At 59.0% G+C, this 49,657-nt stretch carries 43 protein-coding genes and 3 pseudogenes (2 of these 46 only partly in view); 31 read left to right on the top strand and 15 right to left on the bottom strand.

The features are described from left to right. A protein-coding gene (locus WE862_RS06560) for a helix-turn-helix domain-containing protein (protein ID WP_042032187.1) crosses the window boundary here: on the bottom strand, positions 1-80 show its 5' portion. 490 nt of this gene lie to the left of the window's left edge; the window shows 80 of its 570 coding nt (coding positions 1-80); the start codon lies at positions 78-80; its stop codon lies off the left edge, out of view. A 132-nt stretch (positions 81-212) separates the two neighbouring features. On the opposite strand from WE862_RS06560, the pseudogene WE862_RS06555 reads away from it, so the two are divergent. Then, a pseudogene (locus WE862_RS06555) lies at positions 213-1,388 on the top strand (benzoate/H(+) symporter BenE family transporter). A gap of 120 nt (positions 1,389-1,508) precedes the next feature. Next, positions 1,509-2,580 (top strand): annotated as a pseudogene (locus WE862_RS06550) (DUF3103 family protein). Positions 2,581-2,639: 59 nt separating this feature from the next. Here the strand turns inward: WE862_RS06550 and metF are convergent. After that, positions 2,640-3,536 carry a methylenetetrahydrofolate reductase gene (metF, locus tag WE862_RS06540; protein WP_005341548.1) on the bottom strand — a complete coding sequence of 299 codons (897 nt, stop codon included), beginning with the start codon at positions 3,534-3,536 and terminating at the stop codon, positions 2,640-2,642. 334 nt (positions 3,537-3,870) lie between these two features. Here metF and WE862_RS06535 point away from each other — a divergent pair, with 334 nt between their 5' ends. Next, positions 3,871-4,671 carry a GNAT family N-acetyltransferase gene (locus WE862_RS06535; RefSeq protein WP_042032190.1) on the top strand — a complete coding sequence of 267 codons (801 nt, stop codon included), beginning with the start codon at positions 3,871-3,873 and terminating at the stop codon, positions 4,669-4,671. Positions 4,672-4,723: 52 nt separating this feature from the next. On the opposite strand, the gene WE862_RS06530 is transcribed toward WE862_RS06535, so the two are convergent. The 5 genes and pseudogenes from WE862_RS06530 to uvrA form a co-directional block, all read right to left on the bottom strand. Continuing rightward, positions 4,724-6,208 carry an ABC transporter substrate-binding protein gene (locus WE862_RS06530; RefSeq protein WP_198493549.1) on the bottom strand — a complete coding sequence of 495 codons (1,485 nt, stop codon included), beginning with the start codon at positions 6,206-6,208 and terminating at the stop codon, positions 4,724-4,726. An 8-nt stretch (positions 6,209-6,216) separates the two neighbouring features. Beyond that, a complete protein-coding gene (locus WE862_RS06525; RefSeq protein WP_042032191.1) occupies positions 6,217-8,196 on the bottom strand; it encodes a HAMP domain-containing methyl-accepting chemotaxis protein in 1,980 nt (659 codons plus the stop codon). 225 nt (positions 8,197-8,421) lie between these two features. After that, the gene (gene ompW, locus WE862_RS06520) at positions 8,422-9,036 is read right to left on the bottom strand and encodes an outer membrane protein OmpW (RefSeq protein WP_042032192.1); all 615 of its coding nucleotides are present in this window, start codon (positions 9,034-9,036) and stop codon (positions 8,422-8,424) included. Positions 9,037-9,481: 445 nt separating this feature from the next. Further along, positions 9,482-11,154: pseudogene (locus WE862_RS06515) on the bottom strand (sensor domain-containing diguanylate cyclase). Positions 11,155-11,265: 111 nt separating this feature from the next. Further along, on the bottom strand, positions 11,266-14,094 hold the full coding sequence (gene uvrA, locus WE862_RS06505; protein WP_339058714.1) for an excinuclease ABC subunit UvrA: 2,829 nt from the start codon (positions 14,092-14,094) through the stop codon (positions 11,266-11,268). Positions 14,095-14,464: 370 nt separating this feature from the next. Here uvrA and WE862_RS06500 point away from each other — a divergent pair, with 370 nt between their 5' ends. Next, the gene (locus WE862_RS06500) at positions 14,465-15,043 is read left to right on the top strand and encodes a single-stranded DNA-binding protein (RefSeq protein ID WP_033116044.1); all 579 of its coding nucleotides are present in this window, start codon (positions 14,465-14,467) and stop codon (positions 15,041-15,043) included. A gap of 228 nt (positions 15,044-15,271) precedes the next feature. Here WE862_RS06500 and WE862_RS06495 read toward each other — a convergent pair whose 3' ends face one another. Continuing rightward, the gene (locus WE862_RS06495) at positions 15,272-15,397 is read right to left on the bottom strand and encodes a hypothetical protein (RefSeq protein ID WP_019445191.1); all 126 of its coding nucleotides are present in this window, start codon (positions 15,395-15,397) and stop codon (positions 15,272-15,274) included. Positions 15,398-15,863: 466 nt separating this feature from the next. Between WE862_RS06495 and WE862_RS06490 the strand changes: the two genes are divergently transcribed. From WE862_RS06490 to WE862_RS06455, 8 genes are all read left to right on the top strand, one after another. Continuing rightward, positions 15,864-16,766 carry a cation diffusion facilitator family transporter gene (locus WE862_RS06490; protein ID WP_042032195.1) on the top strand — a complete coding sequence of 301 codons (903 nt, stop codon included), beginning with the start codon at positions 15,864-15,866 and terminating at the stop codon, positions 16,764-16,766. 143 nt (positions 16,767-16,909) lie between these two features. Further along, on the top strand, positions 16,910-17,194 hold the full coding sequence (gene yjbD / locus WE862_RS06485; protein WP_042032196.1) for a DUF3811 domain-containing protein: 285 nt from the start codon (positions 16,910-16,912) through the stop codon (positions 17,192-17,194). 502 nt (positions 17,195-17,696) lie between these two features. After that, entirely contained in the window at positions 17,697-17,906 is a 210-nt protein-coding gene (gene cspE / locus WE862_RS06480) for a transcription antiterminator/RNA stability regulator CspE (RefSeq protein ID WP_156854046.1), read from the top strand. Between the two features lie 272 nt (positions 17,907-18,178). Beyond that, positions 18,179-19,537, top strand: coding sequence for an NCS2 family permease (locus tag WE862_RS06475; RefSeq protein WP_042032197.1), 1,359 nt, complete (start codon positions 18,179-18,181; stop codon positions 19,535-19,537). Positions 19,538-19,775: 238 nt separating this feature from the next. Next, positions 19,776-20,846 carry a dihydroxyacetone kinase subunit DhaK gene (gene dhaK, locus WE862_RS06470; protein WP_005340163.1) on the top strand — a complete coding sequence of 357 codons (1,071 nt, stop codon included), beginning with the start codon at positions 19,776-19,778 and terminating at the stop codon, positions 20,844-20,846. A gap of 15 nt (positions 20,847-20,861) precedes the next feature. Beyond that, positions 20,862-21,491, top strand: a complete 630-nt coding sequence (dhaL, locus tag WE862_RS06465; RefSeq protein ID WP_005341571.1) for a dihydroxyacetone kinase subunit DhaL — start codon at positions 20,862-20,864, stop codon at positions 21,489-21,491. Between the two features lies 1 nt (position 21,492). Beyond that, on the top strand, positions 21,493-22,209 hold the full coding sequence (gene dhaM / locus WE862_RS06460; protein ID WP_042032198.1) for a dihydroxyacetone kinase phosphoryl donor subunit DhaM: 717 nt from the start codon (positions 21,493-21,495) through the stop codon (positions 22,207-22,209). A gap of 125 nt (positions 22,210-22,334) precedes the next feature. Further along, positions 22,335-23,417: a glycerol dehydrogenase gene (locus tag WE862_RS06455; protein ID WP_042032199.1), complete on the top strand. Its 1,083-nt coding sequence runs from the start codon at positions 22,335-22,337 to the stop codon at positions 23,415-23,417. Positions 23,418-23,506: 89 nt separating this feature from the next. Here the strand turns inward: WE862_RS06455 and dhaR are convergent, their stop codons facing one another. Further along, positions 23,507-25,408 (bottom strand): dihydroxyacetone kinase operon transcriptional regulator DhaR, encoded by a 1,902-nt coding sequence (gene dhaR / locus WE862_RS06450; protein ID WP_042032292.1) that lies wholly within the window; start codon positions 25,406-25,408, stop codon positions 23,507-23,509. 362 nt (positions 25,409-25,770) lie between these two features. Between dhaR and WE862_RS06445 the strand changes: the two genes are divergently transcribed. Together WE862_RS06445 and WE862_RS06440 are read left to right on the top strand one after the other, a co-directional pair. Next, positions 25,771-26,910 (top strand): agmatine deiminase family protein, encoded by a 1,140-nt coding sequence (locus WE862_RS06445; protein ID WP_042032200.1) that lies wholly within the window; start codon positions 25,771-25,773, stop codon positions 26,908-26,910. Positions 26,911-27,325: 415 nt separating this feature from the next. Then, positions 27,326-27,691 (top strand): hypothetical protein, encoded by a 366-nt coding sequence (locus WE862_RS06440; RefSeq protein ID WP_042032201.1) that lies wholly within the window; start codon positions 27,326-27,328, stop codon positions 27,689-27,691. Between the two features lie 268 nt (positions 27,692-27,959). Here the strand turns inward: WE862_RS06440 and ydiK are convergent, their stop codons facing one another. Then, on the bottom strand, positions 27,960-29,045 hold the full coding sequence (gene ydiK / locus WE862_RS06435) for an AI-2E family transporter YdiK (protein ID WP_042032202.1): 1,086 nt from the start codon (positions 29,043-29,045) through the stop codon (positions 27,960-27,962). Beyond that, positions 29,042-30,430, bottom strand: coding sequence for a phosphatase PAP2 family protein (locus WE862_RS06430; RefSeq protein WP_042032203.1), 1,389 nt, complete (start codon positions 30,428-30,430; stop codon positions 29,042-29,044). Before WE862_RS06430 ends, ydiK begins: the two co-directional genes overlap by 4 nt. Positions 30,431-30,615: 185 nt before the next feature. Here WE862_RS06430 and WE862_RS06425 point away from each other — a divergent pair, with 185 nt between their 5' ends. From WE862_RS06425 to WE862_RS06380, 10 genes are all read left to right on the top strand, one after another. Further along, the gene (locus WE862_RS06425) at positions 30,616-30,993 is read left to right on the top strand and encodes a hypothetical protein (RefSeq protein WP_042032293.1); all 378 of its coding nucleotides are present in this window, start codon (positions 30,616-30,618) and stop codon (positions 30,991-30,993) included. Positions 30,994-31,245: 252 nt separating this feature from the next. Further along, complete coding sequence (gene hslR / locus WE862_RS06420) at positions 31,246-31,644, top strand: ribosome-associated heat shock protein Hsp15 (protein ID WP_033113739.1); 399 nt, start codon at positions 31,246-31,248, stop codon at positions 31,642-31,644. 78 nt (positions 31,645-31,722) lie between these two features. Then, the gene (hslO, locus tag WE862_RS06415) at positions 31,723-32,607 is read left to right on the top strand and encodes an Hsp33 family molecular chaperone HslO (RefSeq protein WP_033113738.1); all 885 of its coding nucleotides are present in this window, start codon (positions 31,723-31,725) and stop codon (positions 32,605-32,607) included. 149 nt (positions 32,608-32,756) lie between these two features. Beyond that, on the top strand, positions 32,757-34,382 hold the full coding sequence (gene pckA / locus WE862_RS06410; RefSeq protein ID WP_041209673.1) for a phosphoenolpyruvate carboxykinase (ATP): 1,626 nt from the start codon (positions 32,757-32,759) through the stop codon (positions 34,380-34,382). A gap of 191 nt (positions 34,383-34,573) precedes the next feature. Next, positions 34,574-35,239 carry a GntR family transcriptional regulator gene (locus WE862_RS06405; protein WP_042032204.1) on the top strand — a complete coding sequence of 222 codons (666 nt, stop codon included), beginning with the start codon at positions 34,574-34,576 and terminating at the stop codon, positions 35,237-35,239. 33 nt (positions 35,240-35,272) lie between these two features. Beyond that, positions 35,273-37,075 (top strand): aminopeptidase P family protein, encoded by a 1,803-nt coding sequence (locus tag WE862_RS06400; protein WP_042032205.1) that lies wholly within the window; start codon positions 35,273-35,275, stop codon positions 37,073-37,075. A gap of 88 nt (positions 37,076-37,163) precedes the next feature. After that, positions 37,164-37,568 (top strand): nitrous oxide-stimulated promoter family protein, encoded by a 405-nt coding sequence (locus tag WE862_RS06395; protein ID WP_041209671.1) that lies wholly within the window; start codon positions 37,164-37,166, stop codon positions 37,566-37,568. Between the two features lie 86 nt (positions 37,569-37,654). Beyond that, on the top strand, positions 37,655-38,041 hold the full coding sequence (locus WE862_RS06390) for a DUF6559 family protein (RefSeq protein ID WP_042032206.1): 387 nt from the start codon (positions 37,655-37,657) through the stop codon (positions 38,039-38,041). Positions 38,042-38,055: 14 nt separating this feature from the next. After that, complete coding sequence (locus tag WE862_RS06385) at positions 38,056-38,532, top strand: GNAT family N-acetyltransferase (protein ID WP_042032207.1); 477 nt, start codon at positions 38,056-38,058, stop codon at positions 38,530-38,532. 119 nt (positions 38,533-38,651) lie between these two features. Continuing rightward, complete coding sequence (locus tag WE862_RS06380) at positions 38,652-39,119, top strand: glycine zipper 2TM domain-containing protein (RefSeq protein ID WP_042032208.1); 468 nt, start codon at positions 38,652-38,654, stop codon at positions 39,117-39,119. A 97-nt stretch (positions 39,120-39,216) separates the two neighbouring features. Here the strand turns inward: WE862_RS06380 and amt are convergent, their stop codons facing one another. Continuing rightward, positions 39,217-40,644, bottom strand: a complete 1,428-nt coding sequence (gene amt, locus WE862_RS06375; protein ID WP_042032209.1) for an ammonium transporter — start codon at positions 40,642-40,644, stop codon at positions 39,217-39,219. Between the two features lie 441 nt (positions 40,645-41,085). Between amt and WE862_RS06370 the strand changes: the two genes are divergently transcribed. Beyond that, positions 41,086-42,009 (top strand): GGDEF domain-containing protein, encoded by a 924-nt coding sequence (locus WE862_RS06370; RefSeq protein WP_042032210.1) that lies wholly within the window; start codon positions 41,086-41,088, stop codon positions 42,007-42,009. Positions 42,010-42,111: 102 nt separating this feature from the next. Here the strand turns inward: WE862_RS06370 and WE862_RS06365 are convergent, their stop codons facing one another. Further along, positions 42,112-42,738: an outer membrane beta-barrel protein gene (locus WE862_RS06365; protein ID WP_042032211.1), complete on the bottom strand. Its 627-nt coding sequence runs from the start codon at positions 42,736-42,738 to the stop codon at positions 42,112-42,114. 204 nt (positions 42,739-42,942) lie between these two features. On the opposite strand from WE862_RS06365, the gene WE862_RS06360 reads away from it, so the two are divergent. Beyond that, positions 42,943-43,581 carry an exopolysaccharide biosynthesis protein gene (locus WE862_RS06360; RefSeq protein ID WP_042032212.1) on the top strand — a complete coding sequence of 213 codons (639 nt, stop codon included), beginning with the start codon at positions 42,943-42,945 and terminating at the stop codon, positions 43,579-43,581. A 63-nt stretch (positions 43,582-43,644) separates the two neighbouring features. Here the strand turns inward: WE862_RS06360 and WE862_RS06355 are convergent, their stop codons facing one another. Together WE862_RS06355 and WE862_RS06350 are read right to left on the bottom strand one after the other, a co-directional pair. Next, positions 43,645-44,919, bottom strand: a complete 1,275-nt coding sequence (locus WE862_RS06355) for an amino acid permease (RefSeq protein WP_042032213.1) — start codon at positions 44,917-44,919, stop codon at positions 43,645-43,647. 429 nt (positions 44,920-45,348) lie between these two features. Beyond that, on the bottom strand, positions 45,349-46,248 hold the full coding sequence (locus WE862_RS06350; protein WP_042032214.1) for a GGDEF domain-containing protein: 900 nt from the start codon (positions 46,246-46,248) through the stop codon (positions 45,349-45,351). A 296-nt stretch (positions 46,249-46,544) separates the two neighbouring features. Between WE862_RS06350 and WE862_RS06345 the strand changes: the two genes are divergently transcribed. The 5 genes from WE862_RS06345 to WE862_RS06325 all read left to right on the top strand — a co-directional run. Then, positions 46,545-46,862 carry a DUF6968 family protein gene (locus WE862_RS06345; RefSeq protein WP_042032215.1) on the top strand — a complete coding sequence of 106 codons (318 nt, stop codon included), beginning with the start codon at positions 46,545-46,547 and terminating at the stop codon, positions 46,860-46,862. A 23-nt stretch (positions 46,863-46,885) separates the two neighbouring features. Next, positions 46,886-47,521 carry a Vat family streptogramin A O-acetyltransferase gene (locus WE862_RS06340; protein WP_042032216.1) on the top strand — a complete coding sequence of 212 codons (636 nt, stop codon included), beginning with the start codon at positions 46,886-46,888 and terminating at the stop codon, positions 47,519-47,521. Positions 47,522-47,549: 28 nt separating this feature from the next. After that, positions 47,550-47,966: a GNAT family N-acetyltransferase gene (locus tag WE862_RS06335; RefSeq protein ID WP_041209661.1), complete on the top strand. Its 417-nt coding sequence runs from the start codon at positions 47,550-47,552 to the stop codon at positions 47,964-47,966. Then, positions 47,966-48,538: a GNAT family N-acetyltransferase gene (locus tag WE862_RS06330; protein WP_042032217.1), complete on the top strand. Its 573-nt coding sequence runs from the start codon at positions 47,966-47,968 to the stop codon at positions 48,536-48,538. The genes WE862_RS06335 and WE862_RS06330 overlap by 1 nt, the downstream gene beginning before the upstream one ends. Positions 48,539-48,808: 270 nt before the next feature. Then, on the top strand, positions 48,809-49,657 hold the 5' end (the start) of the coding sequence (locus tag WE862_RS06325; protein ID WP_156128769.1) for a hypothetical protein. The gene runs 903 nt beyond the window's last position; 849 of the gene's 1,752 nt are visible here — the first part of the coding sequence; its start codon is at positions 48,809-48,811; its stop codon lies beyond the right edge, outside the window.

The following is a 49,657-nucleotide window of genomic DNA, read 5'->3' as shown; positions in this document are numbered from 1 at the left end:
GCCGCTACATCCAGGCTCCAGCCCAGTTCACTGCGTAAACCCTTCAGACGTTGTGCCAGATGCTGATTCACCTCTTGCATGACTGCCTCTTTAATTGCGCCTGAATTGCGCCTGCATTAATTGCCTTGTGCGCTATAACGCACAGCGATATAGTCTGGTGCAATATTGTACGTAATAACGCACAAACCGCCACAACCCCACAAGGACGTTATATGCCCTTCGCCCTCCCCCATCTGGTCGCAGGCTTTATCGCCGTGATGGTCGGTTATACCAGTTCGGTCATCCTGATCATTCAGGCAGCCACAGCAGCGGGGGCTGATGCTGCCCAGCTCGCATCCTGGCTATGGACGCTGGGTATCGGCATGGGCATCAGCTGCATCGGCCTCTCCCTCTATTACCGCATCCCCGTCTTGACTGCATGGTCGACCCCGGGGGCCGCCCTGCTCATCACCAGCCTGGGCAATTTCACCCTGGCCGAGGCCATCGGTGCCTTCGTTGTCTCTTCCCTGCTGATCACCCTGTGCGGCATCAGCGGCTGGTTCGATCGGCTAATGCGCCATATCCCCGCCCAGCTGGCGGCGGCCATGCTCGCCGGGGTACTGCTCAAATTCGGGCTGGATCTGTTCAAAGTCGCGCCAGCAGATCCCTTGCTGCTCGGCAGCCTGCTATTGGCGTTCCTGCTCGGCCGCCATCTCTGGCCACGCTATACCATGGTGCTGGTACTGGCGGTCGGTATCCTCATCTGCCTGTTGAGAGGAGAACTGCAGCTTGACACCATTCACTGGCAACTGGCCGGCCCGGTCATGACCTGGCCAGAGTTCTCCCTTGGTGCCCTGTTCGGTATCGCTCTGCCACTGTTCATCGTCACCATGACCTCCCAGAACATGCCGGGCATTACCATTTTACGGGCCCACGGCTATCAGCCCGCCACCTCATCTCTCATCACCTGAACCGGCCTGACCGGTCTGCTGCTGGCTCCATTCGGCGGTTACGCCTTCAACCTGGCGGCCATCACCGCTGCCATCTGCATGGGGAAAGAGGTGGATCCGGATGCCAAGCGGCGTTGGCCAGCGGCAGTGTGGGCTGGCTGCTTCTATCTGCTGACCGGCTGTTTCGGGGCCACGGTGGCGGCGCTGTTCACAGCCTTCCCGACCACACTGGTGACCTGTGTCGCCGGACTGGCTCTGCTCGGCACCATCGGCAGCAGCCTGCACACCGCATTGCAACACGACGATGCCCGTGAGGCCGCCCTGCTGACCTTCATCATCACAGCTTCCGGGATCAACCTGCTCGGCATCGCTGCCGCCTGCTGGGGACTGCTCATCGGCATGGGGCTCTATGGCATCCAAATTTATCGACAAAGGAATCAATTGGATCACAAACCGTGAACCATTCCACACTCTCCGTACAAAATAGTTCACAACTGAAACTAATTTTAATCTAGTGGCATCAGGCGGCATCTTCTTCCCAATTTGCCGCCTGTCAGGTTCATATAACGGAGAATAAAAATGAAAAGTCAGGCTGTCTTGTTATTGCTGGCCATACTGGGCGCCACGAGCGTCCAGGCTGCCGATACGGATCGGGAGCTGGCGCGCCAGCTCGCGCTACAACAGAAGAGTTTGCTGCCTCTGGTAAGCAATCCTCAGTACCAAAGCCCGCTGCCCGAGTTGTTGAAGAAAGCGCCCACCCGCCTTAAACGGCAAGCAACCGATGCCAATCAGGCAGCGATCGCCCGACAAGGGCTCGACGGGGAAGTGAAGCAGTTGATGCAGCTGCGACTGGCCAACCCGGAACAGGCTGCCGCCTTGCAACAGGGGGTTGAACCGCTGGTCGCTTATGTCCCGAGCGGTGATGAGAAGAGCTGGAGTGCCATCGAAGCGTTCGACAGCGCCGGTAATCCGGTCTATCTGGATGTCGACAAGGCACCGGCCCGACCCGTGCTCGTGGTCGAAGCCGATCCGGTTAAAGCCAAAAATGCCGGTCTACAGGTGATGCGTAAGGCGTTTGCCGCGGCCGATATGCAGGCAGCCCTCCAACCCAAGGCTTCTGCCAGCACAGCTCCGCTCAAGACCAGCATTCTGAAAAAGATCAGACTGAAAGATGATCAGGAGCCTTGGCTGCTCGGTGCTGCCGAGGTTTATGCCGTCGTCGCCGGGGTCAACCCCAGTCGGGATGAACCCGTGGTCGATATAGTCGATATGCCCTACCTCGACTATGACAATACCGACTACACCCCCAACCAGATCCTGGTTTACTGGGATCGCTACCGCTGGGGTGCAGTTGATATCGTGATGATGGAGCAGGATGACAACGTCAACTACAAGGAGCTGGCCGACCTGCTGATTGAGGCGCTCAAGCTCGGCTTTACCGCTGGCGGAGTGCCGGAGGGACTCCCCTTCCTCGATCTGGGCGGTCGTATCGTCAAGGCGCTGCCCGACTCCTGGATGACCAACGACGATGACTATCTGGATACCTTCTACACCCTGGAGCAGGAACCAGAGTTATCACCAGTATCCGGGAGCGGCAGGCAATGCCGTGATCGATCTCGAGCCGAAAGAGATCGCCCCGACCAGACCCTGACGGGTCGCCATAACAAAAAAGCCAATGAGCAACTCATTGGCTTTTTATCCCTCTGCCGATTACGGCTGACCTTTCGGTCGCACCCCCAGGGTGTGGCAGATGGCATAGGTTAATTCGGATCGGTTCAGGGTATAGAAGTGGAAATCCTTGACCCCCTCCTGACTCAGCACCCGTACCTGATCGATGGCGATACTCGCCCCCACCAGATTACGAGTCATCTGATCGTTCTCCAGCCCTTCAAAACGTTGATGCATCCAGCGCGGGATCTTCACGTTGGTGAAGCCGGCAAACTTGGCCAGGGTCTGGTAGTTGGAGACCGGCAGGATCCCCGGCACGATTTCGGCATCAATACCGATGGCGGCACAACGATCCCGAAAACGCAGATAGGTCTCCACATCGAAGAAGAACTGGGTAATCGCTCGGTTGGCACCGGCATCGATCTTGCGCTTGAGGTTGAGCAGATCCGACTGGGCGCTCTTCGCCTCCGGGTGACCTTCCGGATAGGCCGCTACCGAGATATCGAAGTCAGCTTCAGCCTTGAGCAGGGCAACCAGATCGGTGGCATACATCTCGGGCTTCTCCAGCCCCTGAGGCAGATCACCACGCAGCGCCACAATATGGCGGATACCGCTGTTCCAGTAGTCGCGGGCAATGGTACGCAACTCATCGCGGCTGGCATCGATACAGGTCAGGTGGGGGGCGGCAATCAGGCCGGTGCGCTCCTTGATATCCTTGATCACCTTGTGAGTGCGATCCCGGGTACCGGAATTGGCGCCGTAGGTCACGGAGACAAACTTGGGTTCCAGCACTTTCAGTCGCTCAATGGACTGCCAGAGCGTGTTTTCCATCCCTTCGCTGTTGGGCGGGAAAAACTCGAAACTGACCGATATATCGCCATTCAAATCTGCCAGACTCTGGTTGAGCGCTTCAACCTGACGTGCACTGTGAAATCCCATCTGATCTTCTCCCTGTCCTGCAATCCATCTACGCACGCCAAAACGGATGTTTGGACGTCTAAACGTCTCTATATTTATGAGCAAAGCAATATAAAGTCAACTGTCATTTCATAAACACCGTCAGATGAAACTCATCGTTACAAATTAATCAACGACTAAGCGGAACTCCTCATCCCAAAATTATCCCGAGCGAGTTATGATAGACGACGGATCGTCCTGGACGTTCTGAATCTGCGTGTGATTGTTTGGCCGGAGAATCAATTCTCCGGCCCCTTTTTATCTACTTCTTCCTGCACCTGCCGATAAAAGATTGAATCTTCGCAGGAGCACCATCATGGATACCCACCCCGGCTTTGCCACCGACTTGCTGTTTGATCGCTATCAGGGCGAGGTCACCCGGCACGAGCAGTTCTGGGCCGTACGCACTCCGGATGCTCCCGACTACTACTTTGGCAACTATCTGCTGCTCGCATCTCCCCCCAGTGACAGGGATAAAGGATGGCTGGAAGCCGCATTCGATCAGCTGATTGGCCAGGATCCCAGGATCCAGCACCGAACTTTCCAGTGGCCACTGGCCGAAGGGCAGAACAGCCGGGTCGCCGGCTTCGTCACTACCGGATATCAGTATCTGGAGTGCGTTGTTCTGGCACTCGACAAGGGTGGCTGGCAAATGTCCGATAGCGCTCTTTCCCATGCCGAAGTGCGTGCATTCAAGCCTGCTGACTGGCAGGAGTGGATCGACTTCGAGCTCCATGAGCGGGATGAAGCTCATTCAAAGGAGAGTTATCTCTCCTACCTTCACTCCCGCAGAGAGCTTTATCAGGCGATGATCGCCGATGGACTGGGTAACTGGTGGGGGGTCTGGCTGGATGAGCAACTGGTTGCCAGCTGCGGTCTCTTCTTTACCGATAAGTTGGGGCGCTTTCAGTTGGTGAGAACTCACCGGAGATGGCGTAATCAGGGGCTCTGCCGCCAACTGCTGAGCAAGGTTGCCCAACACGGGCTGACTCGCGTCGAACAGCTGATCATAGTGGCCGACGAGCACTACCACGCACAGCGGATCTACCGTTCGCTTGGTTTCACTCCGGTCGCCCGCATCGGCAGCCTCTGCCGCTGGCCCCATGAACCTCGGTAGCGCAGCAACAAAAGCGGGAGGCTAATGCCTCCCGTTCCTTTTACAAACCCCGCTATTGCTGAGGCGTCTCCAGCTCTTTGGAGAGCGCCTGCTCCACCTCATGGGGGGATGCCGGTTGTGGCGCGGCAGCAGACGACGCAGGCTGAGCAGGAGCAACCGATGCCACTGGTGCCGGTGCCGGTGCCGGTGCCGGTGCCGGTGCCGGTGCCGGTGCCGCAGGAGTGTCGGTCGTTGCAGGGGCCGCGGAAACTGCCGCAGCCGGAGCGACAGCATCACACTGACAATCCTGCCCCTTGGCCTTGTTGCTCTGATGGGGGGCATACCACCCCTTGAGGCCATTCTCCAACCGCTCTGCGGCAGCCTTGGGTTCCATCTTGCCGAGCAACACCGCCTGACTCACTTCCGCCAGCTCATCTCCCAACTTGGGAGTGCCACGAGAGAGGATCTGGGTAGCCACGCGAATGGTCGAGTCACACTGATCGCGCCACCCCATCATCTCCCTTGCCGCCGGATTGGTGACATCAAAGAAGTGGTTGGAGAGGGAGAAAAATCCCGGCAGCGAGTTGGTATAGAGCTCGGCAAACTGCGGGGTTGTCAGCCACTGCAGGAAAGCCATTGCCCCCTCTTGGTTCTTGCTGGCCGGATTCATCCCCATGCCGATGTCGGTGTGATCGGTAAAGAAGCAGCCGTCACCCTGTTTCGCCACTGGTGGGCGCATCACGCCGAAATCAACCTTGCCGGTAAAAGGTGCTATCTCCCAGGAGCCAGCCACATAGAAAGCGGCCTTGCCGGAGGTAAACAGCTCGTTACTGGTCGCATAATCGCGACTCTCGGCCCCCTCGCCGAGATAGTCGTGCCAGCGAGCCAGCTCGTCGAACACCTTCACGTATTGCGGGTTGTCGAGCCGCTCCTGTCCGCCAATCAGCGCCAGTCGCCCATCCTCACCCTTCCAGTAATTGGGGCCGATGTTCTGGAAACCCAGTTCGGAGGCAACCCAGCTCTCGGAGCCACTCATGGCAAGCGGCACATAGCGGCCATCCGCCTTCACCTTGTCGAGTACAGCAAAGAACTCATCACGAGTTTGTGGCACGGCCAGCCCCAGCTCGCTGAAAATCTTCTTGTTGTAGAAAAAACCATGGATCACCGAGGCCATGGGTACGCAGAAGGTCTGGGCACCGGAGTCAGTCTGCCAGGGCGACTGGGCAAAACTCGGGAAGTTTTCCATTCCCGCCATCTCGGTCAGCTCGGCCAGATGACCCGCCTTGAACAACGCCAGCGAATCATCGAACGGGCGGCAGGTGATGAGGTCACCGGCCTTGCCCCCTTTCAGATTCTCCCACAGGGTCGGCATGTAGTTGACGTTCTGAACAGGGTGAAAACTTACCTTGATACCGGGATGTGACGCTTCGAATGCCGGAATGATCTTCTGTTCCCACAATGCCTTGTCATCGGTACGCCAGCTCTCTATCACCAACTCACTGGCCATCAACTGGCCACACAACAGGAGACTCAGGGCTCCAATCCACTTTTTAGACATAAGCCCTCCTAGACCTTGAAATGTGCAATCAGTTGCTGCTGCTTGGCGACCAGTTCAGCCAGCACTTCGCTGCTGCTGGCCGACTCACGCGCCTCACGCTCCGTCTCGTACGCCACCTCGGCAATACCCGAGATATGGCGAGCCACCCCCTGGCTGACCGAGATTTGCTCCTGAGCGGCATGTGCCACCTGATCCGCCATCGATTTGATGGCCCCCATCCGATCGGCGATGGATTGTAGTGCACTGTCCATCTCGCGAGTCTGCTCCACGCAGTTCTGGGTCTGCTCCTGACTGCGCCCCATCACTTCGACAACGTGCTTGCTGGAGCTCTGCAGGTTCTCGATCATCGCCTGGATCTCCTCGGTCGACGTCTGGGTGCGATTGGCCAATGCCCGCACTTCATCAGCGACCACTGCAAAGCCGCGACCGGCATCGCCGGCCCGAGCAGCCTCGATGGCGGCGTTCAGCGCCAGCAGGTTGGTCTGTTCGGCAATGCTGCGGATCACATCGAGAATGCTGCCGATATTGTTGCTGAACTCGCCCAGCTTGTAGGTAATGCCAACGGCCTCCTCCATGGCACCGGCCAGTTGTTCGGTAATTCGGCGGGTGGTCACCACTTTCTGGCGGCCGCTGCGGGCCTCTTCATCCGCCAGATCAACTTCGCGCTTGGTGCCATCAGTGGAGCGTGCAACCTCGGTCGCACTCACTTCAAGTTCGGTGATGGCTGCAGCGACCTGATCGGTCTGGCTCTTCTGCTCCTGCACCCGCGACATGGCTCGCTCGCTGATCTCGGCAGCCCGGCTCGCTTCATCCACCAGATGGCGGGATCCCGCATTGATCTGGGAGAGCAGCTCCCCGGTCTTGCCCGCCAGCGTATCGATGGAGCGGGAGAGACTGCCAAATTCGCAACTGCTGCGATAGTTGATGCGGCGGGTCATATCACCGGCCGCCATATAGCTCAGCTCCTTGTCGATCATCTGCAACGGCCGCTGAATGCTGCGGGTGGTGGTATAACCAATCACCAGTGCTGCACCAGCAGAGATGGCCGCTACTACCAGGATCCAGAAACTGGCGCTGGTGACCGCCGCATCGGCATTGACCCGGCTTTCACTGGCAATTGCACTCGCGGATTTACCCATCTCATCGAGCAGGTTCAGGCTGTTGATCAAGCTGGCATCTAGCTGCTGGTTCTGGCTTGCCAGTGACAACTCCAATTGCTGGGCCTGACGCATGGTGGCCAGCAGGCCCTGCGGGCCAAGTGCCAACTCCTGCATTCGATCCAGATTGGCAACGAAACGGGCTTTCACATCATCAGGTACCAGCACCCGATCCAGCCGCTTGCGGGCCATCTCGATATCCTTGCTCAGCACTTTCTCCAACTCGTTCAGGTCGGTCTTGGCATCGGCACGGCGAATGTTCTTCAAATCACGGGCAATACCGGAGGTAATCAGCTCGGCCTTGTTGCGCATGGAGCGTTTGCTAGCCGTCTGTTGCAGCAGCAAGTCGGCAGCCCACTGGTAGGTATCTTCGAGGCGGATAAACGCCATCTCGAGCTTGCGGCGCCGATCCAGCGCACTGACCCATTGGCCATGCTGGGCCAGCACCTGATCCGCCAGCGAGTAGAACTGGCGAGTTGCATTTTCGACCTGCTGAAAACGGGCTCGGGCATCCGCCACGTCGGTAAATTTGCCCATCTCCTGACTGAGCTGGGCAAAACGGTTCTGCTGCTCTTTGAACTGGCTGGCCAGCTGTGGCAGCTGACCCCCCTCTTCGCTGGTACGGTAGATCAGCACCCAACGGTTGCTATCCTGCAACGCCCCCTTGAGACCTGCGACGGCGACAACCAGTGGCGTTGCCCGATCGGATACGGCCGATAGACCCTCGTTAATCCCTTTGATTTTGAAAGTACTGATCACGCCAAGCAGGATCAGCAACAGCAGCATCAACACGAATCCTGCGATGATCCGCTGCACAATAGATAAACCCATGGAGACATCCTCACTCATTGGGGAAAGGTAAAGTGAACATAGTCACTATCGGCGGGGGTGGCTAATTACTGAAACAAGGCTTGGGTATTTAATTGATTTGTATGGGGCTGGATCACAATCAGTGTAAATTGCGGGGACAAAAAAGCCCGGCTCAAGCCGGGCTGAAAGAGACGTACATTGCTATTTTCTACGGCCCCAGAGCAAAGGGCCGTCAGAATCAAATCATCAGAAGCGGTAACCAACACCCAGCATAAAGACCATCGGGTCAATATGTGTTTTAAAAGTGCCAACGCCATCGACTTTGACATCAGTGTCAATGTCCATAATCCAGGCAGAACCGTTCACAAACCAGCGGTCGGTCACAGCCATATCGATACCAACCTGGCCCGCCAATCCCCATGAGTCATCAAGACTGATATTGGCGCCATCCAGTTTGCCAACGCCCTTCTCGTCAAAGAAGGTGGTGTAGTTGATACCGACACCAACATAAGGACGAACCTTGCTCTTGGCATCACCGAAGTAGTATTGACCCATCAGGGTAGGCGGCAGGTGCTTAACTTTGGCAATTTCACCCAAGCCAGCAGTGCTTACCTTATGAGAAAAAGGCGTTGCAGCAAGCAATTCGACACCCCAGTTATCGGTGATCATGTAACCAAGAGTCAAACCCAGCTGAGTATTGTTATTGATTTCAAATTCACCGGTACCCAGTACGTTGTCACTGCTCCCTTGGGGGGAGACAATAGCAGCACCACCACGAACCAGAATGTCGCCAGCCTGGTGGGCCATGGCGAAAGGAGAGGTCACTGCAGCGGCAATCATCAGAGGAAGTAATTTTTTCATCACGTAATCCCTTTTTTTGTTTTCATTTGATGCTGTAAGCCTGCTGACTATAGATCCTTGTAAATGCAAAGTTATTGACTTGGAGCAAAGGTTGCACAGAAATAAATTGATTGCGCTGACATCTTTGCGGTTCGTTTCATCCCCCTCTCGGAAAGCCAAAAGCCTCGATAGCGTCGCCTGGATAACAATACCGCTTCGCTTAAGATGCGATTCAATTACACCTTACAAGGGCGATTCCCCTCGAAGCCTTGTTGTTAATCAATGTAAAAAAGCGTATTTTTGCGGCGCACAAGTTATCAGGAAGTAATGGTTTATTTATGAAGAATCAGTCTCGGTGGCAAAAGGTGGGAGCCATACTTGCTGCCATCTGGGGAATAGGTTCCTTTCTCTTTATCCTGTTCGGTTTCATGTTCGCGATAGCCTACCTAGTGCTCGTGCGTCAGGGTTAACCGCGACTCTTTGACATCTGCTCGGTTAACAGCAAGCTATGCGCGAGCTGTTCAGCAGATTGACCAACAGCACCATCTGGCACTCTCCCCGAATAACCTCGCCACTGGTTGCGGCCCCCCTGTTTGGCCTGATAAAGCGCCATATCGGCCAGCTTGAAGCTATGGCTCCAGAATGAATCCGGCATCGCACCATGCAGCGGGTAACTGCAATATCCCGCGGAAACCGTCAACCACAGTGGCAGATCCTCATGGCCAAAACGGTGCTGAGCAATGCGCTGGCGGATGTATTCGACGCGCAGGGCCACCTCTTGTTCTTCTTCTACCTGCAACAGCAGCAGAAACTCCTCTCCCCCCAACCTGACGAGAGGCTCACTCTCACCAGTTACCAGTTTGCGCAGCAACTCGGCCAGCTGACCCAGCACCAGATCACCGATATCGTGCCCCAGCTCATCGTTGATCCGTTTGAAGTGATCGAGATCAAGCAGTAGCAACAGGCAAGGGGTAGCAACATGGGATCGCAACCACTCATCCAGATAACGCCGGTTAAAACAGCGGGTCAACGGATCGGTGAAAGCGGCCGCTTCCATCCGGTTCGATCTCGCCAGCAGCTGATCATGCTGTTCACTCACCTTGCTGGCCATTTCTCGAAACTTGCCGCTCAGCATGGCCATCTCGACACTGCTGTCGATCTCCGGGAGCAAGCCTGCATCCGGTTTATCGCCAAAGCGCTGCAACGCCGCAACCAGCTGCTGCAGGGGAGTCAGTACGATAGCCTTCAAGCGGGACATGGCGATGGTGACGCAGATGAAGCTGATAACCAGCATGCCAACGAAGGTCCAGAGGGCCCCCTCAAGTACACCGCTCAAAACCGTGCGCTCCTCTTCGATTTGCAGAGTCAGCACAGGGTGACGCTCACTGTTCAACAGGCGAACCTCTCCCCGAAGATGCGCCAGACCCAGATTGGTCAGGCGATAGGTCATTTGTGGCCCCAGCGGCGTAAACGAAGCGGAGAGATCCGTATTGATATGGGTAATGGCCAGCGGCAGAGCGGTGCGATCCGATACCTCGCCAAGATAGCTCTTGTCGAGCCAACGCAAGAGCAGCAAAAAGCCGTTGAACGTGGATGCCCCCTTGCTATCCCGAATGGGCTGCCAGGCATACATTAGAGGCCCCCACTGGGAAGCGCGGATCCCGTGCAGATTGCCTCCGCCCAACGCCAATGACTGCGCCCTCAGCTCTCTTTTCAACTCGTCTAGAAAGTAAGGAAACTGATCCGGATTGACACCGGGGGCATCGGGCAGCAGGGTGCGGGTCAGACCTCATAACCATTGAGATCCATAAAGCTCATCAGATTGAGGCTGAAGTCCTGCATCGTCATGTCATTGAGCAGATTGGATTCAATGTAAGTGCGCTTCTTGCTGGCCATAAAGTGGTAGCTATCATCCCAAAGCCCCCAGTCACGACTCAAGGCATTCAGCGAAGCCAGATCGCCCTGCACCACCCGACTGACGCGAAGCAAATGTTCCCTCATCCGCTGATCTTCAATGCTGTTGGCGGCTGGCACCTGAGCCCAGGCCACCACGATCAGCAGCAACAAGATGGCGCCCAGCCAGACAGGAAACATGGAGTAAGCCAACTGATGATCGATGGTGCGCGAAGCCTGAGCCATAAACCGACATATCCATTGCAGTGATGCTGCGATGCCACGCACCGCCCGAAACCTCCACGCTCCCGATTTTCATCATAAAAAAGGGGCCCAAGGCCCCACGATTATAACGGTTTATCTCTTCAACAGGGGCCGTAAAAAGCGTGCTGTATGAGACTCTTTATTGGCGCATATCTCCTCCGGCGTCCCCGTCACCAGAATACGGCCGCCACCGGCGCCCCCCTCCGGACCCAGATCGACGATCCAGTCGGCAGTTTTGATGACATCCAGATTGTGCTCGATGATGACGATGGTGTTGCCGCGATCCCGCAGCTGGTGCAGCACCTTGAGTAGCTGCTGGATGTCGTGGAAGTGCAGGCCGGTGGTCGGCTCGTCCAGAATATAGAGGGTCTGACCGGTATCCCGTTTGGAGAGCTCCCGCGCCAGCTTGACCCGCTGCGCCTCACCGCCCGACAGGGTGGTGGCAGACTGGCCGAGGCGGATATAGGAGAGGCCCACATCCATCAGGGTCTGCAGCTTGCGGGCCACTGCCGGCACCGGATCGAAGAACTCGCGGGCATCTTCCACCGTCATCTCGAGGATTTCGTGGATGTTCTTGCCCTTGTACTTCACCTCCAGCGTCTCGCGGTTGTAGCGCTTGCCCTTGCAGACGTCGCACGGCACGTAGACATCCGGCAGGAAGTGCATCTCCACCTTGATGACCCCATCCCCCTGGCACGCCTCACAGCGCCCCCCCTTCACGTTGAAGGAGAAGCGGCCAGGCTGGTAGCCGCGCGAGCGCGCCTCCTGGGTGCCGGAGAGCAGTTCGCGGATCGGGGTAAACAGGCCAGTGTAGGTGGCCGGGTTGGAGCGCGGGGTACGGCCGATGGGGCTCTGGTCGATATCCACCACCTTGTCCAAGTGCTCCAGCCCCTCGACGCTGCGATAGGGCGCCGGTGTGGACTCGGTGGCCTTGTTGAGCTCGCGGTGAGCGATGCGGAACAGGGTGTCGTTGATCAGGGTCGACTTGCCGGAGCCGGAGACGCCGGTGACGCAGGTCATCACCCCGATCGGCAGATCCAGGTTGACGTTGCGCAGGTTGTTGCCGCTCGCCCCCTTGAGTTTCAGCCACTTGCCGGTGAGCGGTGTGCGCTCGGCAGGGATGGCGATCTGCTTGCGGCCGGAGAGGTAGTCACCGGTCAGCGACTCCGGATTATTGATGATCTCCTCCGGCGTGCCCTGGGCGACGATGGCGCCGCCGTGCACTCCAGCCCCCGGGCCGATATCGAGCACATGGTCGGCGAGGCGGATGGCATCCTCGTCGTGCTCCACTACGATCACCGTGTTGCCAAGATCACGCAGGTGAGTGAGGGTCTTGAGCAACCGCTCGTTGTCACGCTGGTGCAGGCCGATGGAAGGCTCGTCCAGCACATACATCACCCCCACCAGACCTGCACCGATCTGGCTGGCCAGTCGAATGCGTTGCGCTTCGCCGCCTGAGAGAGTCTCGGCACTGCGCGACAGGCTCAGATAGTTGAGGCCGACGTTAACCAGGAAGCCAAGCCGCTCGACGATCTCTTTCAGGATCTTTTCGGCAATCTGGGCGCGCTGGCCGGTCAGGTTCAGCCCTTCGAAGAAGGCCAACGCATCGCCGATGGACTGCTCCGCGATGGCCGGCAGGTTGCGGTTGTCGACGAAGACGTGGCGCGCCTCCTCCCGCAGCCGGCTGCCACCGCAGCTGGCACAGGATTTGTTGGCGATGTATTTGGAGAGCTCTTCGCGCACCGAGTTGGACTCTGTTTCCCGGTAGCGCCGCTCCATGTTATGCAGGATCCCCTCGAACGGGTGCTTGCGCACCACCACGTCACCGCGATCGTTCAGATAACGGAACTCGATCTCGGTGCGACCGGAGCCGCGCAGGATAACCTCCTGGGTCTTGACCGGCAGATCCTCCCACGGCGTTTCCAGATCGAACTTGTAGTGCTCGGAGAGGGATTTGAGCATCTGGAAGTAATAGAAGCTGCGCTTGTCCCAGCCGCGGATAGCGCCATTGGCCAGACTGATGGCCGGATCGCCGATCACCTTGGCGGGATCGAAATATTGCTGCACACCCAGACCATCACAAGTCGGGCAGGCACCGGCCGGGTTGTTGAAGGAGAAGATACGCGGCTCCAGCTCCGACATGGAGTAACCGCACTCCGGGCAGGCGAAGTTGGCGGAGAAGGTCATGGGGGCAACCCCCTCTTCACCGTCCATCGGTACCACCAGTACGATGCCGCCGGAGAGGGTCAGCGCCGTTTCGAACGACTCGGCCAGACGCAAGGCAAGGTCATCGCGCACCTTGAAGCGGTTCACCACCACCTCGATGGTGTGCTTCTTGTGCAACTCCAGAGTCGGAGGATCCGATAGATCGCACACCTCGCCATCGATGCGGGCACGGATGTAGCCCTGAGCCGCCAGATTCTCCAGCAGCTTGGTGTGCTCACCCTTGCGATCGCGCACCACCGGGGCCAGCAGCATCAGCTTGCTCCCCTCGGGCTGAGCCAGCACCTGATCCACCATCTGGCTGATGGTCTGGGCGGCGAGCGGAATGGCGTGGGTCGGGCAGCGTGGCTCACCGACCCGGGCGAACAACAGACGCAGGTAGTCGTAGATTTCGGTGATGGTGCCGACGGTCGAGCGCGGGTTATGGGAAGTGGACTTCTGCTCGATGGAAATAGCGGGCGAGAGCCCCTCGATATGGTCGACGTCCGGCTTCTCCATCAGGGAGAGGAACTGGCGGGCATAAGCGGAGAGCGACTCCACATAGCGGCGCTGCCCCTCGGCATAGAGGGTATCGAACGCCAGAGAGGATTTGCCCGAACCGGAGAGGCCGGTGACCACGATCAGCTTGTCGCGGGGCAGGGTCAGATTGATGTTCTTGAGGTTGTGGGTGCGAGCACCCCGGACCACGATCTTTTCCATCTTGTTGCACGCTCGATACGGAAACCTGAGCGAGTCAGTATGGCATAGAGACTACTGGATGAATAGACAGGCATTATCTATCGCCGTTATCCTTTTTTACGATGGATAGCCCCTTCGTCACACCCTGACCAAGGCGGCGAGTTTGCCCTCAATCCACACCAGCAAGCGCTCGCCCGCAGAGTGATCAACTGTTACTATTGGGGGCTAAACCTGAATCAGAACACGCGAAACGAGCACTCTGATTGCTGCAACGGTTATAGAAAAACCATGCTGTTCAATATGATAACGACATGGTCATGAAAAAAGCGCGGTAACTTATTTAGTGGGTCCAGGCCTTGCCTGACCGGAATATAAAGGTGGAAGAGAGATTATGGCCAGTCGAGGCATCAATAAAGTCATTCTGATCGGTAACCTCGGGCAAGACCCGGAAGTACGCTACATGCCGAGTGGCGGTGCTGTGACCAACATTACTCTGGCCACCTCTGAAACCTGGCGCGACAAGCAGACCGGTGAGCAGAAAGAGCGCACCGAGTGGCACCGCGTCGTCTTCATGGGCAAGCTGGCCGAAGTGGCTGGCGAGTACCTGAAGAAAGGCTCCCAGGTTTATGTCGAAGGCAAACTGCAGACTCGCAAGTGGCAGGATCAGAGCGGCCAGGAGCGCTACACCACGGAAGTACTGGTCGACAGCTTCACCGGTGTCATGCAGATGCTGGGTGGCCGTCCGCAAGGCGGTCAGGGCATGGGCCAGAACATGGGTGGCCAGCAAGGTGGCTGGGGTCAACCGCAGCAAGCCATGCAGCAGCCGATGAACCAGCAGCGTCCGGCCGCCGCTCCGCAGCAAAACATGCAGCAGCAGGGTGGCTACGGCCGTCCGGCTCAGCAGCCCCAGTCTGCCCCGCCGGTCTACAACGAGCCGCCGATGGATTTCGACGACGACATCCCGTTCTAAGCCGTCGCAAGATTAAAAAAGCCCTGATTAATCAGGGCTTTTTTATATCCATATCACAGCAGTCACTGTTCTGGAGAAAACCTGTTTATTTCCCGCCAGGGATGGATACCAAAAGATTGCTGTTTCGGGGGGAATAATCGCGACATTGTCTGCGGGCCGGAAACATAAAAGCCAGCCCATCACAGGCTGGCTTTGTACTGGCTCCGAAGGAACAGCAGTAAGGGAGCGTTACTTCATTGCGCTGCCGTTTTTCAGTTCTGCTTTCTGACGTTTGGCTTCGCGTTTCTCTTTCAGTGACATCTGCGGTTTTTTCTTGGCATCTTTGCCGTTGTGATGTTCTTTGTTACTCATCATCAAACTCCAAAAATGTTACCCAGACAGTTGGTTCCTCAAGGGAGCCAGCATGTCATCCGAATCATCAACTTCAGTACGCTATATGCGATGGCACCTGACCATCACCAGACCCAGCATACCCCCCATATGCGTCCGGATCCAGCCTCATTCTCCGTCTCATAAAGCCCCTGTTCCAGACAGGGGAATGATGCCGGCATGAAAGACCAAAAAAGAGTTATTCGCATTATTAAATGTTGTTCCACTGATATTCTCAGAACAACCTCATGAAAAATGGACGAATAATAAAATAAGGCAGAGAAGCAACTCACTTATAAATATTCAATCCATTTAAGCGCCACAATTTTAATAAGCATTCTCAATATCACCGGAAACATGAAGTTACAACCCTGAATAGGTTATTTCCGAACAACTCTATATAATGGCCGGCCACATCGGAAAGTCAGCTATTTATTCAGGAAATAGTCTCATGAGCAGAAAAACCAGAGCAGCCATGGTATCGGTCTGTTCCAATGTCAGCCTGATCACCATGAAACTGGTAGCCGGATTTGCCAGCGGCTCGGTCAGTATTATCTCGGAGGCCATCCACTCCGCCATGGATCTGGTGGCCGCCCTGATCGCCCTGTTCGCCGTGAAAAAGTCCGATCTGCCTCCCGATGATCGCCACCCCTATGGTCACGACAAGATAGAGAACGTCTCCGGCGTCATCGAAGCACTGCTGATCCTGCTCGCCGCGGGCTGGATCATCTTCGAGGCAGTCGACAAGATCCTGCAACCAACCGCCATCGAAAGCATCGGCTGGGGTGTGCTGGTGATGGTGATCTCGGCGCTGGTCAACAGCGGCGTCTCAGCCTACCTCTACAAGGTGGCCCGGGAAGAGGAGTCGGTTGCACTGGCGGCTGACGCTCTGCATCTCAAGGCGGATGTGCTCACCTCTGCCGGTGTTGCGGTCGGCCTTGGCGGGATCTGGCTGGCCGGTCTGTTTGGCCACTCTCTCGCCATACTCGACCCGCTGGTTGCCATCGGGGTTGCCCTGTTTATCGTCAGAGAGGCGATCGGCATGCTCAATGAGGCCTTCCAGCCGCTGATCGACGAGAGCATGAGCCCGGAAGAGCTGGCCATGACCAGCCGCATCATTACCGAATGCTGTCCGAGCGCCAGCGGCTTCCACGACCTGCGCAGTCGCCGTGCCGGCCGCCGCCGCCATATCGACTTTCACCTCACCCTGCCACCCGAGATGAGCATTGGTGAAGCCCACGATATCTGCGACCGGATCGAGCACGCCATCATGGCGGAGCTGCCCCACGCCATCGTGCTGATCCATGTCGAACCGGATGAGGCACTGACAGAAGCGCAGCTCACTCTCAGCTGAAATGCGGCAAACGGACAGGAAAAGGTCGCGAATATCCGGCGAAGTCACACAATCAAGTCTTTGTTCGGCATAACGGCGATTGCATGGGGGCGCGATATGACAACTGTGTTAGGGTGGCTGACACCCTGCCGCAGGAGCGCACCATGAAAAAGCTGGAAATGAAAGATCTGACCGAGGCTGAAAAAGCCGAGATAGCCCTGATGCTGCAAAAGGCGCAAGCCAATGCCGATCACCAGCTGACCAATGGCGAGCGGAACAAGATCCGTGAAGAGGGTCGCCTGAAGATTGTGGCCGACCGCGCCGAAGCGGCCAAGGCAGCCTCCAAGCTGGCGCGGGAGAAAGCCAAAGAACGCGCCAAGAATCAGGCATTGCCAGAAACCTTCAGCTGGATAGATTCGGTCAGCAACAAATTTCGCAGCAAACGCTGAGCAATCCGGATTCTGATACAAGAGCCGCCTCGCCCTGTGCGAGGCGGTTTTTTTGTGTCTCGCAAGAGACTGATAATCCCCAAACGGGAATGTTATTTTTGATCCCGCCAGGAACCGTCGTTTTACGCCGTTACTTTGCTTGCCACACCATCCCGGGAAAATTATTTCTTCATGGAAAAAGCGCAAAGCATGCACCTATCCGATTGATATAAATCATGTTTGTTTTTTACTGCATCAGGTTAAATTCACGATAAAACGTTAAGGACGAGATAACATTTGCTTTAAAAAAGAGTGCGTGTTCTAATCGTCAGCGATAGTTCGGCAGTTCAGTCCTGATTATGTTAGGCAGTCATTTTAGTAAAGCAGTGATTAGTGCAAGTATTATTTCGATGATACTTGACGAATAATTCTCCTTCTTTAGTGCTTCCCATACGTATTGCTGACGAAAAATCAAATTTGCCATTTGATGGCATTTCTAACACTAAATTTAAGAGAAATTATTATGTCTAAAGTGACTGGTACCGTTAAGTTCTTCAACTCCGAGAAAGGTTTTGGTTTCATCTCCCCGGTTGATGGCAGCAAAGATGTGTTCGTTCACTTCTCCGCCATCCAGACCCCGGGTTTCAAAACCCTGGACGAAGGTCAGCGCGTTGAGTTCACCATCGAGCAAGGCCAGAAAGGCCCGGCTGCTGCCAACGTAGTAGCTCTGTAATTCACGCCCGGGCAACCGTCCGGTCTGAATGAAAAAACCCGCCAAGGCGGGTTTTTTGCTATCTGCTCGCCGCCATCCCCTCCCCGTCCCTCACCAGCTCCGAGCTGTTTTTCGCTGTCTCTTATCAATTGAGTCTCCAAACAAGCTTCGAATGGCTTCTCATGCAGAGATCTTGAGGAAAAATTCCAGTTATCCGCTGCTTTTGTCACAGATTCTTGCTATTTTGCGCGCCACCAACGCAAACGATTTCCTTCACACTTTCAGGATTAGTTATGGCAAAGCAAGATATGGCCGCCCAAACAGGGACTGGCGGCTTTCTGGACTCTTATTTTTCCATTTCTGCGCGCGGCAGCAGCGTGCGTCAGGAGCTGGTCGCGGGGCTGACCACCTTCCTGGCGATGGTCTACAGCATCATAGTGGTGCCGAACATGCTGGGTGCTGCCGGCTTTGAGCAGGGCCCGGTGTTTGTGGCCACCTGTTTGATCGCCGCCTTCGGCTCCCTGCTGATGGGGCTGTGGGCCAAGCTGCCGATGGCCATCGGTTGCGCCATCTCCCTCACCGCCTTTACCGCGTTCAGTCTGGTACTGGGTCAGGGACTGAGTATTCCGGTCGCGCTGGGTGCCATCTTCCTGATGGGGGTGCTGTTCACCCTGATCAGCGTCACCGGCGTGCGCCAGTGGATCCTGGATAACCTCCCCTCCGGCATCGCCCACGGTACTGGCATCGGTATCGGCCTGTTCCTGCTGCTGATCGCCACCAACGGCGTCGGCATGGTGATCAAGAACGAAGGGGCCGGTCTGCCGGTACAACTCGGTGAGGTCACCGCCTTCCCGGTCATCATGACGGTGCTGGGTCTGGCCGCCATCTTCGGTCTGGAGCGTCGCAAGGTGCCGGGCGGCATCCTGATGGTGATTATCGCCATCTCCATCCTCGGTCTTATCTTCGACCCGAAAGTAACCTGGCAGGGCTTCTTCGCCATGCCGAGCCTGACTGGCGAGAAGGGCTCACTGGTAGGCAGCATGGATCTGCTGGGCGCCCTCAATCCGGTGGTCATTCCGACCGTGCTGGCGCTGGTGATGACCGCCGTGTTTGACGCCACCGGTACCATCCGTGCCGTGGCCGGTCAGGCAGGCCTTATCAACGAACGTGGCCACATCATCAGCGGCGGCAAAGCCCTGACTGCCGACTCCGTCAGCAGCATGGTGGCAGGCGCCGTCGGTGGCGCTCCGGCTGCCGTTTACATCGAATCTGCCGCAGGCACTGCGGCTGGCGGCAAGACCGGTCTGACCGCCGCTCTGGTCGGCGTGCTGTTCCTGCTGATGATCTTCCTCTCCCCGCTGAGCTATCTGGTACCGGCTTACGCTACCGCACCGGCGCTGATGTACGTCGGTCTGCTGATGCTGGGCAACGTCACCAAGCTGGACTTCAGCGACTCGGTCGATGCGCTCTCCGGCATGCTGTGCGCCGTCTTCATCGTGCTGACCTGCAACATCGTGACTGGCATCATGCTGGGCTTCGTGGCGCTGGTCATCGGTCGCCTGTTCGCTGCCGAGTGGAAGAAGCTGAACGTCGGCACCGTTATCATCGCCGTGGCGCTGGTAGTCTTCTACGCCGGTGGCTGGGCTATCTAACCCGTCCGCATATTCCGGTTATAGCGAAGGGCCCTGCGGGGCCCTTTTTCATGGCTGTGAGTCAGCTAACAGTTTCCCGCCCGTTAGCCCTGCGCCGTTTCAGATTGAAACACCCATCCCCCTTCTGCTGTTTCAAATCCGAACCAAATCGGCCGTCATTTTTATCCCTTTTTCTGTCGTTAGACTGGCTCCATCAACCATTTGCCCACCCGAGCGGTGGCAAGCCAAGGAGTGAGCCATGAAGAAACTGATCAATGCCGTCGATGCCGTGGTCCGTGAACAACTGATGGGGATGGCAGCCGCCCACCCCGAGCTCAAGGTACGTATCGAACCCCACTACATCACCCGCGCCGACTCCCCCGTGATGGGCAAGGTGGCGCTGGTCTCCGGCGGTGGCAGCGGCCACGAGCCGATGCACGGCGGTCTAGTGGGCAAAGGGATGCTGGATGGCGCCTGCCCCGGCGAGATTTTTACTTCCCCGACCCCGGATCAGATGTACGAGTGCGGTCAGGCCGTTGATGGCGGCGCGGGCGTGCTGTTTCTGGTGAAGAACTACACCGGGGACGTGCTCAACTTCGAGACCGCAGTCGAGCTGCTGCACGGCGATGGTGTAAAAGTGGGCTTCGCCCTGATCGATGACGACGTGGCGGTCAAAGATAGCCTCTACACCGCCGGTCGCCGTGGCGTTGCCACGACCGTGCTGTGCGAGAAGCTGGTCGGTGCCGCCGCCGAGGCGGGCTACGATCTGGCACGTTGCGAGGCGCTGGCCCGTCGCATCAACAACCAGAGCCGCACCATAGGCGTGGCCATGCATGCCTGCACCGTGCCGGCCGCTGGCAAGCCCTCCTTCACTCTGGCGGACAACGAGCTGGAGTTCGGCGTCGGTATCCACGGCGAGCCGGGCATCGAGCGCCGCCCCTTCACCGACCTCAATACTCTGGTGGACGACATGTTCAGCGAGCTTGCTGACAATACCCCCTATGGCCGCACCCTGCGCCACTGGGATCGCACCAGCGGCAGCTGGCAGGAAGAGCACACCTTTATCGAACCGCTCAACAAGGGCGATCGGGTTATCGCACTGGTCAACAGCCTGGGCGGCACCCCGATTTCAGAGCTGTATGGTGTCTATGGTCGCCTTGCCACCCTGTGCGAAGAGGCGGGCATCCATCTGGTGCGCAACCTGATCGGCCCCTACTGCACCTCCCTCGACATGACCGGCATCTCCATTACCCTGCTCAAGGTGGATGACGAGCTGATGACCCTGTGGGATGCCCCTGTTCACACCCCCGCCCTGCGTCGCGGCTGCTAAGGAGTGCCGATAGCCATGCTAAGCAAACACCAAATCGTCAACTGGCTGCTCGACTGTGAACACATCTTTACCGAGCAGCGTGACTACCTCACCGCGCTGGATACCGATATCGGCGACGGCGACCACGGCCTCAACATGCAGCGGGGCTTCGCCAAGGTGGCCGAGAAGCTGCCGGCGGTAGCGGACAAGGATATCGGGCAGGTGCTGAAAACCACCGGCATGACCCTGCTCTCCTCGGTCGGTGGCGCCAGCGGCCCGCTCTACGGCACCTTCTTTATCCGGGCCGCGGCCAGCAGCGATGCCTGCCAGAGCCTCAGCCTCAGCCAGCTGTGCAAGATGCTGAGCGACGGGGTCGAGGGGATCGTCTCCCGCGGCCGCGCCGAGCCGGGCGACAAGACCATGTGCGATGCCTGGTGGCCGGCACTTGCCGCCCTGCAGCAGGCACAGCAGCAAGAGTTGCCGCTCAATGAAGCGCTGGATAAGGCAGTAGCGGCCGCCGCTGCCGGTACCGAGGCCACCATCCAGATGCAGGCCCGCAAGGGGCGCGCCAGCTATCTTGGCGAGCGCAGCATCGGCCATCAGGATGCCGGGGCCACCTCGACCCTGCTGCTGCTGACCGCCCTGCGTGACAGAGCGAGGTTGTGACATGATCGGAATCGTAGTGGTCTCTCACAGCGCCATGCTGGCGGCCGGTTTGAAAGCGCTGGCCGACCAGCTCGGCAGCCCGGCCAGATTGCTGCTGGCGGCCGGGGTCGATGACCCCGACCACCCCATCGGTACCGACGCCATCGCGGTGATGAGTGCGATTGAAGAAGCGGACGACGGCAGCGGCGTGCTGGTGCTGATGGACTTGGGCAGTGCCCTCTTGAGCGCCGAGACCGCCCTCGAACTGCTGCCCCCGGAGCTGAGCGCACGGGTGCGACTCTGCCCCGCCCCGCTGGTCGAAGGTACTCTGGCCGCCGTGGTGGCGGCCGGTTCCGGCCTGACGCTGGATGAAGTGGCCGCCGAGGCGCTCGGCGCGCTGGGCCCGAAACAGGCGATGCTGCCTGCCAGCGCGGCGCAGGCCGCCACCGAGACAGCCCCCGTTGCCGACGACGGCTGGCTGCGCTGCGAGGTGGTGGTGGATAACCCCCACGGCCTGCATGTGCGCCCCGCCGCCCGACTGGTGGCCGCTCTCAAGCCCTTTGCCGCTGAACTCAAGCTGCAAAAGGGGGACAAAGAGGCCAATCCCCGCAGCCTGACCCGGCTCGCCATGCTCAACGTGCGTCAGGGCGACCAGCTCACCCTGCTGGCGCGCGGCGAGGATGCCACCGCCGCACTGACCTGCTTCCAGCAGCTGGCCGCCGAGCGCTTTGGCGACTGACGCAACTGTTTCAAGGGGCTGCACTCGCTCGCTGAGCCTGTGCAGCTTCATTCAAGACGAAGGAGTCCCCGGCACTGCCGCCCCTTCGCCCCGATTCTTAATTCATAAAGAGAGAGGGATAAAATATGGACCGCATTATCATCAGCCCCAGCAAATACGTACAAGGCAACGGGGCCCTCGCCAATATCGGCAACTACGTCAAGGCGCTCGGCAGCAAGCCGCTTATTCTGGCTGACGCCTTCGTCACCAAGCTGGTAGGCGATACCGTGGCCACCAGCTTCCACGGCGCGGGGATCAAGCCGGAGTTCGACTGCTTCAACGGCGAGTGCTCCCGCCCCGAGATCGACCGCCTGCTGGCCCGCTGCCAGCAGACCCCGTTTGACGTCATCATCGGCATCGGCGGCGGCAAAACGCTGGATACCGCCAAGTCGGTCGCCTTCTACCAGAAGGTGCCGGTGGTCATAGTGCCCACCATCGCCTCCACCGATGCCCCCACCAGCGCGCTGGCGGTCATCTACACCCCGGAGGGGCAGTTCAGCGAATACCTGATGATCCCGACCAACCCCAACATGGTCATCATGGATACCGGCGTGGTCTCCCGCGCCCCGGTGCGGCTGTTGGTCTCCGGCATGGGGGATGCGCTCTCCACCTACTTCGAGGCGCGCGCCAACAAGGTTTCCGGTTGCCAGACCATGGCCGGTGGCGCCTCCACGCTGGCGGCGCAGGCCATCGCCGAGCTCTGCTACAAGACTCTGCTGGCCGATGGCTACAAAGCCAAGCTGGCGGTAGAGCAGGGGCTCTGCACCAAGGCGGTGGAGAACATCATCGAGGCCAACACCTACCTGAGCGGTATCGGCTTCGAGAGCAGCGGGCTGGCCGCCGCCCACGCCATCCACAACGGCCTGACCCAGCTCGCCGAGTGTCACCACCTCTATCACGGTGAGAAAGTTGCGTTCGGTACCCTGGTGCAGTTGGTGCTGGAGAATGCGCCGATGGCGGAGATTGAAACCGTGCTGGGCTTCTGCCGCTCGGTGGGCCTGCCGACCAACCTGCATATGATGGGGGTCAAGGAGCTGGATATGGCGCGCCTGATGGAGGTGGCCAAAGCCTCCACCGCCGAGGGCGAAACCATCCACAATATGCCGTTCAAGGTCACCGCCGAGGATGTGCTCGCGGCCATCGTCACCGCCCACCAGCTGGGGCTGTAACCACGCCACCACTGACCTGCCATATAAAAACGGCCCCGCATCTGCGGGGCCTTTTCATTTTCTGCAGGCCGGTTCGCAACGGCTCGCCGTCAGCCGTGATAGTCGGCGGGATCGATCTCGAGCAGCTTGAGCCGCCGCCAGAGGGTGGTACGGCTGATGCCAAGATGCTGGGCCATCTGGCTCACCTGCCCCTTGCAGGCGTGAGCGCAGCGCAAGATGGCTTGCCGCTCCAGCTCCGCCAGCGTGAGCAGCGGTTGTCCCACCACCTCGTCGGCCACCCGCTGATAGCCGTGCCGAATGGCGGCGGGCAGCGCCTCGGGCGGGATCGGCCCCTGACCGGCATGAAGCAGCGCATGCTCGACGGCGCTGCGCAGCTCCCCCAGATTGCCGGGCCAGGGATAGGCGAGCAGACAATCGAGGGCCGCCGGACTGAACTGGCGCACCGGCTCGCGCCCCTGCGCCGCCAACTGCTGGCTGATAAGGCCCGGCAGATCCGCCGCGCGCTCCCGCAGCCCCGGCAGCCACAGCTCGCACGCCTGCAAGGCATAGAGCAGCTGGCGGCCAAACAGCCCCTCCTGCACCAGTTGTTCCAGCGGGGCGCTGCTGGTGGCGATGATCCGCACCTTGAGCGGCAGAATGCGGGCCGAATCGAAGCGCTGGATGCGGCCGGTCTTGAGCAGTTGCAGCAGCGCCGCCTGCATGGGGGCAGAGAGGCACTCCACCTGCTCCAGCACGAGCGTGCCGCCGTGGGCCAGCTCGAACTTGCCCGCCCGCTCCTGCCCCGCCTCATCGGAGCCCATCAGCTCCAGCGCCATCCGCTCGCTCGGCAGCGCCTTGCAGTTGAGGGTAATGAGCGGCCCGGCGGCCCGTTCGCTGCCAAAGTGGATCGCCTCCGCCAGCTGGGCCTTGCCCACCTCCTCCTCGCCGCGCAGCAGGATCGGCCCCTGACTCTGGGCCGCCTGGCGGGCGTAGCGCAGCAGCTTGCGCATGGCGCTCGATTCGCCCACCAGTGCCGACAGCTCGGGCACCGTCTGGCGCAACTGGTGAATGGCCCGCAGCCGATCGACCGGGTGCAGCAGGGCGATAAAGCTGACCCCCTCCGGCCCCGGCAACGGCTTGAGGCTCACCAGCGCATTGATGAACTCCCCCTCCTGCGCGCCGAGCCGCTCCAGCGTCACCTCCACATGACTCAGTGGCGTCTGCCCCCTGATGGCCAGCTGCAACCGCTGGGGCAACAGCAGGTGCTGCTCCAGCGGCTGGCCGAGGCAGAGCGCCGGATCAAGCCGCAGCCGTTGTGCCGCCAGCGCGTTGAGGTAGCGCAGCCGCCCCTGCGGATCCCAGGCCAGCACGCCGTCATCCATGCCATCGAGCAGGGCATAAAGCTCGCTCAGGTGGTGCTGGGACTCCTGCATCAGGGTCTCCATCTGCAGCAGATGGGCCAGCTCGCGCCCGGCACTGACGGTGAGCGCCAGATCGCCAGCGCTCGCCTCCTCTACCTTGCAGATCAAAGCGATGATGGCGACCTGACGGCCATTGCTGTTGTAGACCGGGCTGGCGCAGCTGTGCCAGGGGTGGAGGGTCTGGTTGAAGTGCTGGGGGCCGCTGACGCAGAGCGGCACTCCCTCCAGCGCCGCCAGATTGATAGCATTGGTGCCGATACGCCCCTCGCTGAAAAAGGCGCCGGGGCCAAACCCCAGCGCCGCCAGCTCGCGCAGGGTGTCGGGATGACCGGTCTGGGCTAGCAGGCAGCCGCTCTCGTCGGTGAGCAGCAGGGCGCAGGGGCGCCCCTCCATAAATTCGTAGAGATCTTCGAGGGCCATCTCGCCGGTGGTGAGCAGGTCGCGCTTGCGCTGGCGCAGGCTCTGCAAGGTCTGCCCCTTGGCGCTGTGGGGCGGATGCCAGAGGGTGGCACTGGTCTGGTGGGCGCAGCGCAGCCAGGATGCCTGCAGATAGTCGGGCCAAGCGAGCAGCGGCTGAAGGTCAGATGGCATGGTCACAGCAATATCCGGCAAGATGTGAGCCGACCATTTAACCACACCAGCGCGCCCGATTCAGTGACCTGCCTCAGAGGGTGGCCACCCCGCCCTGCTCCCGGTCGGGTTCACCGTCGGCAAACTGCTGGCCGAACCAGCGGCAGAAGGCGCTGGCACTCCTTAACTCTCCTGATGCACCTGCGGGGCCACGGTTTGAGTGTCATTGATTGGCTGCACTTATCCCTTTTATGGGAGATCGATCATTTGTTCGCCGCCGCGGCCACGGATAGTCTATTACTCAGCGCAATTGGATTAACAGCGCGGGTCACTCCCGGTCATTCAGCCACCGCAAAGAGAGCACTTAGCCAAGGAGTTTTTTGATGCCATCCCGACGCAACGTATTGAAACAGCTGGCGGCCATCGGTGCGCTGGCCGGGCTCGGCGACCTGCCCGGCAAAGCCTTCGCGGCCGACGGCGCTAACCCGGAAGAGAGCGCATTGGCGAGCGCCAACACGCCCTTTCATATGCCGGAAGAGTCGACGTTCCAGACCCGGGTCTGGGTCGCCTTTGCCGCCAGCGCTGCCATCTGGGGCCGCGACTACAAGGAGGTGCAGGCAACCATCGGCCGGCTGGTGCAGGCCATGGTGTCCTATACCCAGGTGAACGTGCTCTGCCGCGAAGCCGAACAGGCGCTGGCCCGCCAACTCTGTGGCGAGCAGAACACCCGCTTTATCGTCGCCGAGCTGGACGATATCTGGCTGCGCGATACCGGCGGCGTCTTCGTCCAGAACGGCGAAGGGGAGCTGGGGCTGGTGGATTTCAACTTCAACGGCTGGGGCGACAAGCAGGAGCACGAACAGGATGCGGGGGTGGCCGAGCTGGTCAGCAAGCAGGCTGATGCTCACTATCTGCAGAGCAAACTGACTGGCGAGGGGGGCGGCATCGAGGTAGATGGCAACGGCACCGCCATCCTGACCGAGAGCTGCTGGCTCAACAGCAACCGCAACCCGGGGGTGAGCAAGGCGCAACTGGAGGCGGAGCTGAAAGCCAATCTGGGGCTGCGCAAAATCATCTGGCTGCCGGGCATCAAGGGCAAGGACATCACAGATGCCCACGTCGACTTCTACGCCCGCTTTGTCCGCCCCGGGGTGGTGGTGGTCAATCTGGACAACGACCCGGAATCCCACGACTACGAGGTGACCCGCCAGCATATGGCCATCCTCAGGCAGGCCACCGATGCCGACGGCAACAAGCTGGAGCTGCATGTGCTGCCGCCCCCGCTCGATGGGCGGGACAACCGCTTTAGCCGCAGCCGCGACTTTGCCGCCGGTTATATCAACTATCTGCCGATCAATGGTGCGGTGATCGCCCCCGAGTTTGGCGACAAGGCCGCCGATAGCTACTGCCACGAGCTGCTGACCCGCCTCTACCCCGGCCGCGAAATCGTGCAGATCAATATCGATCCGGTCGCCGCCGGTGGCGGCGGCATTCACTGCATCACCCTCCACCAGCCCGCCTGATCCTCTCTTACCCACAAATAACCCGGGGCGTTGCCACGTCCCGAGTTATATCGCCAAGCCAAATCCCCCTCCCCTAGCCTGCCGCCGCGCAACATCTTGCCCAGCTATGCCATATATTGTGTCGCCTCTCTCACACTCCTGACTTGTTCAAGAAAGTGAGACCGGGTGGTGCTTTCCATTACTGCTTCTTGGGTGTATTTTTTCTCCGTGGCAAAAATAGAGCCAAAAGAGGATGTTGAGCGAATGCGTTCAGCATCAGAAACAAGCAGATAAAATTTTGATTTAAAATTCACTTATTCGTGAGTGTTATCAGCGTAACTCGGAGTTATATGGAAGACTTTATTAACGGATTAATGCCACTTTTCATCTGATTGCGCTGTTAGGGATGATTAGACAACTACAACTGGAGGAATGTATGGAAACCATAGTGAGAACAAAAAAAGAACTCGAGCAGGCGAAGGAATCCGGAGCAGAGATCATCTTTGTAAAAGGTGAGTTAGCAGATAAATTAAAGAGAGCGAAGAAAGTAGCACAGCTAAGCGGGGTTGCTCTTGCGGCATTAACCGCTGCTCTGGGAGCTGCCACGCTTACTGCTCCAGCAACAGGTGGAATATCTTATTTGGCGGCCGTTCCTGTTGCGGCATTAACAGGCGTAGAGATCGCAGCAATCATCGCGGCAGCATCACTTGGCATAGGGTTAATTGTGGCTATATTTATGGGCTATGAGGAAATTGAGTACTCAGAAGGTAGTTTAAAACTCAGGAAGAAACGGAAGGCATGAGTAAATTATATTCTAGTCGGTAGGTTCGATTAGCCGTCAGGCGTAATCGGACGTTCGCGTAAATTAATTCCCCGCTATAACGACCATCCATATTTCTCCTCTGCCAGATGCCGCTGATTCACGGAAACTCCGGGACGGCGGCATCTCGAGCGTCCGATCACGCTTCGCCAATCGAAGCGGCATGGGACGGCAATAAGCAAAAGAGCCGCCCTTATGGGCGGCTCCTGGCATCATCAGTTGATGGCTGAATCGTCTTGTTACCGAACCATCACTCGGCCTTGGGCGGTTCCACCGCGGCGGCCGCCGGTTGGTCATCTTCCTTGATCCAGGCATCCAGCAGGGTGTAACCCACCGCCAGCACCACGGGGCCGATAAAGAGGCCGATGATCCCCATCGCCAGCAAGCCGCCGATAACCCCCACCAGAATGAGGATGAGCGGCAGATTGGCGCCACGTTTGATCAGGAAGGGGCGCAGGAAGTTGTCCATGGTGCCCGCAAACAGTGACCAGACCAGCAGGAAGGTGCCCCAGGTGGTGTCGCCGCTCCAGTAGAGGTAGCCGATACAGGCCAGCAGCACCGGGAAGGGGCCGATCTGGGCGACAATCAGCAGGAACATCACCACCACCAGCACCATGGCGTAGGGGATACCGGCAATCAGCAGGCCGACACCGGCCACCGAGGATTGCACCAGCGCGGTCACCACCACACCCATGGCCACGGCACGGATCGCCTGGGAGGCCAGCACGGTAGCGTTGTCGCCCCGTTGCCCGGCCAGACGGTGGGCAAAGCGGCGAATGCCGGTCGCCACCACTTCACCGGAGTGGTAGAGCAGGCCGCAGATACCGACGGTCAGCAGGAAGTGAACGAACAGCAGCCCAAGATTGCCCGCCTGAGCGGCAAGCCAGCGGGCGGTCTGGCCAAAGTAGGGAGCCAGCTTGGCAAACAGCACCTGACCACCGCTCGCCAGAATTTGCTGCCAGAAGCCGTAGAGCTTGTCACCCACCAGCGGAATTTGTTGCAGCCAGAGCAGCTCCGGCGGCGGCGACTGGCTGATATTGGTGCCCAGCTCGATCAGCATGGGCGCCTTCTCCGCCACATTGGCCAGCGTCATAAAGAGCGGGATAACGAACATCAGCAGCAGCACCAGCGTCATAAAGAGGGCCGCCAGCGACCGTTTGCCCCACAGCACCCGCTGCACCATCAGCATCAGCGGCCAGGTGGCGATGGTGATCATGGTGGCCCACACCAGTGCAGGCAGGAAAGGCTGCAGCACCAGGAAACAGGAGATAATCAGGATGCTGAGAAACAGCACCCCCAGGGTTATCTTGGCCAAATCCACTTTTTTCATGTTCATAGGGTTTCCCTGTCAGGGCATCCGCCCCTGGGTCGAGAGTCTTGTTTCAAGAGAGATAGTATCCACCAGAGGCCAGCGCTCAACCAGAGCCCCAGCCCGAAAAAGAGCACAAACTGACCAAGCAGGATAGTGAGCGAACTACTGGTCAACAGCGGCAATACCCACGCGCCCGCCACCATCAGCAGCATGCCCGCCAGCACCACGGCGCCGGTCAGCCACGGGCAATAACCGTCGCGCACCAGCGTGACCCGCCCCCCGAGCCAGAGGCCCAGCGCCGCCAGCCCGATCCCGGCCAGATGAGCAGACTGGGCCAGGCCCGCACCAGCCAGTGCGGCGGCGACCAGCAATCCCCAGGCGGAGGTGCGCTGATCCAGCCGCCAATATGGGCGAGCCGCCAGCAGCAAGGCGCCGATCAGCAGGCCAACCGCCACATCGGAGATAAAGTGCACCCCGAGCCAGACCCGCGCCAGACCGGTGGTGAGGGCCAGCAGCAGCGCCAGCGAATAGGCCAGCCCACGCCGGGCAGGCCAGAGCCAGCCAAGCAGCGCGCCCCAGAACAGCAGGGCCGAGGCAGTGTGACCGCTCGGCATGCCAAAGCCCTGGGCACTGTGAGTCGCCAGTTCAGGTTGCAGATGGAAGGGACGCGGCCAGCCGATCCCCTCCTTGCTCGCCTGCACCAGCAAGCCAAGCCAGAGCATGGCAAAGAGCAGCTGACGCAGTCGCGGCCACCCCAGCAGCGGGAGCAGCAAAGGTATCAGGGCAAGCTGAAAGCCGCCTGAACCAAACAGATTGCTGACCGACAGCCACCAGACATCGGGCCCCAGCCACTGTTGCAGGCGCATCATCAGCGGGATCTCGGCCTGATGCAGCGCATTGCCCTGCGCCACGAAATCGGCCTGCCAGCGCACCTCGCTCTCGGGCAGTTCGCCAAGCCGGGCTTGCAGCCAGTCGAGCTGATCGGGGAAGCGGCGCTGCGCACGGGGCAGCTTGTCCACCGCGATCAAGCGGGCATTGAGGATCTCCCCGCCCAGATTGGGAGCCTGCAGCAGCGAGACAAAATCGGTGCCTTGCTGGGCGACGATAGGTTCCAGAGTGCGGCAGGCAAAAACCTGCGCTTTCTGCCAGCGGCCAAGATCCGCGACGACTTCGCCGCGCAGACCGGTCTCTTCATACAGCTCGCGCAGGGCCGCCTGTTCCGGTCGCTCGTCGCCATCTATGTAGCCGCCGCTCAGGCTGTAGCGGGAGGAGATGCGATCCTGCACCAGCAGCAGTTGATCCTGATGGCGGATGGCGCAGACTGCCGCCGTCGGTGCCGCCGGTTCGGCGCTCAGGGCTGGCAGAGCGGCAAACAGCGCCAGCAACAGTAAAAAGAGGGTTCTCGACATCAATTTGCTTTCCCTATGCACAATGGCGACAAGCCTCCCAGAAATCAGATAGTTGGGCAATGCTGGCGGCCTGTTCAGCGCTGATCCGGCCATGATGGCCGCACCGGGAAGATTGCGATGAGCGAGGGCACTCCCTACTATTGGCGGCTATCTTCAATGTCATGCAGCAACCGCTGGAGCCCTCCATGAGACAGTTCGGCTTTTTCCTCGGCATCGCCATCGGTGTCATCCTGATCCTGTTCGGCAGCATCGTCATCTTTCAGGCCCTGCCTGCGGCACTGGACGTGCTGGCGATGCCAAGCCGCATCCCGTTCGTGCGCGAGGTCTACACCTGGCTGATGACCAGCGCCAACGGCCTCACCGCCCAGCTGGAGCAGAACTTCCTGGAAGCGTTCCAGACCGTGCTCAAGCTGATCCTGCTCATCACCTTCATGTGGGTCTGCGTCAAGCTGGTCAACATGGGGGTACTGATTATCCGTGCCGGGGTTGACCTCATCCGCACCGCCATCGCCCACAGCGAAGGCAAGGAGGAGAAGAAAGTCGAACCGCAGGATCGCTTCTGAGCACCGACCTGACCGGCCAATTGCACTGAACGATGGCGCCCCGCAAGGGGCGACATCTTTTATGCAACATATGGCAGGCAATCTACCCCTTACGGCCAGATCCCCCGCTTTTCCCTTGTTAATCAGCAAACTGCCCATATGTTGCGTGGTCAGGACAACAGCAGGGCACGCCTTCGCTGCCGGCCGGTTTCTATCCAGCGGCCCGCCTCTGGTATAATCGACCACCCCTTTTCCCCGTTATGGAGCCGGTTCATGGCCAATCATCCGGAAAGCGCCCTTGAGGTTCGTCTCGACAAGTGGTTGTGGGCGGCCCGTTTCTACAAGACCCGCTCGCTGGCGCGGGATCAGATTGACGGCGGCAAGGTGCACTACAATGGTCAGCGCAGCAAACCGGGCAAACAGGTGGAAGTGGGTGCGCTGATCCGCTTCTGGCAGGGGCAGGATGAGCGGGAAGTGCGGGTGCTGGCCATCAGCGATCAGCGCAAATCGGCACCGCTCGCCCAGCAGCTCTATGAAGAGACCGCCGAAAGCCTGAAAAAGCGGGCCGAAAACAGCGAGGCGCGCCGCTTCAACAGCCAGTTTGCGCCGAGCCCGGAGCGTCGCCCCGACAAGCAGGAGCGGCGCCAGCTGCTCAAGGTCAAACAGTACTGACCGACCCCGATTTGATACCGGGCTGGCCGCAACCCCAGCCCGCCCGATTTACCTCACCGAAGAACCCAGGAACATATGATGAGCAACCAAGATCTGCTGTATCGCTATCTGTTTGAAGAGTACGAAGTACGTGGCGAGCTGGTCCAGCTGGATCACACCTACCGCCACGTGGTGGAAGCCCAGAACTACCCGGTGCAGGTGCAAAAACTGCTGGGCGAGCTGCTGGTCGCCACCAGCCTGCTGACCGCCACCCTCAAGTTTGAAGGTTCCATCACCGTTCAGCTGCAGGGCGATGGCCCGGTGCGTCTGGCCGTCATCAACGGTGACCACAACCAGCAGCTGCGCGGCGTGGCCCGCTTTGAAGGCGAACTGCCGAGCGACAACAAGCTGCAGAGCCTGATCGGCAACGGCCAGCTGGTCATCACCATCACGCCGGATCAGGGTGAACGCTATCAGGGCATCATCGCGCTGGACGCCGACACCCTGGCTGGCTGTCTGGAGCACTACTTTGCCCAGTCCGAGCAGCTGGCGACCAAGCTGTGGATCCGCACCGGTTACCACGAGGGCGAACCGCGCGCTGCCGGCATCATGCTGCAGGAGCTGCCCGCTCAGAGCGAGGATCACAGCAACGACTTCGAGCACCTGACCCAGCTCACCAGCACCATCAAGGATGAAGAGCTGTTCGGTCTGGAAGCCGAGGAGATCCTCTACCGTCTCTACCATCAGGACAAGGTGCGGGTGTTCGATCCGCAGGCGGTCGAGTTCCGCTGCACCTGCTCCCGCGAGCGCTGCGAAGGGGCCCTGCTGCAGATAGAAAAGGAAGAGGTGATGGATATGGTGCAGGAGCTCGGCAAGATCGACATGCACTGTGATTATTGCGGCGCCCAGTACCAATTTAATGGGATCGATGTCGAAACCCTGTTCAGCAGGGCTCCCGGCAATGATGCAAACAAGTTACACTAATTAAAGGCGGGCAAAACCCGCCTTTAACTTTAATAACAAAAAAACACCCTATTTTATAAAGTTTGATGGCGATCGCTAAACTCTACCACCTAAGTGATAGGATGAACGTCAGATAGAACCCTACAAACCTCTGAACCCAGGAGAATACAATGACAATCGTGGCAGAACCCACCCTGGCCCAACAATTAGGACTGGACCAGTACGGCATCAAAAACAGCCAGGAAATCGTTCGCAACCCCTCTTACGAGCAGCTTTTCGCGGAAGAGACTCGCCCTGACCTGGAAGGGTTCGAGCGCGGCGTCGTCACCGAACTGGGCGCCGTCAACGTCAACACCGGTATCTTCACCGGCCGCTCTCCGAAAGATAAATATATCGTCAAAGATGCCACTACCCAGGATACTGTGTGGTGGTCTGACCAGGGTAAAAACGATAACAAAGCGATTACCCCCGAAGTGTGGTCACATCTGAAAGGGCTGGTCACCAAACAGCTCTCCGGCAAGCGCCTGTTTGTGGTCGACGGCTTCTGCGGCGCCAACCCGGACACCCGCCTGGCCGTGCGCATCATCACCGAGGTGGCCTGGCAGGCACACTTCGTGAAAAACATGTTCATCCGCCCGAGCGATGAAGAGCTGAAAACCTTCAAGCCTGACTTCGTGGTGATGAACGGTGCCAAGTGCACCAACCCGAACTGGAAGGAGCAGGGTCTCAACTCCGAGAACTTTGTTGCCTTCAACATGACCGAGAAGATGCAGCTCATCGGTGGCACCTGGTACGGTGGCGAGATGAAGAAGGGCATGTTCTCCATGATGAACTACTTCCTGCCCCTGCGCGGCATTGCCTCCATGCACTGCTCCGCCAACGTGGGTCAAGACGGCGACGTGGCCATCTTCTTCGGCCTCTCCGGCACCGGCAAGACCACCCTCTCCACCGATCCCAAGCGTCAGCTGATCGGCGATGACGAGCACGGCTGGGATGACCACGGCGTGTTCAACTTCGAAGGCGGCTGCTACGCCAAGACCATCAAGCTCTCCGAAGAGGCCGAGCCGGATATCTACCACGCCATCCGCCGCGATGCGCTGCTGGAGAACGTGACCGTTGCTGCCGATGGCACCATCGACTTCGATGATGGCTCCCGTACCGAGAACACCCGCGTCTCCTACCCGATCTATCACATCGAGAACATCGTCAAGCCGGTCTCCAAGGCAGGTCACGCCACCAAGGTGATCTTTCTGACTGCCGACGCCTTCGGCGTGCTGCCCCCGGTCTCCAAGCTGACCAAGGAGCAGACCAAGTACCACTTCCTCTCTGGCTTCACCGCCAAACTGGCTGGTACCGAGCGCGGCATCACCGAGCCGACCCCGACCTTCTCCTCCTGCTTCGGCGCAGCCTTCCTCTCCCTGCACCCGACCAAGTACGGTCAGGAGCTGGTGAAACGGATGGAAGCGGCAGGTGCAGAGGCCTATCTGGTCAACACCGGCTGGAACGGTACCGGCAAGCGCATCTCCATCAAGGATACCCGCGCCATCATCGACGCCATCTTGGATGGCTCCATCGAGAAGGCCGAGACCAAGGTGCTGCCGATCTTCAATCTGGAAGTGCCGACTGCACTGCACGACGTGAACCCGGCCATCCTCGACCCGCGCGACACTTACGCCAACAAGGCCGAGTGGGATGCCAAGGCGCAGGATCTGGCCCAGCGCTTCATCAAGAACTTCGAGCGCTTCACCGATAACGACGAGGGCAAACGTCTGGTAGCGGCAGGTCCGCAGCTGTAACAGACCCCTTCGCATCAACGAGATGATGCCGGTCAGCCACGCTGACCGGCATTTTTGTCTTTGTGGAGTTCCGAACGCCGCCAGCCACGCCGCGGCGAGCCCCTAAACCTTGCCATGCCGAGTGTGACGGGGTAGATTCAGCCAAACTTTATACAATATACAATTTTGTAACGCCCAATCGTGACCCGACCATGACCCCACCCTACAAGACCCGAACCCAGATGGTGATGGAAAACCTCCGCGGCCGGATCCTCCGTGGGGAGTTCCCCGCCGGCGCCCCTCTGCGTCAGGATGCCATCGCCAAGGAGCTGGCCGTGAGCCGCATTCCGGTGCGGGAAGCCCTGATGCAGCTGGAAGCGCAGGGGCTGGTGAAATTCGAGGCCCATCGCGGCGCCGTCGTCACCATGCTGGACGCCGCAGCCATCGACGAGCTCTTTTATTTGCGAGCGCTGCTGGAAGCCGATACCCTGTTCCACGCCGTCGACAAGATGACGGAAGCCACCTTCGCCAAGGCGGAGGCCATCCTCGCCCAGTTTGATCACGCCCTGGAGTCAGGCACCCAGATCGAACACTGGGCCGAGTTGAACCACAGCTTTCACGCCACCCTCTATCAGGCAGCCGGTCGCCCCCAGGCACTTGAACTGATCGCCCAGATCAATCTGAGCTGTGACCGCTATGTCCGCTTCGAGCTGCTCTTTGCCACCGATGGCGTGGACAAGGCGGAGCGTGAACACGCCCAACTGCTGGAGCTGTGCCGCGCCCGGCGCAAGCACGAGGCAGTGGTGCTGCTCAGGCAGCATATCGAGGCAGCAGGCCAGTCGATCAAGCGGATCCTGGCTGGCGGCCACAAAAAATGAACACTCATAAAGCAACCATCTGGCACTAACGACATGAATAATTTCGAGATAATTGAAACCCGCGTCGCCCAAGTCAGGGCCGAGCTGGCCATGCAGGAGTTGGACGCCTTTATCGTCCCCCATGATGATGAGCACCTCGGCGAGTACATCCCCGCCTACGCCGAGCGGCTGGACTGGATCACCGGGTTCAATGGCTCCGCCGGCGTCGCCATCATCATGGCCCAGCGTGCCGCCCTCTTCGTCGATGGTCGCTACACGGTGCAGGCCCGCATGCAGGCGCCGTCCGAGCTGTTCGAATTTCTCCATCTGGTTGAAGATCCCCATGTCCAGTGGCTGGACGAGCAGCTGCCCTCCGGCACCCGGGTCGGTTTCGACGCCCGTCTGCACAGCCTGACCTGGTACAAGAACGCCAAAGCGGTGCTGGCCGAGCGCGGCATCGAGCTGGTGCGGGTCGAGCAGAACCCCATCGACCTGAACTGGAGCGATCGTCCCGAGCCGACCAAGACGCCGGTCATCCTCTACAGCGAAGAGCTGGCGGGCCAGTCGAGCCAGGCCAAGCGCGAACAGCTGGCCGCCGATCTGCGCAAGCGCGGCCTCGATGCCGTGCTGCTGACCCAGGCCGAGCCCATCAACTGGCTGCTCAACCTGCGTGGCCGCGATATCGAGCGGCTGCCGGTGGTGCTCGGTTTTGCCGTGCTCTACGCCAACACCACCATGGATTTCTTCGTCGATACCGACAAGATCGACTGCTTCGCCTTCAGCCAGCACGTGGGGCAGGATGTCTCCGTCTACCCCATCGACAAGCTGGGCGACGTGCTGCAGCGCATCGGTGAAGATCAACAGAAAGTGCTGGCCGACCCGGACAGCGCCAACGCCTGGACCCAGCTCATCATGGAAGAGGCGGGCGCCATTCTGGTAGCTGGCCAAGACCCCACCATGCTGCCGAAGGCATGCAAGAACGAGGTCGAGCTGACCGGCATGCGCGCCGCTCATCTGCGCGACGGCGTGGCCATGACCCGCTTCCTCGCCTGGCTGGATCGGCTGATCGCCTCCGGCGAGTTTGAAGGGGTGGATGAAGGCACTCTGGCCGATCAGGTGGAAGCGTTCCGCCGCGAGCAGGAGCACTACGTCGAGCCGAGCTTCGATACTATCTCCGCGCTCGGCCCCAACGCCGCCATGTGCCACTACCACCACACCAACGGCACTCCCCGTGCGTTTGGTCAGGACAGCCTCTACCTGCTCGATTCCGGTGGCCAATACATGGATGGCACCACCGACATCACCCGCACCATCAAGGTGGGTGAAGTGACCGACGAGCAGAAAGCGATGTTTACCCGGGTGCTGCAGGGTCATATCGCGCTGGATCAGGCCCGCTTCCCGCGGGGCACCGCCGGGATCCAGCTCGACGTGCTGGCCCGCATGCCGCTGTGGCAAGCCGGTTACAACTACGACCACGGCACCGGTCACGGCGTCGGCCACTTCCTGAGCGTCCACGAAGGGCCCCAGCGCATCGCCCCGAAAGGGAACATGGTGGCGCTGCAACCGGGCATGGTGCTCTCCAACGAGCCGGGCTACTACCGCGAAGATGGTTTTGGTATCCGCTGCGAAAACCTGGTGGTGGTGAGCGAGCTGGAGCAGATCGGCGAGCTGCCAATGCTGGGCTTCGAGCGTCTGACCTATGTACCGTTCGATACCCGCCTGATCGACCGCAGCCTGCTGAGCCCGGCCGAATTCCGCTGGATCAACGAGTATCACGCCGAGGTGTTCCGCCGCCTGAGCCCGCTGCTCGAAGGCGAGGATCTCGCCTGGCTGGAGCAGGCAACCAGCCTCATCTGATGACACAGGGCCTGCGGGCCCTGTTTTTTTGCCCCCCCTTTTGACCTGTATCAACACCCTGCCCGGGCTGGTCAGGAAAATGGCGACCATGAAAATTCATCAAGCCAACCCAGCAAGGGGCGCGCACGCCAGCACCGGCAAAGCGGCGACTCTTCACCCCAGACTGGTGCGCGAGCAGCGGACAGTCAGTGCCATGATCCGCCTCTACTGCCAGCACCATCATCAGGATCCCCACTGCCGTCACTGTCGCAAGCTGCGGGATTTCGCCCACCAGCGGCTCACCCGCTGCCGTTACGGCCACGGTCACAAGCCAACCTGCGCCAACTGCAACATCCACTGCTATGCTCCAGCGATGCGCAAACAGATCCAGCAGGTGATGCGCTGGAGTGGCCCCCGCATGCTACTGCGCCACCCCTGGCTGGCCATCCGCCATCTGCTCGATGGCTGGCGCAAGGCCCCCAAACTGCCCCACAGCCGCCCGCTTCCCCCCTGATCGCTCATGCAGGATTCAGAAATCAATCGCTAAGATCTGCTTGTCTGGCGCAGACCCCTTGTCTGCCCTGAACAGTGGAGAAACAGATGAGCTGGTTTACCCGTTTTCGTGAGCGTCGGGCCCTGCGTCGCTATCTGGCGATGTCGGCGATCCTGGCCAAAGAGTATGGCGCCTGCGAGCAATACAGCGCAGGACAGTTGCTGACCCAGGCCAGGATCCATAAACTGCCGACCCGCTGGCTTGGTTACTACTTCGCGCTCTATCGCCATGAAAGCGCGCCTGAACTGGTCAGCGGCTGGCAACTCGACGATGCGCGGCTGCTCGCCCTGCGCCAGTCGCTCGCCGAGAGCCTGTTTCACCACGACATTGCCTATACCGCTCTGGATGTCCGCGAGCTGGCCCGCCCCGCCCAATGGCGCGGTGGCAGCGATCGCAAGGTACAGACCCAGGGCATCACCTTTCGCCAATATTGACCAGAGACGCCTTGATGCACCACAACCCGCCCCTGCTGCGCCCCGCGACCCATACCGACATGCACGCCATCTGGCAGATCGATGCCAAGGTCTTTGGCGAAGATGTCTATCCCGCCTTCTTCTTCCGTCAGGCGATGGATTTGTGGCCCGAGCTGCTGCTGGTAGCCGAGTATGAAGGGCATCTGGTGGGCTATGTGCTGGGTGGCTTCGGTCAGGAGCGAGCCAAAGGGTGGGTACTCTCGCTGGCGGTACTGCCCGAGGCGCGTGGTTTCGGGCTGGCCGAGCGGATGATGCGTCAGATGGAGAGCAACATGGAGGGGCTGCAGATCAGCGAATTGCAGCTCACGGTCGATCCCGCCAACCCGGCCCAGCGCCTCTACTACCGGCTCGGTTATCAGCTGGTCGAAGAGGTGGCCGACTACTTCGGCCCCGGCGAGGATCGGCTGGTGCTGGTCAAAAAGCTCACTGATACAGCTGCGATTCAAGGATAAAAGCGGTTACAGAACGCATAATTGGTTACATTTTGCCGATTTCATGTCCCGCTTGCTTGGAGTAAAGTTCAATTCATCGAACTGATTGTTTGAATTCTATTCAGCCTTGGAGGCCTATCATGTTGAAACGAATGACCATTATTGCCCTGCTGGCCGCCACCACCATCACTGGTTGCGCCAATAGCGATGTCTACTCTGGCGATGTCTACACCAAAGACCGTGCCAAGCAGGTTCAAACCGTCAGCTACGGCACCATCATCTCTACCCGCCCGGTCAAGATCCAGGCCGATGAGAACTCCCTGATGGGTACCATCGGCGGCGCCGTTGTCGGCGGTCTGCTGGGCAGCACCGTTGGTGGTGGCACCGGTCGCGATATCGCAGCCGCAGGCGGCGCCATCGCCGGTGCCGCAGCCGGTAACGCCATCGGCAACAAGATGAATCAGGTCGACGGCGTCGAACTGGAGATCAAGAAAGAGAACGGCGAAGCCATCGTAGTGGTGCAGAAAGCCAGCCCCACCTTCACCCCGGGTGCCCGCGTCCGCATGACCCAAGGTAACGGTAGCATCAACGTGGCTGTCGTGAATTAAGAGTGCGAACTAAGAGTTCGAACTAAAAGCGCCACCGCGCTTGCACCATAAAAAAACCGCCGGAACCGGCGGTTTTTTTGTTGTCTGACGTTCTGGATTACATGCTGTAGGCCTTCTCGCCATGCGTAGTCACATCCAGCCCTTCCCGCTCGGCATCGCCGTTCACCCGCAGACCCACCACCAGGTCAACCAGCTTGAAGGAGATCGCCGCCACGGCACCGGACCAGAGGATGGTCACGCCAACCCCGATGGCCTGGATCTTCACCTGCGCCAGAATGGAGTAACCCTCGGCCACCTGATTGGTGACATAGTCCCACACCCCGGTACCGCCCAGATCCGGGCTGGCAAAGACACCGGTCAGCAGGGCGCCGAGAATGCCGCACACCCCGTGCACACCAAACACGTCCAGACTGTCGTCAGCACCCAGCAGGCGCTTGAGACCGTGGACACCCCACAGACCCGCCACGCCACTGATAAGGCCCATCACCAGACCACCACCGACGCCGACCAGACCGGCTGCCGGAGTGATCACCACCAGACCGGAGACGGCGCCGGAGGCCGCACCCAGCAGGGAGGGACGCCCCTTCATCACCCACTCGGCCAGCGTCCATGACAGGGCTGCCGCAGCCGGAGCTACCCAGGTGTTGATAAAGGCCAGCGCCGCAACACCGTTGGCTTCCAGCGCGGAGCCGGCGTTGAAACCGAACCAGCCGAACCAGAGCAGGGAGGCGCCGATCATGGTCATGGTCAGACTGTGGGGCGTCATGGGATCACGACCGTAGCCCAGACGCTTGCCCACCAGATAGGCCCCCACCAGACCCGCCACTGCGGCGTTGATATGCACCACGGTGCCGCCCGCGAAGTCCAGCGCACCATGCTGGAACAGATAACCGGCGGTGGCGGTTGCAGCAGCAGCCGCATCGGCGCTGGTGTAGGCATCAGGCCCCGCCCAGTACCACACCATATGGGCCAGCGGAATGTAGGCAAAGGTGAACCAGATGACCGAGAAGAGCAGCACGGCGGCAAACTTGATGCGCTCGGCAAAGGCACCGACGATCAGACCGCAGGTAATGGCGGCAAAGGCCCCCTGAAACACCACATAGATGAACTCGCTGATACCGACCCCCTTGCTGAAGGTAGCCGCGATGGAGTCAGGAGTGACCCCCTTGAGCAGCACCTTGCTGAAGGAGCCGAACACGCTGTTGCCCTCGGTAAAGGCAAGCGAGTAGCCGTAGATAATCCAGAGCACGCAGATGAGGCAGAACAGGGTAAACACCTGCATCAGCACGCTCAGCATGTTTTTGGCGCGCACCAGCCCGCCGTAGAAGAGCGCCAGACCGGGGATCGACATCAGGATCACCAGTGCGGCCGAGAGCAGCATCCAGGTGTTGTCGCCCTTGTTGATCGTCACGCTGGCAACCGGTGCCACCGCAGCCTGAACCTGAGAGACCTCATCGGCCCAACTTGGGGTCACCAGCAACGCCATCAATATCGGCAGACCCGCCATCATCCATTTTTTGACCATAGAGCACTCTCCTTCCCTGTCGTACCGGTATAAACCGGCTCCGTTTCCTTGATTGAACTTGTGGCCACTGCTCGCGAGCCTCGATTCGCCGGGCGCAGATGGCCTGAAATGACCGCCTGATGGTAAAAAGCATAAAGTGGGCCAAAAGTTAAAACTCATTTAAATCATAATATTAGATATAAACAAACTCCTTTTTGCACCAAAATGGCGCGTGCGTTGCGCTAAGCCACTGCCGGTCGCCCTGTGACAGGGCAAGCGGTCCCCCTCGCACCAGAAATGCACAAAATCAGGCGCAACCCCACAGGCCGGAGTGATGATCATCGCGCCCGGCCGGCTCGCCGTTTACACTGGCTGAACGCCATGCCGCCACAAACGGCACGACAGATTCATGATGAGGGCCATTTTCGACACTCTGATGGCAGGCCCAATCCGAGGAACACCATGCAGTCCGATCGTCTCGACCTCAGCGTCGCCCGCTATCGTCACTTTGACGCAGAACACCGCGCCCATAGCGCCCTGCTGGGGATACTGGTGCTGACCATCATCTCCACCCATCTCACCCTGCTGCCCCACTACCCCGCCGAGCGGATCCATGTCAGCAGCCTGGGGTTCGAGCTGGTCAACTGGCTCACCATGATCTTTCTGTTCTGGGTGGTGCAGTGCGCCCATCTGCCAGCCAAAACCTACCGCCTGCTCTCCTGCGGCCTGATGCTGTGGATCCTGGGAGCGACCGCCGACATCATGGACGAGCTGGTCGCCCAGCCGCTCTGGATCGCCATCTACGCCGAAGATCTGCTGCGATCCAGCGGTATCCTGCTGAGCAGCATCGGTATCCTGAGCACCATGCATTACCTCTTTCATATCAATAGCCAGCTCAGACAACAGGCGCTGTTTGACGAGCTGACCCGACTGCCCAACCGGCGCTACTTTCATCAGCAGCTGTTTTTGGGAGAGGGGGAGTATCAGGTGCTGCTCCTGCTCGATCTCGATCACTTCAAATGGATCAACGACAACTTCGGCCACGACATGGGGGACAAGGTGTTGCAGCAGTTTGGCGCCCTGCTGCAACAGCACTGCCCGGCCGGAGGGCTGGCAGCCCGCGTCGGTGGTGAGGAGTTCGCAATCCTGCTACCCGACGCCAACCAGACGAAACTGGAGCAGCTGGCAGCGACCCTGCTGGCGGCAACCCGCACCATAGCCCCCGATCCGGCCCATCCTCTGACAGTCAGCATCGGGTTCGGCATTCGCGGGCCGCGGGAGCCGGCGGTCTCGCTGTTCAAGCGGGTGGATCAGGCGCTCTACAGCGCCAAGGAGGCAGGCAGAGACCGCTATGTGTCGGCTATCCCTGCCAATAACGGAGAGTGAACCCAGTCTGGAGAACGACCGGGTGATGGATGACCTGGCTATAACGTGGCTGATGGAAAAGGGGCCTTATGGCCCCTTCTCTATCCGTGACATTCCCGCCGCCTAAAAGCGGAAGGTGAGCCCGATATTGGCCTGCCACTGGGTCACCAGATCCCCCTTCACCTTGAACAGGCACTGATCCGGGTTGCAGAGAAACTCGCTGCTGTCGTTGGCAAGCGAACCGTAGCCCCGCACCTCGGCCCGCAGGGCCAGATGCTCGGACAGGCGGGGCTGAACCCCGAGCGCCAGCGACATGGAGGGCATCACCTCGCTGTCATAGGCGGCAAAGCGCGTTACCCCGATACCGGCACCGATATAGGGCGCCAGCAGGTTGTCGGCGAGGGTCAGTGCACCGGCGAAGTGCAGGGTATCCACCGTCAGGCGATCCGGCTGATCGGGGGAGAGGGTGGTGGACTGGTGGCTGTAGAGCAGCTCGATCATGCCGGGGTCATCCACCTCCCTGCTGATGAACAGCCCCCAACTGCCGGAGGCCTGCCCCTTCAGCTCGTCGAGGCTGGTCGACACCGGCACAGGTTGCGGATCGTCGCTGCGCTTGAAATCGATGGCGGAGCTGTAGCCGTAAAATGGCGTCACCTGCCAGCGCAATTCGGCCCCAGCCTCCCCCTCGCCGCTCCACGCCTGCCCAAGGGGCAGCAGTGCCCCCATCATCACCATCCCGACTCGTCTCATCCTCACCTCCGGCCAATCCATTTTGCTCAAAAAGCATACCAGAATGCCCTCTCCGCCATCCTAAATGGCACCTGTACCGGCTCATTTTCCGCGGCGTTAAAAGCACCTGCGTCATTCATCGGCCATTAACCGCGGCCACGTATGCTGGCGCCCAATCCGGGTCATGGTGGCCCGGCACAAGCCGACAGCAGAAGGATGCCGGAGATGGCGACAGCCCCCCTCAACGACCCGCAACACACCCTCGCCAATACCCTGCGGGCCACCGCCCACGCTATCGAGGAGAGCCATATCAGCCTGCGCCAGATGCTCGCGCTGGTCGGCGAGCAGGGGATGCTGCTGTTTTGCGTGTTGCTCACCGTCCCCTTTCTGCTGCCGGTCTCGATCCCCGGCGTCAGCACCCCGTTTGGCCTGCTGATCCTCTTTATCGGCATTGGCATTACCCTCAACCGGGTGCCCTGGCTGCCCGCCATCCTGATGGAGCGCCGCTTCGCTGCAGACCAGCTCAAGCCGACCCTGCACAAGGGTGCGGATCTGCTGGCCTGGGTCGATCGCGTTATCCGCCCGCGCCTGCTTGCTCTGACCGCCAGCACCACCATCAACCGCTGCAACGGCCTGCTGATCATGCTGGCCGCCCTGCTGCTGATGCTACCCCTTGGCGCCATTCCCTTCACCAACGCCCTGCCCGCCTGGGCCATTCTGCTGCTGGCCACCGGCATGCTGCAGCGGGATGGTCTGTTTGTCGCCGGCGGCTATCTGCTGGTGAGCGCAACTCTGGTCTGGTTCGGCGTACTGGCGGCCGGCCTGCTGATGGCGGGCCAGAGCGCCACCAGTTTGCTCGGCTAAATCCGAGGCAAAGAAAAAGGGCGACCGGTTGGTCGCCCTTTTTGACTTGTGCGGGATCCGCCGTTACAGCAGATCGTAGATAAGGGCCGAGATGGCCAGCAGCCCGATCACCAGCACGAAGAGGGTACTCGCCCCGCGATAACGCTTGAGGGCAGGCAGACGATAGATGGAGCAGGCCGGCAGCAGGAACAGGATCACCGCGATGAGCGGCCCGCTCACCTTCTCGATGATCTCCAGCACGTTCGGATTGAGGTAGGTAATCACCCCGGTCACCACGAACAGGATCACCGACGAGACCCGCGCGATGGTCGCTTCACGCAGGGAAAGTCCCAGCCCCTGACAGGCACCGCTCACCATGCTCACCGTCCCCTCGCTCACCCCCATGGAGGTGCCGAGGAAGGATTTGGACATGGCCAGAATGGCGATAAGCGGCCCCACATAAGCGATCAGCGGATTGGAGAACTTGTTCGCCAGCGCCGACAGCACCGAGATATTGTCGATGCGCGCCTGCGCCATCTCGGCCTGACTCAGGCTCATCACGCAGCTCACCACGAAGAAGAGCACGCTGCCGCAAATCAGCAGGCTGCTGCACTTGATGATCCGCTTGGCGCGCAGGTCGGCGCTCTCCTGACAGCGCTTCTTCTGCGCCGCACTGAAGGAGGAGATGATGGGCGCATGGCTGAACGAAAACACCATCACCGGCACGATCAGCCAGAGGGATTTCCAGAACGCCGGATCACGCCAGTCCACCGCCTGACTCTCGCTGAAGTAGGAGAGGCTCCACTGGGGCAGCAGATAGATGGAGAGGCCGATCAGAAAGGCGACCATGGGCAGCGCCAGCATGCTGATGGCCGACACCACGATCTGCTTGCCCGCCAGCAGCACCAGATGCAGACCCAGCATCACCCCCAGCACCAGCAGACCGCGCGGGATCTCGGCATCCCCTAGCTGGTGCACCACAAAGCTCTGGATCGCGTTGGTGATGGAGATGCTGTAGACCAGAATGATGGGGTAGAAGGCAGTCAGATAGACCAGCATCAGCAGCTTGCCCGCCCGCGCCCCGAAGTGCTCCTCCACCACATGGGTGATATCCCCCTCCTTGTGGGAGCTGGAGAGCACAAAGCGGCTCAACGCCCGATGGGAATAATAAGAGAGCGGAAATGCGAGCAGCAAAATAAACAATAAAATAACCGGCGAATTACTGCCGACGGTAATTGGGAGAAATAGCGTACCGGCACCGACCGCAGTGGCATATAAGCCCATGGTCCATACCGAATCACTTTTCTCCCATTTCAATTTTGAAACCGGGTTACTCTTTTCAGCAATAGAAACACTCATTGCAATATATACCTTATTAATCTGTCATCATTATTTTTATTGGCCCGAATAACAGGATGGCAATATCAGGCGGCATTTGGCCGCAGGTGCAGAAAAAGCAAATCCGCCAGCGGCCAACAGGGCCACCGGAGTGAAATGGAGATGCCACGCTACCATCGTTGAAATCGCCATCCGGGTCAAGGTTAATAATTCATGACCGTTTGAATCGGATTGTTTCAAAACGGGGCGAGATGTATCGCATTCGTCACCAGCACACCCATTTATCCCCGTTTGATAACATACCGATAAACCCTTGTTCTGTTGCCCAACAACACAAATAAGAACAGCGATCGGGCAGCCAATATTACCACCATAGCCCGCGAGATATCAGTGAAATAATATGGCGAACTTTTCATCCAATTAATGTTTGCATCAACAAGCGCTAACGCATTAATTTCCGGCCGGTGCCGGGCCATATCCTACCCGATTGCGCCCCGTCCGCTTGGCCTCGTAGAGCCACTCGTCGGCACGGGCTAGCGCCACATTGATATCCTCACCCGGCGCCACCAGCGTGGCCCCCAGACTGACCGTCATACCGACCGGTTCGGCAGGCAGCGCCTCGACCGCGGCGCGGATCTGCTCGGCCATCTGCAGCAAAGCGGCCTCATCAAGCCGTGGCAGCAGGATCGCGAACTCCTCGCCACCGCTGCGTACAAAGAGATCGTCTGCCCGCAGCCGGCCATCGACGCAGGTGGCAAAGCGCTGCAGTGCCAGATCCCCCTGCTGATGGCCGAAGCGGTCGTTGATCTGCTTGAAGTGATCGATGTCGAGCATAAGCAGGCCGCAGGGGGCCTCGCTGCCTCTCACCTGCTGGCAATGTTCGAAGAAGTAACGGCGGTTATGGAGGCCGGTCAGCTGGTCGGTCTCGCTCTGGCGCTGCAGGCGCTGCTGCAACTCGAACTGGCGGGTGATATTGCGGGTCACCCAGGCGACCGCCCGCTTGCCGTCATAGAGGGAGGGGAGCGGTGCAATCTTGCCCTCAAAGCGCTGTACGCCTTGCGGCCCGACACCGGCGTTGATGCCACCCACCTCGCTGGCCGCCAACTCATACTCCACCACCCGCACCAGACCGCTGTTGAGCGCCAGTGCGACCTGCGCCATCACCCAGAGGGACATCGCCTCCGGCAGCACATCCAGCAGCCGCTTGCCAGCCAGCGGATTGCCGTCCTGATAGGATTGGTGCTCCATGCCCCCTATGTATTCCACGTAATAACCATCTTCACTCAGGATAAAGACCGGGTCGGGCAACTGGGCCATCACCTCGTAAAGCTGCAATACCGACAGTGTCATAGATGCTCCTGTACTTCAGCGGCAAACAGGGGACCGCATATTGTGCCCCAACCCGGCGCTCCACCAGCAATCAGCATAAGAGATAGATTTGCAGCGGTAGCCAACAATCCTTTACAGCAAGTGTACCCCGCATGGTGGAACAGCCCGGCGCAGCGAGCAAACCACCGGGATTCCCCCATATCCCATTGTTTCAAAAAGAGCCTTCGTTTAGGCTCCTTTGGCTCGCCCCCATTTTTATCCCTCCATGGAGACGCAGCCCGATGCCGCAGGAGGGGAATCGCACAAGGAGTTGCAGGATGAAGAATGCCATCGTCAAAGCCCGTTTCGAGGCGGTCAGCCTCGAAGGGGAACAGCTCACCCTCAAGATCGCCATCAAGGCCCCCGAGCCGGATCCACGCTCGGCTGGCGGTGACTGGCGCTGCAAGGTGAAGCTGGCGGGGCTGAGCGACAAGACCTTTATCTACGGTATCGACAGCCTGCAGGCCCTGAGCCTCGCCATCAAGTTTGTCGAGACCGAGCTGCGCGCCTTCTCCGATGCGGGCTGGCAGTTCTATCTGCCGGGCTGCCCCGATCACCCCATCGACATGAGCGCCTGCTACTTCCCGGCGCTCTAGCCCGGCCCATCCAAGGAGACCAGATGCACGGACCCGATCCCGCCAATCCCCACCCCATGAACGGCTTCCCCCAGGTGTGCTTTATCAAGAACACCATCAAGGGGCCCAATATCGAGGTGGGTGACTACACATATTACGACGACCCGGAGGATTCGGCGGGCTTCGAGCGCAACATCCTCTACCACTTCCCCTTCATCGGCGACCGGCTCATCATCGGCAAATTCTGCGCCATCGCCCGCGGGGTGAAGTTCATCATGAACGGCGCCAACCACCAGACCTCCGGCTTCTCCACCTACCCCTTCTTTATCTTCGGCAACGGCTGGGAGAGCGCCGCCCCCGCCCCGGGCAGCCTCCCTTACAAGGGCGATACCGTCATCGGCAACGATGTCTGGATTGGCTATGACGCCCTGATCATGCCGGGAGTAAAGGTCGGCAACGGCGCCATTATCGCCGCCCGCTCCGTGGTCACCGGAGACGTGCCCGCCTACGCCGTGGTCGGCGGCAATCCCGCCAAGGTGATCCGCTACCGCTTCGACGACGACACCATCGCCCGTCTCAACGCCATCGCCTGGTGGGACTGGCCGGTGGAGCAGATCAGCCGCAACCTGCCGCTTATCAGCGGCGGCGAGATAGCCGCGCTGGAAGCGGCAACCCCATAGAGACAACCACCATCAAGCAGGAAGCACTATGCAACTCACCCCACCCCAACCGCCTCAGGATGATGAGATCGAAGCGCTGCGCATTGGTCTCTCGGGCTTCAACACGGGTCACGCCGGCACCCATCTGCGCGAGCGGATCGCCAGCTTTATCAAGGATGAAGAGGGCAAGGTACACGGCGGCATCATCGCCGACATCAAGTGGGGCTGGCTGCACGTCGACTGGCTCTGGATCGACGAAAGCATCCGCCGCGATGGCTGGGGTGGCCGCCTGCTGGGCGCCATGGAGCAGTACGCCCAAAGCAAGGGCATTAGCAACTACCATCTGGAAACCACCAGTTTTCAGGCTCTTCCCTTCTACCAGAAGCAGGGTTACGAAGTCTTTGGCCAGCTGCCCGATATGCCGCCGGGGCATATCAGTTACTTTCTGAAAAAGCAGGATAAGTGATGACTCTCCCGCGCCTTGCCAATGCCAATATCGTGATCCGCCCGTTCGAACCGGCTGATGTAGACGAGTTTGTCCGCGCGGCCCACGAATCGATCGAGACGGTCGGCAAATGGATGAGCTGGTGCTCCCGTTCATTTACCCGGGAAAGTGCACTGGAGTGGTTTGCCAGCTGCGATCAGGATTGTGCAGCGGGACGCGCCTTTGACATGGGCATCTTCTGCGCCACCACCGGCCAACTGCTGGGTGGCGCAGGAATCAACCAGCTGTCGCCCCATCATCGTTACGGCAATATCGGCTATTGGGTACGCCAATCCCGCCAAGGATGCGGTATCGCCCGACAGGCTGTCGCCCTGCTCCGTGACTTTGGTTTTCAGCAGTTGGGACTATTTCGGCTGGAGATCGTGATGGGGGTTGGCAACACCGCCAGCGAAGCTGTTGCCATCGCTGCCGGGGCCGCCTTTGAGTGTCGGGCAAGGAACCGTATCTTCCTACATGGCCAGCCTATGGGTGCACATATCGACGCCCCTGCTCCAATCTGTAGCAAGGTAGGCCATGCATGCCGGTTGGCCTGAGCATCGTCATAATTTAAAGCCTTCCCGAATTCATCCATAAATCCGTTGCATCCCTGTTATAAAATAGATGTCCATGCATTCGATTGGCTGAGGACAGACTCCGCTGCTAGAGACGTTGGTTTGACAGATTAATCGGTACCTACGATCTCTACGCTGTCTGAGAGATTGTATAATGCCTTACATCACACATTAAAAATAAATTACTTTATACTATTCTAAAATACTAGTATCGTATTTAACAATTGAACATTTACACGTCAACTACAAAATATGAAACTCATAACATTCATTAAAAATTACTTCCCAAATATAAAAACATCAAAGTATCAAGGTATATACTTCCCAACAAAAATTGACTTACCTCAGAAAGACGATCTTAATTCAATACTTGCGTGGCCACCCAATGTTTTCATAATCGCACACGCAATAATAGAATATACTGACAAGTATAGGCTATTAGTCTCACCTCAAGACCACTTTATATGGACAGAACAAGATAGAGCCCTGGTAAAGTCTATTTCTGAAAGCTGGAATAATTTTATTTCTTATATTTTGAATAAAAACAATACTAGTCGATTTTTTGATCTTGAGTTATACAGAGCATTAGAGAACGTCTTTAAAAAGAGCAATCTCAATAAATCTGTATATGACCTAATCAATGAGAGAGATTTTTCAAAGGGATTGTTCTTATTATTTCTATCTGTGGACGAACTCTTTTCAGACACAGGCATATCCAATAAACATCACGGTGGAGAACTTGGTTCTTATCTAATAATAAGAGACATTGTCATTTCAATGTCAAAAGGCAAGAAAGTCAGAAATGGAAATATATCACATATTGAGCAACCACAAAATTTAGCTGACAATCAAGATAAGTATGGATTCGTTACATATAAATCTAGTGTTCCACAGTCAGGCTTAACAATAAATAATATGAGCCATAATATAGCCTGTATTAAGCCTTCAGTAAAACCAGTGGTTAGGGTTGCATCAGGAAATAATAAAAGCAAAAATTACAATGTATTGATCTTGCCATGGCCGATGACAATTGAACCAGATAGTTTTATGGCTGTTAGTCCAGAATCAAATGATATTGAGATGGATCCATACTTTGGTTTC

The organism is Aeromonas jandaei, assembly GCF_037890695.1.
In the GTDB taxonomy this organism is placed as follows: domain Bacteria; phylum Pseudomonadota; class Gammaproteobacteria; order Enterobacterales; family Aeromonadaceae; genus Aeromonas; species Aeromonas jandaei.
This window is presented reverse-complemented; position numbering and strand designations above follow the sequence as displayed.

What these genes read in the sequence shown, in the direction of transcription:
- WE862_RS06475 (WP_042032197.1), top strand. Translation starts at nt 18,179, where the DNA reads ATGGCAAAGCAAGATATGGCCGCCCAAACAGGGACTGGCGGCTTTCTG.
- WE862_RS06360 (WP_042032212.1), top strand. Translation starts at nt 42,943, where the DNA reads ATGGCGACAGCCCCCCTCAACGACCCGCAACACACCCTCGCCAATACC.
- WE862_RS06400 (WP_042032205.1), top strand. Translation starts at nt 35,273, where the DNA reads ATGAATAATTTCGAGATAATTGAAACCCGCGTCGCCCAAGTCAGGGCC.
- hslO (WP_033113738.1), top strand. Translation starts at nt 31,723, where the DNA reads ATGAGCAACCAAGATCTGCTGTATCGCTATCTGTTTGAAGAGTACGAA.
- ydiK (WP_042032202.1), bottom strand. Translation starts at nt 29,045, where the DNA reads ATGAACATGAAAAAAGTGGATTTGGCCAAGATAACCCTGGGGGTGCTG.
- WE862_RS06500 (WP_033116044.1), top strand. Translation starts at nt 14,465, where the DNA reads ATGGCCAGTCGAGGCATCAATAAAGTCATTCTGATCGGTAACCTCGGG.
- WE862_RS06335 (WP_041209661.1), top strand. Translation starts at nt 47,550, where the DNA reads ATGCAACTCACCCCACCCCAACCGCCTCAGGATGATGAGATCGAAGCG.
- uvrA (WP_339058714.1), bottom strand. Translation starts at nt 14,094, where the DNA reads ATGGAAAAGATCGTGGTCCGGGGTGCTCGCACCCACAACCTCAAGAAC.
- ompW (WP_042032192.1), bottom strand. Translation starts at nt 9,036, where the DNA reads ATGAAAAAATTACTTCCTCTGATGATTGCCGCTGCAGTGACCTCTCCT.
- WE862_RS06350 (WP_042032214.1), bottom strand. Translation starts at nt 46,248, where the DNA reads ATGACACTGTCGGTATTGCAGCTTTACGAGGTGATGGCCCAGTTGCCC.
- dhaL (WP_005341571.1), top strand. Translation starts at nt 20,862, where the DNA reads ATGCTAAGCAAACACCAAATCGTCAACTGGCTGCTCGACTGTGAACAC.
- WE862_RS06345 (WP_042032215.1), top strand. Translation starts at nt 46,545, where the DNA reads ATGAAGAATGCCATCGTCAAAGCCCGTTTCGAGGCGGTCAGCCTCGAA.
- WE862_RS06405 (WP_042032204.1), top strand. Translation starts at nt 34,574, where the DNA reads ATGACCCCACCCTACAAGACCCGAACCCAGATGGTGATGGAAAACCTC.
- WE862_RS06530 (WP_198493549.1), bottom strand. Translation starts at nt 6,208, where the DNA reads ATGTCTAAAAAGTGGATTGGAGCCCTGAGTCTCCTGTTGTGTGGCCAG.
- metF (WP_005341548.1), bottom strand. Translation starts at nt 3,536, where the DNA reads ATGGGATTTCACAGTGCACGTCAGGTTGAAGCGCTCAACCAGAGTCTG.
- dhaR (WP_042032292.1), bottom strand. Translation starts at nt 25,408, where the DNA reads ATGCCATCTGACCTTCAGCCGCTGCTCGCTTGGCCCGACTATCTGCAG.
- WE862_RS06330 (WP_042032217.1), top strand. Translation starts at nt 47,966, where the DNA reads ATGACTCTCCCGCGCCTTGCCAATGCCAATATCGTGATCCGCCCGTTC.
- WE862_RS06490 (WP_042032195.1), top strand. Translation starts at nt 15,864, where the DNA reads ATGAGCAGAAAAACCAGAGCAGCCATGGTATCGGTCTGTTCCAATGTC.
- yjbD (WP_042032196.1), top strand. Translation starts at nt 16,910, where the DNA reads ATGAAAAAGCTGGAAATGAAAGATCTGACCGAGGCTGAAAAAGCCGAG.
- hslR (WP_033113739.1), top strand. Translation starts at nt 31,246, where the DNA reads ATGGCCAATCATCCGGAAAGCGCCCTTGAGGTTCGTCTCGACAAGTGG.
- pckA (WP_041209673.1), top strand. Translation starts at nt 32,757, where the DNA reads ATGACAATCGTGGCAGAACCCACCCTGGCCCAACAATTAGGACTGGAC.
- WE862_RS06395 (WP_041209671.1), top strand. Translation starts at nt 37,164, where the DNA reads ATGAAAATTCATCAAGCCAACCCAGCAAGGGGCGCGCACGCCAGCACC.
- amt (WP_042032209.1), bottom strand. Translation starts at nt 40,644, where the DNA reads ATGGTCAAAAAATGGATGATGGCGGGTCTGCCGATATTGATGGCGTTG.
- WE862_RS06495 (WP_019445191.1), bottom strand. Translation starts at nt 15,397, where the DNA reads ATGATGAGTAACAAAGAACATCACAACGGCAAAGATGCCAAGAAAAAA.
- WE862_RS06455 (WP_042032199.1), top strand. Translation starts at nt 22,335, where the DNA reads ATGGACCGCATTATCATCAGCCCCAGCAAATACGTACAAGGCAACGGG.
- WE862_RS06440 (WP_042032201.1), top strand. Translation starts at nt 27,326, where the DNA reads ATGGAAACCATAGTGAGAACAAAAAAAGAACTCGAGCAGGCGAAGGAA.
- WE862_RS06370 (WP_042032210.1), top strand. Translation starts at nt 41,086, where the DNA reads ATGCAGTCCGATCGTCTCGACCTCAGCGTCGCCCGCTATCGTCACTTT.
- cspE (WP_156854046.1), top strand. Translation starts at nt 17,697, where the DNA reads ATGTCTAAAGTGACTGGTACCGTTAAGTTCTTCAACTCCGAGAAAGGT.
- WE862_RS06380 (WP_042032208.1), top strand. Translation starts at nt 38,652, where the DNA reads ATGTTGAAACGAATGACCATTATTGCCCTGCTGGCCGCCACCACCATC.
- WE862_RS06340 (WP_042032216.1), top strand. Translation starts at nt 46,886, where the DNA reads ATGCACGGACCCGATCCCGCCAATCCCCACCCCATGAACGGCTTCCCC.
- WE862_RS06355 (WP_042032213.1), bottom strand. Translation starts at nt 44,919, where the DNA reads ATGAGTGTTTCTATTGCTGAAAAGAGTAACCCGGTTTCAAAATTGAAA.
- WE862_RS06365 (WP_042032211.1), bottom strand. Translation starts at nt 42,738, where the DNA reads ATGAGACGAGTCGGGATGGTGATGATGGGGGCACTGCTGCCCCTTGGG.
- WE862_RS06535 (WP_042032190.1), top strand. Translation starts at nt 3,871, where the DNA reads ATGGATACCCACCCCGGCTTTGCCACCGACTTGCTGTTTGATCGCTAT.
- dhaK (WP_005340163.1), top strand. Translation starts at nt 19,776, where the DNA reads ATGAAGAAACTGATCAATGCCGTCGATGCCGTGGTCCGTGAACAACTG.
- WE862_RS06445 (WP_042032200.1), top strand. Translation starts at nt 25,771, where the DNA reads ATGCCATCCCGACGCAACGTATTGAAACAGCTGGCGGCCATCGGTGCG.
- dhaM (WP_042032198.1), top strand. Translation starts at nt 21,493, where the DNA reads ATGATCGGAATCGTAGTGGTCTCTCACAGCGCCATGCTGGCGGCCGGT.
- WE862_RS06430 (WP_042032203.1), bottom strand. Translation starts at nt 30,430, where the DNA reads ATGTCGAGAACCCTCTTTTTACTGTTGCTGGCGCTGTTTGCCGCTCTG.
- WE862_RS06390 (WP_042032206.1), top strand. Translation starts at nt 37,655, where the DNA reads ATGAGCTGGTTTACCCGTTTTCGTGAGCGTCGGGCCCTGCGTCGCTAT.
- WE862_RS06525 (WP_042032191.1), bottom strand. Translation starts at nt 8,196, where the DNA reads ATGGGTTTATCTATTGTGCAGCGGATCATCGCAGGATTCGTGTTGATG.
- WE862_RS06385 (WP_042032207.1), top strand. Translation starts at nt 38,056, where the DNA reads ATGCACCACAACCCGCCCCTGCTGCGCCCCGCGACCCATACCGACATG.
- WE862_RS06425 (WP_042032293.1), top strand. Translation starts at nt 30,616, where the DNA reads ATGAGACAGTTCGGCTTTTTCCTCGGCATCGCCATCGGTGTCATCCTG.